Raw genomic sequence first — 57671 nt, 5'->3', positions numbered from 1 at the left:
ACACATTCCCTTAAAGATTTAGTTAAAAATAATACTGGATTATTGACAAAAAAAAACCCCGTATGAACAATTCAATTACAAGCTGATTGAATTATTCATACGAGACATAAAAAATTAACTTTATTATTTTATAACAATCGTTTTATTATCTAACCCTATTCCAATAATCTTAAGTGATTTCCATTGTTTTGGCAAAAGTCCCTTATTGTATTTTAATCCAAGATCCGTTTGCTCCACTCCACCAAAACCATAAATAACAGCTTGAAGCATAGCTCCTGCACCAGTTGCAAAATAGGGATTATTACTATTTGCTGATTCTGAGAACACCCCAAAAGGCGGACGGCTGTTTGGTAAATACGATTTTACAAAATAACTATATGCTTTTTCTCGATCACCTAATCTTGCATACAAAACAGATAAAACTCCAGAAGCCATTGCAGGACCATCTTTTTTATCTATTTTTTCTGCATAATATTCCAAATCTTTTTCAATTTGGGCCTTGTCTGTGATTATGTGTAAAGGATAAGCTAACAAATTTACATCGGCTTGTTTTATCATTTGCCCCTCATACCCTTTGTAATTTTGAGTAATCCCATTCTGTTTATGAATGACTAATTTCTCAGAAACATCTTTCCATTTTGGGTTAATCGGTTCGCTCAAAATTGCCGCCGCTTTGATTGTATTTTTCAAAGACTCAATAGCAGATGCATTTGTAAAAGCATTATCATCTACGTGTTGCGCATATTCATCGGCACCAACTACATTTAAAATAGAATAGCTTCCATCTTGATTTTTAACTACGCGACTTACCCAAAAATCAGCCGTTTCTTTAAGAACCGCCCATTCTTTTTTCAACCAGGATTTGTCTTGTGTATAACTGTAATAATTCCAAAAAGCGATCGAAACATCCGCCGTAATATGTTGCTCGAAAATTCCGGTCAAAGCCCAAGTTGGTGTTGCTTCTTCACCTGTATCATCAGACTCCCAGGGATACATCGCTCCTTTATACCCATAAATAAAGGCTTTTTGTTTTGCTTTTTGCAAACGATCTGAACGGTAATCTAAACACGATTTTGCCATATCAGGTTGTAAGGCCAAAAGCGTTGGATACATCCAAAGTTCGGTGTCCCAAAAAATATGTCCGTTATATCCCTGCGATGACAATCCCATTGGAGCTATACTTTGTCTGGTTTCCGGTCGAATATATGAATACAAGTTGTATAAGGCAAAACGCACCCGTTGTTGCGCATCAAGATCTCCTTCAATTTGAATATCTCCGGTGCTCCATAATTCAGCCCAAGCTTGTTTGTGACGGTTCAATAATTTATCAATTCCTTCCTGCAAAGCATAAATTGGCTGTCTTTCGGATTCGTTCAAAGGATCAGTAACATCTTTAGAAGTGCAAATTCCTCCCGCAACTGCAAAACGATATTTTTTACCCTTCACTAATTTTTTAGTAAAACCAACTTCATTTCCGGTTTGCTTCAAAGTTTCTCCTTGACCGTCAAAAAGAAATGTTGTTGAAGCCGCAACCGTATATTTCCCCGTAAGCGTTTTAGCGACTGTCCCAAAAACTGGCATTAAATATTGATTGTCTTTCAAAACACGAAACTGACTTTTAGCCTCTTTCAATTCATCAGGAACCACCATATAATTATTAGCGGTAACTTCGATATCTTTAATTGGAGTAATTTCGACAATTGCCATTGCTGAAAAAGGAACAGCTCTATTAGCCAAAATCGTATAATTGATAGTTGCGAAATCTTTAAATGAAAATGAAGTTGTACTTGTACCTTCTTTCATAGAAACTATTTGGCTCCAATTATCAATATTGTCTGATTTGATTTCTTGATTGTTTATATTCAAATGCAAATTCAAAAACTCAATTCCTCGAACAATTCTACTAATTCCATTTTCAGGACTACCATCGTAAACTCCGTTCAGAATAATTTCTTTTGTTTTCAAAGGCGTATCATCTGTAACAATTCCTATTTGACCATTTGCCATGGCTACACCAAAATAATTTTCTCTAGAATTTGCCTGTAAATGCCATTCGTCAGATTTAGTTTGTCCAAAAACAATTGGGCTTACTAAAAGCAGAAAGACAAGTCTCTTAAATATTGAAATCATAGTTATATTTTTTAATAATATTTTCAAACTTATATAATTTATTTCTTAAAAAACTGAATAGTTCCACATAGTATATTGAATACAAATCGAAAACGTTTTCGACATATCGAAAACGTTTTTGATTAAACTATTTTAAATAATTAAAAAATAGAATTCTATTTTTATGAATATAATATAATAATAAATCCTTTTCTCAATGAAGTTCGCAAATAACATATTATTGATTTTTGTTCTATTTAGTAGCACATTATTGTTGTTTTCTTGTAAAAAAGAAGAAAGTAACTCAATTATTGCCATTAACTCTTCTGAAAAAATAAAAATTGATTCTTCAGAGCAATACAAAGAACCGTTTAGACCACAATTTCATTTTTCTCCAGAAAAAAAATGGATGAATGACCCAAACGGCATGGTGTACTATAAAGGCATTTACCATTTGTTTTATCAATATTACCCAGATGATATTGTATGGGGACCGATGCATTGGGGACATGCTACAAGCACTGATTTAATTCATTGGACGAATAAAAAAATCGCTTTGTTTCCTGATAAATTAGGAATGATATTTTCAGGAAGTGCGGTTGTAGATTTAAAAAACACTTCGGGTTTGGGAACAAAAGAAAACCCACCGATGATTGCTATTTTCACCTATCACGACATGGCAGGCGAAAAAGCGGGTAGAACAGATTATCAAACCCAAGGATTAGCTTACAGTCTAGATGAAGGTGAAACTTGGTTGAAATATGAAAAAAATCCAATAGTTAAAAATTCCGGTATAAAAGATTTTAGAGACCCGAAAGTCTTCTGGAATACCGAAACTAATATTTGGAATATGGTGTTAGTAGCTGGTGATCATGCTCAATTTTACACTTCCGAAAATTTAATTAATTGGAAATTCGAAAGCGAATTTGGTAAAAATATAGGAGCACATGGCGGTGTTTGGGAATGCCCTGATGTTTTCAAATTAAAAGTTAACGGTTCCAATGAAGAAAAATGGGTTTTACTCATCAGCATAAATCCTGGCGCACCTAATGGCGGTTCAGGAACACAATATTTCATAGGTGACTTTGACGGAAAAAGTTTTAAAACTAATCAAAAAGAGATTAAATGGATTGACAACGGCGCCGATAATTATGCTGGAGTAACTTACAACAATACCCCTGATGGAAAACGAATTTTTATAGGCTGGATGAGCAATTGGCTGTATGCTAGAAACACGCCTACAAAAAATTGGAGAAGCGCCATGACGCTACCAAGAGAGCTTTCACTTGAGAAAATAAATAACGATTATGTTCTAAAAAACAGTCTTGTTGAATCGTTCAATAAACAATCAGTTTCAGAGTTTTCAAAAGATATGTTCGCTATTAAACCCAAGCAAAAAATCAGTTTTACATACGATCATTTAAATCAATCCGAAGTACGATTTAAATCAGCTTCAAAGAGTTTGAAACTTGTTTTTTATAACGAAGTAAACGATTCATTGGTATTGAATTATGATGCTCCTCAAAAAACGTTCTCAATTGACAGACGCAAATCTGGAATAGTAAATTTCGAGGAAAACTTTGGAAAAAACATCCATAAAACTGCTACTCCAAATATCGTTTCTGAAACTATAGATTATCAAATCATTTTAGATTGGTCTTCTATAGAAATTTTTCTAAATGAGGGAGTATACAGTTTTACAGAACAAATTTTCCCTAAAAAACCGTATACAAAAATGAGCATTCAATCGGATGAGAAACAAGAAATAAAAAACTTGACTATTCACAAGATTAAAGGAATCTGGTAGCAATACATATCATTTATAAAACCAAAACTATTAATCCAAAATTATAAAAAATGAATAACGTTCGAAACTGGTCCCTTACTGTAGCTGTTGCGGGATTTTTATTTGGCTTTGACACCGTTGTAATATCGGGCGCCAATTTACCCATCAAAGAATTATGGCACACCACTCCATTATTTCACGGAATTTTTATCATGTCAATGGCTTTATGGGGAACCGTATTAGGTTCTTTAGTAGGTGGAATTCCATGTGATAAATGGGGTAGAAAGAAAACATTATTCTGGATTGGAATCTTGTTTTTAGTTTCGGCTTTAGGTTCAGCATTTGCACAAGATCCATATACGTTTTCATTTTTTCGATTCATTGGTGGTATCGGCGTTGGAGCTTCATCTGTAGCAGCACCAATTTATATTTCTGAAATTTCTAGCCCAGAAAATAGAGGAAAATTAGGCACGCTCTTTCAGTTTAATATCGTATTTGGCATCTTGATAGCGTTCTTTTCTAATTATTTATTCGAAGGCGTTGGAGGAGAAAATGATTGGCGTTGGATGATTGGTATTGTTGCCCTTCCCGCATTTATTTACAGTATAATCGTATTACAAATTCCAGATAGTCCTCGCTGGTTAATCTTGAAAAAAAGAGATGATGTTGCAGGAATGAAAGTCCTTGAAATGATTTACAGCAAAGAAGAAGCTTTGGAAAGTTTTCAAGAAATAAAAAAAGATTTGGTTGACACTTCTGTAAAGGAATCTATCTTTTCAAAAAAATACAAACTACCAATCATTTTAGCTTTTTTACTCGCTTTTTTCAACCAGCTATCGGGAATTAATTTTATTCTATACTATGCACCGGAAATATTGGAAATGGCTGGATTAGGTTCTAAAGAATCTTTAATGAACTCTATTTTGATTGGATTAACAAACTTGATTTTTACCATTGCCGGAATGCGATTAATCGATGTTTTAGGACGAAAACAACTTATGATTATAGGATCATTAGGCTACATTATAAGTTTAGGCATGGTTGCACTTGCCTTTTATAATAATCTGGGAGCTATCGTCTTGATGTCATCAATCATGTTATTTATAGCTTCTCATGCTATTGGACAAGGTGCGGTAATTTGGGTTTTCATTTCAGAAATATTCCCGAATAATGTTAGAGCTAACGGACAATCTTTTGGGACAGGGATTCACTGGATTTTTGCTGCTTTGATTACTTTGGCCGGACCAGTAGTTATTGACTTATTCAAAATAAATCCTTGGCCAATATTTGCATTTTTTGCTTTTATGATGGTCTTACAATTGGTTTTTGTATTGTTTATGATGCCAGAAACCAAAGGTTTATCGCTAGAAGAATTAGAACATAAAATGGTTAATAATGAATAATCTCAAAGAAAAACTCAGCATCGTTTGTTTTGGAGAAGTGTTATTTGATGTTTTTCCAACGCACAGAAAAATTGGCGGCGCACCATTGAATGTCGCATTAAGACTAGCATCACTTGGAGCGAATACACATATAATCAGTCGAATTGGTACTGATGCAATAGGTCAAGAATTAATAGACTATGTTCGAATGAATGGTGTGAATACTACCTCGATTCAAGTTGACGAAGTTTTTAACACTGGCGAAGTAATAGTACAATTAAACGAAAAAGGTTCTGCTTCATACACCATAAATTACCCAGTTGCTTGGGATAAAATTGTTTGTATTCCAGAAGACGAAATTATGGTCAAAAAGGCGGATGCACTAGTTTTTGGAAGTCTCGTATGTAGAGATTCTGTTTCGCAAAATTCCCTTTTAGAAATAATAAACTATGCAAAATACGCCGTTTTCGATGTTAATTTACGTGCTCCTTTTTACAACAAGGAAATACTGATTAATTTGATGATGCAGTCTGATTTCATAAAGTTTAATGATGATGAATTGTATGAAATAAGTGCTTTCATGAATTCTCCCTACCATTCATTAGAACAAAATATCCTTTTTATTGCAGAACAGACTAACACAAAACACATTTGTGTCACCAAAGGAAGTCATGGCGCTGTATTGTATTACAATAAAAAAATGTATTACAACAGTGGCTATAAAATTGAGGTGAAGGATACTGTGGGATCTGGAGATTCCTTTTTAGCAGGGTTAATTTCTAAATTATTAAGTGATGAAAATCCACAAGAAGCGATTGATTTTGCTTGTGCTCTAGGGGCAATTGTAGCAAAAAATGAAGGAGCAAATCCAAAAATTTCTGCTAAAGAAATCAATACATTTATGAATCCTTAAAAGAAATTCGAAATGATATAAAAAACAAAATCATATTATTTAACACTGTATTTGTAAGGAGTATTAATCTGTTTTAAATATCGCAAAAGTTAATTAAACTGCTTTCAGAAAATTGATTTACACTAAATAAATTGTAAATTCGTTTTTTGTGAAGCAGTTTTGTGCTTTTATTACCAGAGAAATAAACCATGAACAACACCACTCTCAAAGAGATAGCTACGCAATTAGGAATTTCGATAACTACCGCTTCAAAAGCATTGAAAGGGTATCCTGATGTCAGTGAAAAAACAAAAAAAGCGGTAATTGAACTTGCACAAAAATTAAATTATACTCCAAACAGTTTTGCAGTAAATCTTAGAACAAAAGAATCCAAAACCATAGGACTTATCATTCCTACCCTTGTCCATGATTTCTTTTCGAATGTAATCAAAGGAATTCTTGAGGAAGCTGAGAAGAGGGATTATATGGTCATCATTCTTCAATCTAATGAAAAATTAGAATTTGAAAAAAAACAAATTGAGTTATTAATGAATAAAAGAGTTGATGGAATATTGATTTCATTGTCCAATCAAACGGGCGATTTTGACCATCTAAACTCTATCATTTCAAACAACACGCCCTTGGTGCTTTTTGATAAAATAGCTAAGCTTGTCAAATGCTCCAAAGTAACTATTAATGACAAAAAAGCGGCTTACGATGCCGTTTGTTTTCTTATAGAAAGAGGTTATAAAAAAATAGCACATTTTAGAGGTTCTTATTTACCTCAAAATGCGATTGATCGGTTTTTAGGATACAAAAAAGCACTCGAAGACAACGGTATTCCTTATGATTCCTCTCTTGTTTTTGTATGTGACAACAACACGGATTTTGAAGATGGTTATGAAAATGCTAAAAAAGTGATTGATGAACATCCCGAAATTGATGCAATTTTTGCCGTTACTGATTTAGTAGCCATTGGAATCATTAAATACTTCAACGAAACCGGAATTTCCATTCCGCAACAAATTGCAGTTTTAGGCTTCAGTAATTGGTTTATGTCTAGCGTTATATCACCAAAACTTTCAACAATTGACCAACCTGGTTTTGAAATTGGAAGAAGGTCAGCGGCAGTTTTATTTGATGAAATCAATCTTAAAAAGAAGAATTTACCTATAATTTTTCAATCAATTGAATTAGAAACTAATATAATTGAAAGAGAAACAACCTAAAAAAAAGGAATCTTACAACAAATTGCTTACCTAGTTTATTTAATTTAACGATTCAATATTTATTTGTTTATTTTTATAAAAATCTCCGAAATAAGATAAAAATTAATACCTTGGTAGGGGATATTTTAAGTTGAAGTCACTTTTTATGGACTTGCACTAAACACATGAAGACTTAAAATAAAGTCATTTCTAAAAATATTTTCCTAAAATTAAATACGTAGAAATTCGATTCATGAAAGATATAACTCTTAAAGAAATTGCAACAAAACTAGGAATTTCAATAACTACTGTTTCTAAAGCATTAAAAAACTATCCGGATGTTAGTCAAAAAACTAAGGAAGCAGTAATAGAACTTGCTCAAAAACTACATTATACTCCTAATAGTTTTGCCGTAAATTTAAGAACAAAAGAATCAAAAACCATTGGTTTAATTATCCCTGAAGTAGTACATCACTTTTTTTCGAATGTGGTAAATGCTATCATTAATGAAGCTGAAAAAAATGGATATTTAGTTATCATTTTACAATCTAATGAGACGTTAGCTTTAGAAAAGAAACAGGTTGAGCTACTTATTAACAAGAGAGTAGATGGCATCATAATGTCATTATCTAATGAATCCAACAACGATGATCATATTAAGGAAATTATGAATAGAAATATTCCTTTTGTAATGTTTGACAAGATTGCTAAGCTTTCAAAATGTTCAAAAGTTATAATTGATGATCAAAAAGCAGCCTTTAATGCTGTTCAACACTTAATTGATAATGGTTGTACCAAGATAGCACATATTCGTGGACCATTGAATCCTCAAAATGCAATAGATAGATACATCGGCTACAAAAAAGCGCTAGAAAAAAACAACATCCCCTTTGACAATAAATTGGTCTATACCTGCGAAACAGTTACTTTTGAAGAAGGAAAATATTTTGCGAAGCAAATCATCAACGAGCATCCTGATATAGATGGTATTTTTGCAATTACAGACTTAGTTGCAGTAGGTGCGCTAGCCTATTTCAATGAAAGTAAAATTAATGTGCCAAATCAAGTAGCAGTAATTGGTTTTAGTAATTGGTTTATGTCACAGGTGCTTACTCCGAAATTAAGTACAGTCGATCAGCCAAGCCATGAAATGGGAATTAAATCTTTTAACCTATTGTTAGAAGAAATGAATAGCCATAAAGAAGGATTACCTTTTACTCCGAGAACAATTGAATTAGAAACTAACGTTATAGTTCGAGAATCTTCTATGAAATTTAAATAATTGTATTAAAAAATTATTTTAAAAAATCAATATTCCTTTTTACTCCTTGAAATTTTGCTCTTTTAAGTGGCGAATTTTTAAATACTTTTTTAAAAGTTTCTTCGGTAATTTCAATCCAATCTTTTTTTGACATTGAAAGTAGTTCTGTATTTGGGTTAAATAACGGTTCATTGTGTGCTTTTGAGAACTTATTCCATGGACAAACATCCTGACAAACATCGCATCCAAAAGCCCAATCATCAAAATTTCCTTTCATCTCTTGTGGAATATTCTCTTTCAATTCAATCGTGAAATAAGAAATACATTTGCTACCATCAACCACATAAGGCGCAACAATTGCGTCTGTTGGACAAGCATCAATACAAGCGGTACAAGTGCCACAATGATCGGTCGTTGGATTGTCGTACTCTAAATCTAAATCGATAATTAATTCTGCAATAAAGTAAAAAGAACCTACTTTTTGTGTCAATAAATTGCTGTTTTTGCCTATCCAACCCAAACCACTTTTGGCAGCCCATGCTTTATCGAGTACAGGTGCAGAATCAACAAAGGCTCGTCCAGAAACTTCTCCGATTGTTGATTGAATAGAAAATAAAAACTCTTTAAGTTTTTCCTTAATTACAAAATGATAATCCTGACCGTACGCATATTTTGAAATTTTATAAGAATCCGGGTTTTGAAGTTTTTCAGGATAATAATTTAACAAAAGCGAGACAACACTTTTAGCATCATCGACTAGTAAAGTTGGATTTAAACGCTTGTCAAAATGGTTTTCCATATAGGACATTTGACCATTGCTATTATTCTTAAGCCAGTTTTCTAAACGTGGTGCTTCCTTTTCTAAAAAACCTGCTTTGGATATGCCACAAGATAAAAAACCGAGACGTTGTGCTTCGGATTTGATAAATTGTGTATATGTAGACTTCTGGCTTATGATTAGAAAAATAGAAATTAATAAATGGGATTTCCTAGCCCTGATAGCAGCACCATCCCGTCCCATTTTTTTAACGAGACCGATATAGCGAATAGCAGGAAATAGCTCCTGAAAAAATTAGAATAAACCTCCTTGAATATTTGTATTTAGTTTTCCTAAATGTTTATAAGCTTTATCAGTAACTTCACGACCACGAGGAGTTCGCATAATGAAACCTTCCTGAATCAAAAACGGCTCATAGACTTCTTCGATTGTTTCGCTACTTTCGGATACGGCTGTCGCCAAGGTAGTCAAACCAACTGGTCCACCTTTGAATTTATCAATAATAGTATTTAGAATTTTATTATCCATTTCATCCAAACCATGTGCATCAACATTAAGCGCTTTTAAAGCATAGCGAGCAATTTCTATATCAATAGTACCATTCCCCTTAATCTGTGCAAAATCGCGCACACGACGCAACAATGCATTAGCAATACGCGGTGTTCCCCTACTTCTACCTGCAATTTCGATAGCAGCTTCCATAGAAATTGGCATTTTAAATATAGTTGCGCTTCTTTCTACAATCGTAGTTAAAAGCTCTGTTGTATAATATTGCAAACGTGAAGATATACCAAAACGAGCTCTCATGGGAGCCGTCAATAAACCGGAACGTGTCGTTGCTCCAATTAAGGTAAACGGATTTAGATTAATTTGGACAGTTCTTGCATTTGGACCAGATTCAATCATAATATCAATTTTAAAATCCTCCATAGCAGAGTACAAATATTCTTCCACTATAGGGCTCAAACGATGAATTTCATCAATAAACAAAACATCCCTTTCCTCTAGATTAGTCAATAACCCAGCTAAATCACCCGGCTTGTCTAGAACTGGACCGGAAGTAATTTTGATTCCAACTTGAAGTTCATTCGCAAGAATATTAGCCAAAGTTGTTTTCCCTAAACCAGGAGGCCCATGAAAAAGCGTATGATCAAGTGCTTCATTACGTTGATTTGCAGCTTGCACAAAAACTTTCAAATTTTCTAATATTTGGTCTTGCCCTGCAAAATCATGAAAAGAAAGCGGTCTTAATTTTTTTTCAAGATCAAGTTCTTCCGAATTGTAACTATTGGATGTTGGGTCTAAATTTTCATTCATGTAACAAAGATAGCAAAGCAATTTTGAATTTTAAATTATAAATTTTAAATGCTATAAAATTAAAAAAGGATATGAACAAAAAGTACGACAAGAGAAACAAGAACAATAAACGCCACAAAAAAAGCCTCTACTTTCGCAGAGGCTTTAAATTATATTTTAGTGGTGCAAAACTTCTTCACCTTCTTTCATTGGAACGTTTTGAGGTACAAAATCCACATCATGTGCTGGATTACTGTAGTCATAAGGCCAACGATGTACGTGAGGAATTTCACCTGGCCAGTTACCATGCATATGTTCTACAGGTGCTGTCCATTCTAATGTATTTGATTTCCATGGATTCATAACAGATTTTTTACCGTAGAAAATACTAGCAAAAAAGTTATACAAGAATACCAATTGAAAAACTCCACCAATTAATGCAAAAGTAGTAATCAATACGTTTACATTTTGTAAATCATCAAACAATGGAAAGTTTGTGTTAGTATAGTAACGTCTTGGTAAACCAGCTAATCCGATAAAGTGCATTGGAAAGAAAACTCCATAAGCACATATAGCAGTAACCCAGAAGTGTACATATCCAAGATTCTTGTTTAACATTCTTCCGAACATTCTTGGAAACCAGTGGTAAATTCCAGCAAACATTCCGTAAAGAGCAGAAATACCCATTACTAAGTGAAAGTGAGCTACAACAAAATATGTATCGTGAACATTAATATCAAGTGTACTATCTCCAAGGATAATTCCTGTTAAACCACCAGTAATAAATGTAGAAACTAAACCAATTGAAAACAACATAGCTGGATTTAGCTGTAAATTACCTTTCCAAAGAGTTGTAATATAGTTAAACGCTTTTACAGCTGAAGGAATAGCAATCAATAATGTTGTAAAGGTAAATACTGATCCCAAAAATGGATTCATACCCGAGATAAACATATGATGCCCCCAAACAATTGTTGATAAGAAAGCAATTGCCAAAATTGACATAATCATCGCTCTGTAACCAAAAATTGGTTTACGTGAATTTGTTGCAATAACTTCAGATGTTATTCCCAAAGCAGGTAATAAAACAATATAAACTTCAGGATGTCCTAAGAACCAAAATAAGTGTTCAAACAATACTGGTGAACCACCTTGATAATGTAAAACTTCTCCAGCAATATAAATATCAGATAGGAAGAATGAAGTTCCGAAGCTTCTATCAAAAATCAACAATAATGCTGCAGATAAAAGAACCGGAAAAGAAACTATACCAATAATTGCAGTAACAAAGAAAGCCCAAATTGTAAGAGGCAATCTTGTCATAGTCATACCTTTAGTTCTTAAATTGATTACTGTTACAACGTAATTTAAAGAACCCATCAAAGAGGATGCAATAAAAATAGCCATTGAAACCAACCATAATGTCATCCCTAAACCTGATCCAGGAATAGCTTGAGGCAATGCACTCAAAGGAGGATAAATTGTCCACCCTGAAGAGGCAGGTCCTGCTTCAACAAAAAGAGAACTAACCATTATTATACTTGACAAGAAGAACAACCAGTATGAAACCATGTTCATAAAACCAGATGCCATATCTCTAGCTCCAATTTGAAGCGGTATCAATAGGTTACTAAAAGTACCACTCAAAGCTGCAGTAAGTACAAAGAATACCATTATAGTTCCATGTATCGTAACTAACGCTAAATAAATATCATTTGTCATTACTCCATTAGGAGCAAATTTATCACCAAGTAAAATATTGAAAATTTTAAATGATTCTTCTGGCCATGCTAATTGCATTCTAAATAGCATAGACATTCCTACTCCAATAATTCCCATAATGATACCCGTAATTAGGTATTGTTTGGCAATCATTTTATGGTCAATACTAAAAATATATTTAGTAATAAAAGTGTCTTTATGGTGATGTTCGTGTTCGTGATCTATTGCGTGATCGTGACCTTCTGCTGACATATATGTTTACTTTAAATTTTTCTTATTAATTATTTCATAGCCATTACTGCAACTGCTGCAGTATCTTTTGCTTTTGTAGAATCAGTACCAACTCCACCATCAGTAGTAGCAGGTTCAGCCATTGCAGCTTTGACTTCACTTACAATTGTAGCTTTATCTTTCAACCAAGCATTGTAGTCTTCAGGTGTATCTACAATAATTTTCATTTGCATGTTATAATGAGAAGCACCACAAATTTTATTACAAAGCAATAGATAATCAAATGTGTACGGATCTAATGCCGTTTCTCCCTTAGCAACTAATTCTAAACTTTTCTTAGATCTAAGAGCATTTATAGCAGCAACTTTCTCAACCATAAAAGGCAATTCTCTATATTCTGCAGTAGTATATATTGGTTCAAAAGCAAACTGAGTAACCATACCAGGAACACAATTCATTTGTGCTCTAAAGTGAGGCATATAAGCAGAATGCAAAACGTCCTGAGAACGCATTTTGAAAAGAATCTTTTTCCCTTTAGGGATGTGTAATTCAGTAACCACGATATCATCTTGTGCATACGGATCAGCTAAATCAACACCTACAGCATTTGCACCATCAATAAATCTAACATTTGCTTTTCCTAATACATTATCATTACCAGAATATCTAGCTTTCCAGTTAAACTGTTGGGCATATAATTCAATAACTATTGTATCTTCATCTTCATCAACAAACATAATATTTGTCCAAGCAAAAAGACCGTAAAGAATCAAACCGGCTAAAACTACAGCTGGAATAACACTCCAAATAGCCTCTAACTTGTTATTATCCGCAAAATAAAGTGCTTTTTGATCTTTTTTACCTCTGTATTTGAAAGCAAAATAATGCAATAAAACTTGTGTTATAGCCTGAACTATAAAGATAAGAACCCAAGTAATGTTCATCAAATTATCTATTTCACCACCATGTGCTGAAGCAGGTGTATGAAGAACAAGAGGTCCCCATTTAAACAATCCGTAAATTGAAAAAATATAAATGAAAGCCAAAAAACCGAACATCAAATAACCTTGAACGTTATTGTCGTTATCTGTAGCTATTTCTGAACTATCTGAATTAGATCCAACTTGCGTCAGGTCGAATATTTTAGTCAATTGCCATAAAGCAACAGCTAATAAAACTAAAACTATAATTACCAACAAACTTGTCATCTGTTTCTTTCTTTAAATATTAATAATGAAAATGTTTACTTTCGTCAATGAAAGGATTTCTTTTTGCTAACAGAGGAGCTTTAGATAACGCTGTAAAAACAACGTATATAAACAAACCTAAGAAGAAAAGAACGGATGCTATTTCTGGTATACCAATAAACCATCTGTCACCTACAGTTCCAGGCATAATCATATTAAAGAAATCAATATAATGACCCGCTAGTATTACAATTCCCGCCATAACTAATACCCAAGTAATTCTTTTAAAGTCTGTATTAATTAAAATTAATAAAGGGAATAAAAAATTCATTACAACAGCACCAAAGAACGGAAGGTTATATAATTCAATTCTGGTAATAAAATAAGTTACCTCTTCAGGAATATTCGCATACCAAATCAACATAAACTGTGAAAACCATAAGTAAGTCCAGAAAACACTTAAACCAAACATGAATTTTGCTAAATCATGTATATGACTTGTATTTACATGCTCTAAATATCCTCTAGATTTTAGGTATAAAGTAATTAATGCAATAGTTGTTACACCACTAACAAAGAAACTAGCAAATACATACCATCCAAATAAAGTACTGAACCAATGAGGATCAATAGACATAATCCAATCCCAAGACATTATAGATTCTGAAACTATAAAGAAAACTAGGAACATTGCTGAGATATTGAAGTTTTTCTTATAAAATGAGTTATCATTTGCTTCGTCTTGTGCCAAACAATTTTTTCTTGAAAAGTATTGATACAAACTCCATCCCGTCAAAAATATAGCTGCTCTAATAATCCAGAAAGGAAAATTTAAATAACCTGTTTTATTCGCGATCAATTTATCATTTGCAACAACTTCAGGGTCTAACCATATGAAAATATGATTAAAGTGCAAACCGCATAATACTAGGATAACAAAAAAGATAACAGAGCCTACTGGCAAATATGAAGTTATACCCTGCATAACTCTAAATAAAACTGGAGACCATCCCGCCTGAGCTACTTGTTGAATTGCATAAAATACTAAGACACCAAGAGAAACAAGCATAAAGAAAATACAAGCAACATATAAAGCAGACCAAGGTTTGTTTTGTAGTTGGTGTAAAACATGATTCAAATGCTCAGTATGTTCAGCCTCTTCACTAACAGCATGACCTTCTTTTTTTACAGCTGTCTCAGCGTGAACTGGTTCAGCATGTGCTTCTTCAGCAACTTTAGTAGTATCATCCGTTGGAGCAACAGCTTCGTGAGATTCTTCTATTTTTTTTTCTTCAGTAGCTTCACTATGACTAGTAGCAGCTTCATGCGAAGGTTCAACAGAAGTAGTCGCTTCATGTTTAGCTTCACCATGACCTCCATGACTTTCAGCAGCAAGAAGCTTCTCAACTTCTTGAATATCTTTTGGTGCAGTTAAAAAACCATATCCAATTCCTAAAAGACCTACAGCCATTAAGATGAAAGAAAAAGTTTTTAATTTACTTGAAAATGTATACATATCTATTACGATCAGTTTGTTCAACAATTATAATTCGCTTTTTAGTTTTAGAACATAGTCAGTAACTAACCAACGTTCATGGGCACTCAATTGGTTAGCATGTGAACCCATTGAATTTAAACCATAAGTTATAACATGAAAAATACTTCCTTCAGTGATAACTCTATCTTTATAACTAGGAACACCCAGAAATTTTTCTCTTTCTACAAGCTTTCCTTTACCATTTCCAGAAGCACCATGGCAACTGATACAATAAATTTCAAAAAGCTCTTTACCCTTGTCAGCGTCTTTGCTTAAAGAGTCCAAAGGAGATTTAAGATTTGCTTTCGCTAATTCATAACCTGCAGTTGAATTTTCATATTCAAAAGGCTCAAAGCCTCTGTTAATAGTTCCTTCAGCTGGAAGTTGACCTTCTTTACCATCTTTAAATGCTTTTGATTCAGAATAAGTTTCATACCCGACTGACTCATACATATTTGGAAAATACTGATAATTTGGTGTCGCATTATTATGGCAAGATGAAACTAGAATAGTTATGCCAAATAAAAGTGTTATTTTGTATACGCTTTTCATATCTATAATTAATGCTTTTCTATTACTTTAACTTCTACTGCTCCTGTACTTTGGAAAAAAGAAACTAATTCTTCTTCATTGCCATTTACAGCAACTTCCATTAAAAAATGGTCATCTGTAGTTCTTACATCCGGATTTTCTGCTTCTTTGAAAGGCCATAATTTACTTCTCATGTAAAAAGTAATAACCATTAAGTGAGCAGCAAAAAAAACAGTAAGTTCAAACATTATTGGAACAAAAGCCGGCATGTTTTCAATATAACTAAAACTTGGTTTTCCACCAATATCTTGTGGCCAATCTTGAATCATGATATAATTCATCATAGCTGTTGCTACCGAGATTCCAACACATCCATAAAGAAAAGCACAAATAGCTAATCTTGTAGGTGCAATTCCCATAGCTTTATCCAAACCGTGAACCGGGAATGGAGTAAAAACTTCTTCAATATGATGATGAGCTGCTCTGGTTTTTTTAACCGCATCCATCAATATATCATCGTCATTATAAATGGCGTATATTACTTTATTACTCATGATGTGAATCTTTATTTGCTTCTCTTTCTCTTTTGTAATTATCTCCAGTTCCTTTCAAAATTGTTTTTACCTCTGCTTGTGCAATTACAGGGAATGTTCTTGAATATAACAAAAACAATACAAAGAAGAAACCTATTGTTCCGATGAAAATTCCAATATCAACAAATGTAGGTGAAAACATTGTCCAAGAAGAAGGTAAGTAATCTCTATGTAACGAAGTTACGATAATTACAAATCTCTCAAACCACATTCCAATATTTACAACTATAGAAATTATGAACGAAAACATAATACTTGTTCTTAATTTTTTAAACCACATGAATTGCGGAGAAAAAACATTACAAGTCATCATCGACCAATATGCCCACCAGTAAGGTCCGGTAGCTCTGTTCAAGAAAGCATATTGTTCGTACTCAACACCAGAATACCATGCAACAAACAATTCAGTTATGTAGGCAACCCCAACAATAGAACCCGTAATCATGATAACGATATTCATCAACTCAATGTGTTGGATCGTAATGTATGCTTCTAGATTAGATACTTTTCTCATAATGATAAGCAAAGTATTCACCATTGCAAAACCTGAGAAAACTGCTCCAGCAACAAAGTAAGGAGGGAAAATTGTGGTATGCCATCCAGGAATAACAGAGGTAGCAAAGTCCATTGATACAATAGTATGTACAGAAAGTACAAGTGGAGTAGCTAAACCTGCAAGTACCAAAGATACTTCTTCAAAACGTTGCCAGTCTTTTGCTCTACCGCTCCATCCAAAACTTAATATAGAATATACTCTTTTATTAAAAGGAGTAATAGCTCTATCTCGTAACATGGCAAAATCAGGCAATAAACCAGTCCACCAGAAAACCAATGAAACCGAAAGATAAGTTGAAATTGCAAATACGTCCCAAAGTAATGGTGAGTTGAAGTTTACCCAAAGAGAACCAAATTGATTCGGAATTGGTAAAACCCAATACGCTAACCATGGACGACCCATGTGTATGATTGGAAATAAACCAGCTTGAATAACTGAGAAAATTGTCATTGCTTCTGCAGAACGGTTAATGGCCATTCTCCAGCGTTGACGGAAAAGTAATAATACCGCTGAAATAAGTGTTCCTGCGTGACCAATACCAACCCACCAAACAAAGTTCGTGATATCCCAAGCCCATCCTACAGTTTTATTTAAACCCCATGTTCCAATACCTGTAGATACGGTGTAAATTATACAGCCCAATCCCCAAAGGAAGGCTATTAATGCGATTGAAAATACAATCCACCAATGTTTGTTTGCTTTACCTTCAACAGGCGCAGCTACATCTACAGTTACATCGTGATAAGATTTATCACCTATAACTAAGGGTTTTCTAATGGTTGCTTCGTAGTGAGACGACATAATCCTTTATATTGATTCTTAATTAATTATTTTTTGTACTAGGTATTTCTAACTTTAACATGATAAATCACATTTGGTTTTGTTCCAACATGCTCCAATAAATGATACATTCTTTCGTCAGCAGCTAATTTAGTCACTTCCGCTTCTTTATCATTTACATCTCCAAAAATCATTGCTCCAGTAGAACAAGCATTTGAACATGCAGTTTGGAATTCACCATCAACGATTGCTCTTCCTTCTCTTTTTGCTTTCAAAATTGTTGCTTGTGTCATTTGAATACACATTGAACATTTCTCCATAACTCCACGAGAACGAACATTAACATCTGGATTCAATACCATACGTCCTAAATCATCATTCATATGATAATCGAATTCACTGTTTTTGTTGTACAAGAACCAATTAAAACGACGCACTTTATACGGACAGTTGTTAGCGCAGTAACGCGTTCCAACACATCTGTTATAAGCCATATGGTTTTGACCTTGACGTGAGTGTGAAGTTGCAGCAACTGGACAAACCGTTTCACAAGGTGCATGATTACAATGTTGACACATTACAGGTTGAAAAGATACTTGTGGGTTATCACCCGCTTTTTCCATTTCATTAAATGTAGACAATGAACTTGATAAACCTGCAATATTTTCTTTTCTTTCGTTATCGCCTTCAAAAGTACTTTCAGAAGAATAATATCTGTCAATACGCAACCAGTGCATATCACGACTTCTTCTAACTTCTGATTTTCCAACAACAGGAACGTTGTTTTCAGCATGACAAGCAATCACACAAGCACCACAACCGGTACAAGCGTTCAAGTCAATAGAAAGATTAAAATGGTGACCCGTTGAACGATCAAATGAATCCCATAAATCTACTTTAGTTGCTTCAACTTCTTTATGATCCAATGAAACCATTGGTTGTTCATTCCAAACGTGAGCATCTTTAGTATTGAAAATTTCTAAAGAAGTTTCTTTTATAATATCGCCTCTTCCCATCAATGTTTTCTGACCTTGAACACAAGCAAACTCATGCTCACCTCCAGCTTTCACCAAAGTAACAGATTGTACATTATCAAAACCTTTATATAAAGAGTAGGCGTTTAAACCTACCATCATTTCTTCTTTCAAAGCCGCTTTACGACCATAACCTAATGCTAAACCAATAGTTCCAACAGCTTGACCTGGCTGAACTATTACCGGAACATTTTCTAATTTAGCTCCATCTGCAGTAGTAATAGTAGCATAACTTCCGTTTAAACCACCATTAGCAACGATTTCATTAGAAAGTTCATATTTCTTGGCATCAGCATTCGAAACAGTAACATAATTATCCCAAGAAACTCTTGTAATTGGATCTGGAAACTCTTGCAACCAAGGATTATTAGCTTGCTGTCCATCTCCCATACCTGTTTTAGTATATAAAACAAGTTCAAGTCCTTGAGAAGCTTTTGATTTTGCTAAAGCATTTGCAGCTGTGCTATAATCAGCAGAACCAGCAGATGCAGTTGGAACAACTCCAACATAAACACCATCATGTAACACTTTGTTCCAAGTAGAACCAGCTATAATTGTAGATGCGTTTGCCTTAATATAATCGTAGAAAGTACCTGTCAATCCATTTAAAGATAACAAGACATCTTGAAATTGTTTTGTAGCAAAAAGTGGACGAATCGTAGGTTGAGTAATACTGTAAGTACCTTTTGTGATACTTATGTCATTCCATGATTCTAAATAATGAGGAACAGCAGCAGCTATAGTACTTACTAAAGCCGTTTCATCTTCTTTTAAAGAGAACGCTACTGATGTTTTTACTTTTTTAAGCCCTTCAACAAAAGAACTGCTATCTGCCAAAGTATAAACTGGGTTAACTCCACTCATTATCAAAGTATGAACGCTTCCTGCTTTCATATCAGCAATTAACTGAGTAACTTTAGCATCCGAACCTTTTCTGATTTGTCTTACTCCCGAAGTACTGAAAGCTTCACTTGCCAATACTTGGTTGATAGCTAAAACTAACAATTGAGCATTTTTATCTTGAATGCCAGATACTAAAACTCCTTTTGAACCAGCAGCTTTCAATTGTTGAGCCGCTTTTGTAACTTCTGCTTTGAATTTATCCTCTAAACTTACAGCAACAGAAGAACCTGTTATAATATTATATATATGAACTAATGCTTGTTTTTGATTAGCCGTAGACATTGGCAAACGCTTATCAGCAGCAGCACCAGACAAAGTCATGTTTGCTTCTAATTGGAAATGACGAGACATCTTTCCTGCTTTAGGAATTCTTCCTTTGGCATAACCTGAATCAAATCCTCCACCTTGCCAATCTCCAAGGAAATCAGCTCCAACAGAAACGATAAGTGAGGCTTTAGAAAAATCATAATCAACCAAAGCTCTTTCTCCATAAACAGCTTCAAAAGCATCTAATGCTTCAGACTCTGATACAGCATCATAAACAACATGTTTAGCATTTGGATTTTTACCGATAAACTCAGCAATCAACTTTTCAGTTGATGGGCTAGCCAAAGTGTTTGTCAAAAGCACTACTTGACCACCTTTTGCATTAGCATCAGCAATACTTGATTTAATTTTAGAATCTACAGCTGACCAAGTTGAATTCTTACCTTCAATTTTCGGTTCTTTCAAACGCATACTATCATATAAAGATAGAATAGACGCATGAATTCTCGCATTAGCACTGAACCTAGCTCCAGCAATAGTATTATTATCTATTTTAATAGGACGCCCTTCACGAGTTTTCACCAAAAGATTAGCAAAATCAAATCCATCAAAAACAGAAGTTGCATAATAATCCGCTACTCCAGGAATGATTTGCTCCGGCTGAAGCACGTAAGGTATTGACTTGTTCACAGGCCCTTCACAAGCTGCAAGCGTAGCTGCTGCAGTGCTAAAACCAACGTACTTTAAAAAATCACGACGTGATGTTGATGAGGATGACAAAGCATCATTATTCCCTAAAAATTCATCAGTAGGAATTTCTTCAACAAATTCGTTATTTCTAAGCGCCTCAACAATAGAACTATTTTTGTCTAGTTCTTCAACACTTTTCCAGTATTTTTTGTTTGATGACATATATAAATATTAAAATCTTAATAATTTGATTAATAGTGGCATTTTCCACATTCTAAACCTCCCATTTGCGCTGCAGTCAATTTGTCTACACCATATTTTTTAGAAAGCTCTTCATGAATTTTAGTATAGTATTCATTACCTTCCATCTTAACATCAGTTTTTCTATGGCAATCAATACACCAACCCATTGTCAATGGAGCGAATTGTTTTTGAATTTCATACTCCTGAACTGGACCGTGACACGTTTGACACTCTATTCCAGCAACAGTTACGTGCTGAGAGTGATTGAAATAAACGAAGTCAGGTAAATTATGAATACGAACCCATTTTACAGGCTGCGTTTTTCCAGTATAACTTTGAGTTGTTTTATCCCAACCAACCGCAGTATATAATTTTTGGATTTGCTCATCATAGAATGCCTTGCTGTACTCTGGAGTAGCAGTAGTTTCAGCAACTTCCGCAATATTCTTGTGACAGTTCATACAAACATTCAAAGAAGGAATTCCTGCATTTTTACTTACACGAGCTGCAGAGTGACAATACTTACAATTGATTTCATTATCTCCGGCATGTATCTTGTGAGAATAATGAATTGGCTGAATTGGGGCATAATCTTGATCAACACCAACTTGCATAAAGAATCCATAAACAAAATAAGCACTTGACAAAAGCAAGAATATCGCCGTAACCAAAACCAAAAATTGGTTTTTAGCAAATGCTTTCCATATTGGAGTTGTAGGAGTTTTTGGAGCCGTCTCTATACCGTTTGCTTTTGCAACTTTAGACAAAACCTTGTTTACCAAAAACAACATCACAACCAAAATAACCATGACAAACGCCAAAGCACCTAATATAATATTGTTTGAAATACCACTATCCGTAGCAGGCTTACCAGGTACTTCGGCACCACCAACAGCAGGAGCCGCAACTTCAGCTTTAGGCTCTGAAGTGTAAGCAATGATATTATCAATATCTGCATCTGATAATTGAGGAAAAGCCGACATCACTGCCTTATTGTTTTCTTCAAAAACTTTCACAGCTTTAGCATCACCAGATTTAATCAAGTCAGAACTATTACGAACCCACTTATGAAGCCAAGCAGCATCATATTTAGCAGACACACCTCTAAGAGCTGGACCTGTTGCCTTAGCATCAAGTTTGTGACATGCCGCACAGTTTGCATTAAAAAGCTCTTTACCCTTTACAGGGTCTGCACTCTGAGAAGTAGCTGAAGCATCTGGAGCCGCAGCATCAGCCGCAGGAGTAGCTTCTTGAGCAAATGAAGTAAAGGAAATAGACAGCATCAAAGCTATGCTAAAAAATAATTTCCTTGAGATCGAATTATGGTTACCCACCTTTTTCATATAGTATAATGATTATCTACTAAAAATTGGCACAGTTTTTTCTAATTGAATTATAGAAACTGATCCTTTATTTAAAAACTTGGACAAAAATACGACTTAAGAACTATTCTCAAAACCTTAAAATAGTCTTAATTTCAATTTATATCAATTCTAAATAACATTTAGTATTTACTATCAACCATTAAATATTACTTTTGCACAAAAACAATCACATTATGAGAATTTTAGCCACTAGAAAAGCATTTTTTATCTCTCTTACCTTATTCATTTCCTATTGTAATGCAAATGCTCAAGACGGAAACATCCGATTAAATCAAGACTCAAAATTTGAACAATTACTAAATGAAAAGAGAAAAACAAATGTTTCAAACACTGTAAATGACTATTATAAAATTCAAATTTTTAGTGGAGACAGCGAAAAAGCAAAAAAAACACTGAACGATTTCAAGCAAGAATTCAGAGACATCGATGGGACTATTGTTTTCTTTACACCAAATTACAAAGTTTGGGTAGGTAATTTTAAAACACGAATCGAAGCAGAACGAAATCTTATCGAAATCAAAAAAAGCTATACTAATATACATTTAATAAAGCCTAATAAATAAAATCATTTTTATCTTAAAAAACAAAAAACCACTCTTTAAAGTGGTTTTTTGTTTTTATTAAATATCCCTAAACAAAGTCTCGATTTGTCATTTAAAACTAAATAACCATTGATGTACTTTAAAACCAAATTAAATGAAAATCAAAACTTGGTTTGCTTGATTGATATAGTCCATCACCGTTCACTCCTACAATCATAAACAAGCTACTCGAATTGCTGTTATACTAATTCCTTTAAAGCAAATAAGATGATCATTTCTTTATTTTTCTAAAATAACTTGGTAATATTTTTGGAGGATTTCTTTTTTAGCATTGCTACTTTTATCACTATTTTTAAAATCCTTCAAAAGCTCTGGATATGATGACAGCATCAACTTCATTTCACTATTAGATAAAAAAGAGGGCTGACCCGTATAACAGTCTATAAGCATCGGGATTGAGGAATCTCCACTTGCAGAAGCAATTGCAACCCCTATTAATCCAAACATGGCCCCCATTGCAATAGCGTTATTAGGATTATAAACTACATTTTCTATGAAATACTTTCCATTGATTATTTCGGTTTTAGCATAATGCCTTGCACTTGCATATTTTGAAACATTAATATAAAAATTTTGGCCATCACTAAAACCATAATAATTCATCTCCTCCGCTTTAGTAGCTTTGTTAAATAAATAAAAGCGTTCCTTTTTATTGGTAATATCAAAATTAGCATCTTCTAGAGGTTTACCATTTAAAACGTCAAGATACGTCAAGTAAACACCTTTTAAAGGAACATTGACTAAAGTTTTATTTTTAATATTTTGATCCACTTCAAAAACCAAAGTAGTTTTATCCGCATCACTCGTTTTAAGATAATCTGTAAGGCAGTCCTGTAAAACTTTTTTTAATCGTTCATCATGTTTGCCAGTAACATCCATTCCATTACTCTCTGTAGACGCAATATAGGACCCCACAATATAATCAACACCTGCTTTAGATTCTATCACATCAATTTCCAAAGTTGCATATCCTGTTTCAGACATTGCTCGTGTAAGTTCAGAAACATATAAATCATTCACACGGATAGAAATTTTAGGTTTATTGTCTTCTTTTGGACAAATAACAGCGAGATAATCAAAGAATTCCTCAGCTAAGGGTTTTTCAAAATTAGCTAATACTTTTCTATTAAAACCTCCTTTTTGAACGGTTCCAATGTTTCCCTTAAACTGTCTTCCATCATAAACATTTTCGACATAAAAATTAAGACCTAAGGCTTTATCTTTTTTATCTTTTAAAGATATTTTATGGAATTCTGTTTTATTTTGAGAAAAAGCAACGGTGCTAACTACAACAAAAAATAATGCAAATAATTTATTCATCAATTTAATTTTTTAGGAAGCATTAAAAATAAAAAAATCCCGACAAAATCGGGATTTTAATTATAAAATATTTTGAAATTTTATTTCAACTTCTTTTTTACAGCAACTTCATGGTACGATTCAATAACATCTCTTTCTTCGATGTCGTTGTATCCTTTAACTTGAATACCACAATCATATCCTTTAGCTACTTCTTTTACATCATCTTTGAAACGCTTCAGAGCCAAAAGCTCACCTGTAAATACAACCACACCATCTCTGATGATTCGCATTTTGGCATTTCTGACAATTTTACCATCCATTACCATACAACCTGCAATTGAACCTACTTTAGAAATTTTGAAAATCTCTCTAATTTCAGCTGTACCCAGAATCTCTTCTTTCATTTCAGGAGCTAACATTCCTTCCATTGCATCTTTCAAGTCATCGATAGCTGCATAGATAATAGAGTAGTAACGGATATCGATTTCCTCTTTGTCTGCTAATTGTCTAGCATTTCCAGCAGGACGAACATTAAATCCGATGATAATCGCATCTGATGCAGAAGCCAACATAACATCGGTTTCTGTAATTGCTCCAACTCCTTTATGGATAATATTAATTTGAATTTCTTCAGTAGATAATTTAGAGAACGAGTCAGACAATGCTTCAACAGAACCATCCACATCTCCTTTAAGGATAATGTTTAATTCTTTAAATTGACCCAATGCAATTCTACGTCCAATTTCATCTAACGTAATATGTCTTTGTGTACGAACAGATTGTTCACGCATTAATTGAGAACGTTTAGACGCAATTTGTTTCGCTTCTTTTTCATCTTCAAAAATATTGAACTTATCACCTGCAGTAGCCGCTCCATCAAGACCAAGAACTGAAACCGGAGTAGAAGGACCCGCAAGAGTTACTACATTTCCTCTTTCATCATGCATGGCTTTAATTTTACCATGATGCTTACCAGCCAACATATAATCTCCAATTTTCAATGTTCCGTTTTGAACTAATATCGTTGAAACATAACCTTTTCCTTTATCTAAGAAAGCCTCTACAACAGTTCCAGAAGCTGCTTTATTTGGATTTGCTTTCAAATCTAAAAGTTCTGCTTCTAACAATACTTTTTCTAATAATTCTTTCACACCTGTTCCTACTTTTGCAGAAATATCATGTGATTGAATTTTCCCACCCCAATCTTCAACAAGTAAATTCATACCTGCTAATCTTTCTTTTACTTTTTCAGGATTAGCATTTGGTTTATCAATTTTATTGATAGCGAATATGATAGGAACTCCAGCCGCTTGAGCATGGCTAATCGCTTCTTTAGTTTGTGGCATGATGTCATCATCAGCAGCAATTACAATAATAGCAATATCGGTAACTTGTGCACCACGTGCACGCATCGCCGTAAACGCCTCGTGACCAGGTGTATCTAAGAATGCTATTTTTTGTCCGTTATCCAAAGTTACTCCGTAGGCACCAATGTGTTGTGTAATTCCTCCAGACTCCCCTGCAATTACGTTTTCTTTACGAATGTAATCTAGTAACGATGTCTTACCGTGATCGACGTGACCCATTACGGTTACAATTGGCGCTCTAAAAACTAAATCCTCTTCTTTGTCTTCAACAACCTGAATTGCTTCTTCAATGTCCACAGTGATAAATTCAACTTCATAACCAAATTCATCCGCAACAATCGTTAATGTTTCTGCGTCAAGACGTTGATTCATGGTAACCATGATTCCAAGAGACATACAAGTTCCAATTACTTTTGTAATTGGCACATCCATCATGATTGCAATTTCACCTACCGTTACAAATTCAGTAACCTTAATGGTTTTACTTCCTTCATCAATAGCTCTTTGTTCATCATCAGATTTCTGACGGTGTGTATCTCTTTTATCTCTTCTATATTTAGCTGCCTTAGATTTACCACCTTTACCTTGTAGTTTCTCTAAAGTCTCTCTAATTTGATTTTTAACTTCCTCTTCTGTTGGCTCAACTTTAGCAACAATTGCAGGTCTGTTTCCTTTTACGAAACCAGGTCTTGCGCTTCTGTTAGCATTGAAACCTCCTCCACCAGTGTTTGGGGTAATCTTGTTAGGATTTGGCGCACCCGGAACTCCCGGAGTTGCTGGCGGTCTTGGAGCGCCCGGCTTAGGAGCGATCCTTTTACGCTTGTTTTTATTTGCATTGGCTGCAGCTGAACCTGGAGCACCCGGTTTATTCGGAGTGATTTTTGGCTCTTCTTTTTTCTTTTTAGGTTTGTTGAATTGAGATAAATCAATTATTTGACCTGTTAAAGTTGTTCCTGATAGTTTTTGATATTGCGTCGTGATAGTTTCATCAACAGGCGCTTCATCAACTTTTACAGCTTCTTTTGCAACTACTTTTGGTTCAGCAGCGACTTCTTTTGGAGCCTCTGTTTTTACCTCTTTTATTCCGGCAATAGGTTTTACCTCTTTTTTGTCTGAAACAGCTTTCTCAGATGACGGGTTTTCAGCTACTGGTTTCTCAGGTGAAACTTCTTTTGAAGCTACTTTATCTTCAAGAACATCTGCTGCTGGAGCAATTGCTTTTTCAACTGCTTTAGCTGGCGCAACAACGGATGGTTTTTTTGGATTCAGATCAATCTTACCTACTTGAACCGGACCAGATATAATTGCTCTCGCTTTTATAACCTCTTGTTGTTTTTGTCGCTCTTCCTCAATTTTACGTTTGTCTTCGATTTCTTTCTCTCGTTCTAAACGCAAAGCTTCTTTTTCTTTTCTCTTCTCTTCTCCTACTTCTTTAGAAGCCTCTTTATTCCCTTTGTCACCTGCAAACTGACCGCACAAGACATTGTATACATCATCAGAAATTTTTGCGTTTGGATTTGCTTCGATAGCAATCCCCTTATCTTTTAGATAATCCACAGCTCTTTCTAAAGAAATATTCAATTCCCTCAAAACTTTGTTTATTCTAATAATTCTCTCTTCAGACATAAAACCTTTTTATTATTACCTTTTTTGTTATTCCTCACTTTACTTTCAACTCGATACCTACCTAGTCAAAATTATTTGTAAAATGGCATGTTTATCGTTGAAGAAACCTTGACTAACTGTCAAATTCCTCTTTCAATATTCTCATTACATCTAGAATTGTTTCCTCTTCTAGGTCTGTTCTTCGTACTAAATCCTCTACTTCTTGTTTTAAGATACTTTTTGCTGTATCCAAACCAATTTTCGCAAATTCTTCAATAACCCAGTCTTCGATTTCATCTGAAAACTCAGTTAATTCAACATCGTCCTCATCAGCAGTAGCACCCGCAACATCACCTTCGCGAATAACGTCTAGCTCATAACCAGTCAATAAACCCGCTAATTTAATATTGTGCCCACCACGACCAATTGCTTTTGAAACTTCTTCAAGTTTCAAGAAAACTTCTGCTCTTTTTGTCTCTTCATTTATCTTAATAGAAGAAACTTTTGCTGGACTTAATGCTCTCGTTATATACAACTGAATGTTACTTGTATAATTGATAACGTCTATGTTTTCGTTACCTAATTCACGAACAATTCCATGAATACGTGAACCTTTCATACCTACACAAGCTCCTACTGGATCTATTCTATCATCATAAGAATCTACAGCTACTTTTGCTTTTTCACCTGGAATTCTTACTACTTTTTTAACCATAATCAAACCATCAAACACTTCTGGAATTTCTTGTTCGAATAATTTTTCTAAAAACTTCTCTGAAGTTCTAGACATAATAATTTGAGGTTTATTTCCTTTTAGTTCAACGCTTTCAATAATTCCTCTAACATTATCTCCTTTACGGAAAAAGTCAGAAGGTATTTGTTTTTCTTTTGGCAAAACAATCTCATTCCCTTCATCATCAACCAAAATTACAACTCTTGGACGCACATGGTGCACCTCAGCCGTATAGATATCACCAATTAAATCTTTAAATTGCTTGTAAAGATTGGTATTATCATGTTCATGAATTTTAGAAATTAAATTCTGACGTAAAGCTAAAATTGCTCTTCTTCCTAAATCAATTAATTTCACTTCTTCAGAAACCTCTTCACCAATTTCAAAATCAGGTTCTATCTTTCTAGCTTCAGTCAAAGTAATTTCAAGATGATCAAAATCCAAGTCTTCATCAGCAACAATTACTCTTCTCTGCCATATCTCCATATCTCCTTTATCAGGATTTATAATGATATCGAAATTATCATCTGAACCGTATTTTTTCTTCAATGCATTTCTAAATACATCTTCCAAAATTGCCATAAGCGTTACACGATCAATAAGTTTATCGTCTTTAAACTCTGAGAATGAATCGATTAATGCTAAATTTTCCATGCGAATTCTTTAATTAAAATGTTACTGTAACAATTGCTTCTTTTATATCTACGTAAGGCAATTTAAGTTCTTTTTGAACTGTTTCTTTTCCTTTTCCTATTTTCTTAGGCTCTCTTGCTTTCCATGACAAAATTACAAAATCATCATTAGCATCCACTAATTCTGCTTCAATAATTTCCACCGAGGTCTTCACAATTAATGTTCTACCTATATTTTTTTTATATTGTCTTATTAATTTCAACGGAGATCCAACTCCTACAGAAGCTACTTCTAAAGAGTAATCTTGTTCCTCTCTATCCAAATTAGCATCTATAAATTTACTCACATCAATACAATCTTGAAGCGCCACCCCATTATCGCCGTCCAAGGTCACTATAACTTTGAAAGCATCGGTAACGATAAGATCTATCAAAAAGATTGATGGCTTCTCTAATAAGCCTTCCGTCAACAACGTATCTACTTTTTCTTTAAATGTCATATTTTTATAAAAAGAGGGGACATTTAGTCCCCTCATTATCTAGATTTTAATAAATAACGGTGCAAATATAGTGTTTTTTTTATAAACTAAAATAATCAGTTGCCGTAAAATAATTTCTTATCTTTATAGAAGCATTAAAATAACAGTATTTATCATAATTTAAAACTTTATAGTTATGAAACGAATTTTAGTCCCTACCGATTTTTCTGTCTATGCTGAAAACGCTTTAAAAGTTGCCGCCATAATTGCAAAAAATAATAATTGCGAAATTTTTTTGTTGCATTTATTGGAACTCCCCAACCAAATGAACGATGCAGTTACTGGCGGAAGTAGCATACCTGAAGTAATGTTATTTATAAAAAAAGCAAACGAAACACTCCAAAAAATAAAAGAACAACCCTACTTAGACGGGATTTCAGTGAACGCATCAGTACAATTTGAAAGAGCTTTTAGCGGTATTTTATCTTTTAACAAAAAAAATGAAATTGATTTAATTGTGATGGGCTCACATGGAACCTCAGGTATTGAAGAGGTACTTATTGGATCAAATACCGAAAAAGTGGTCCGCCTCTCAGAAGTCCCCGTACTAGTTATAAAAAAGAACATTCGAAATTTTCAATTCAATAACTTTGTGTTCGCTTCTGATTTTTCGAAAGAAATTAAAAAACCTTTCAAAAAAATGATAGAATTTGCCAAAATATTTAATGCAAATTTATTCTTGGTAATGATTTGTACACCCAATAGTTTTAAAACTACAAAAATGGCCGAGGAAATCATGACAAAATTCACCGCCTCTTTTGAAATTGAAAATTACTCCACACATATTTACAACGACGTCAATATAGAAAACGGAATTATCAATTTTACCAATAGCATTGACGCCGACTTAATAGGTCTTTGCACACACGGAAGAACTGGATTTGCTCATTTCTTTAACGGAAGCATTAGCGAAGACCTAGTCAACCATACAGCTAAACCTGTGATTACTTTCAAGATTTAAGTGTTCCAAAAGGAAACTAACTCAACCCCATTCCTTTTGTTTACAAAAATGCTTTCAATAAAGCGGACACAACAAACATTTCCTTGAGTTTTGTGAATAAAAAAACCCCTCAAAAATGAGGGGTTTTACGTTGGTCTACAAGGACTCGAACCTTGAAAGACTGCACCAAAAACAGTTGTGTTACCATTACACCATAGACCAGCATTGCTGCTAAGCGAGTGCAAATTTAAAATAAATTTTAGTTTGTACAAATTTATTTTGCTCTTTTTTGAAAAAAAATTTGATAAAAATTCGAAACAACTTCAAAAAATCACAAAAAACCTTTACAATCAATGTGTTATTGAAATGCAATACTTTTCCAGAAAATATTGTTAATGGCATCATGGTTAAACAAAAAAACATTTTCTTTGTAACTCAAAATTAAATTAAATTTTAGTACATGGATAAAGCAGCATTCAATTTTAATAAATGGAATACAATTATTGGTTGGTTTACATTTGGAATAGCATTATTAACATACACTTTAACTGTTGAACCCACCATGAGTTTTTGGGATTGTGGCGAATATATAGCTACAGCAGCCAAACTTGAAGTAGGTCATCCTCCGGGAGCCCCTTTATACCAAATGATTGGTGCCTTTTTTGCCATGTTTGCTTCAGATAACACAAAAATTGCCTTAATGGTGAACATGATGTCTGTGTTTTCGAGTGCATTTACTATTCTATTCTTATTTTGGTCCTCATCAATTATCTTGAAAAAATTAGTTTCTCGGTTTTCAGAATCGAATAAGAACAATGACATTGTTGTACTTGGGAGTTCCTTTGTAGGGGCTTTAGCCTATACTTTTTCAGATAGTTTTTGGTTTAATGCCGTTGAAGCCGAAGTATATGCCATGGCTTCATTATTGATTGCTTTGCTATTTTGGTTGGGTTTACGATGGGAACAAGATATGGACAAGCCTAGAGGAAATAAATGGTTACTAATCATTTCTCTTGTTGTTGGACTTTCGTTTGGAGTCCATTTCATGGCTTTATTGACAATTCCTGCAATAGGTTTTCTATACTTTTTTAAAAATTATAAAGTCGTAACCCTCAAAAATTTCATTATTGCAAATATTGTTGTGATTGCCGTTTTATTATTTATTTTCAAATTGTTACTGCCTCTTACCATGGGATTTTTTGGTAAAACCGAAGTTTTTATGGTTAACAGCCTGGGATTACCCTTTGACTCAGGAACTATATTTGTTGCTTTAGTCTTAATTGCTTTCTTTCACTTTGGATTAAAATACACCAAACAAAAAGGTTTCGTATTCTACAATACTATAATCCTATGTATATTATTTATTCTAATTGGCTTCTCTACATGGATGATGTTACCCATTAGAGCAAATGCCAATACCGTAATAAACGAAAATAAACCTTCGGATGCTGCCGAAGTTCTAGCCTACTACAACAGAGAGCAATACGGCGTAAATCCTTTGTTTTATGGTCCACAATACACAGAGGCTTTTGCTGGTTTAGATAAGAATAATCCCTACCTAGACAAAGCTCCCAATTACGAAAGAGATTATACAACCGGGAAATATATTATTACAAATAATTTCAAAAATGCGGAGCAAAATACCGATAACAATCAAAAAACTATTTTGCCAAGAATGTGGAGCGGTGATCATATTGAGAACTACATGAATTTTACCAATCCACCTGAGTTTAGATTGAATCCTGATTACCCATACGAAGATGATTTAGCAAAATACGGAATTGATCCAAGTCAGTTGAGCGAGGAAGATTATAACAAAGCGATTGCACAACTCCGAAATGAAACTGAAAAAATTGTTACTGAATTTAGACAAGCTTACGCTCAAAAACAAATTGACAATGAAGGTTATGTTACCTTCTTAAAAAGCTATGGTGATTATTTAATTGTTGAAAAACCAACCACTGTTGACAATTTAGGATTCATGGTTGAATACCAATTTGGTTACATGTACTGGAGATATTTGATGTGGAATTTTGTTGGTAGACAAAATGATGTCCAAGGAAAATACGACTATTTAGACGGAAACTGGCTCAGTGGAATCTCTTTTATAGATGAATTACACTTGGGAAGTCAAGACAATCTTCCTTCGGATGTATTGAACAATAAAGGTAGAAATGTGTATTTCTTTCTACCATTTATTCTTGGTCTAATCGGTTTAATGTATCACGCCAATAAAGACTTGAAGAGTTTCTATGTATTACTCGCCTTATTCCTTTTTACGGGAATAGCATTAAAAATTTACTTAAACGAAAGGCCTTTCGAACCTAGAGAAAGAGATTACGCCTTAGTAGGTTCCTTTTATGTATTTGCCATTTGGATAGGCTTTGGTGTTTATGCATTATATGAAAGTGCCCAGAAATATCTAGCTCCAAAACTGGCAGGTCCTATTATCATTGCAGCCAGCTTACTAGCAGCTCCAGTTCTTATGGCTTCTCAAAACTGGGATGATCACGACCGTTCCGGAAAATATACTGCCGTTGCAATGGCAAAAGCATATCTAGAATCATGTGATCCAGACGCTATTTTATTCACTATTGGCGATAATGATACGTTCCCACTTTGGTATGCACAAGAAATTGAAGGAGTACGAACGGATGTCAAAATTGTAAATACTAGTCTTTTCATGACCGATTGGTATATCGATCAGATGAAAACTAAAACATACGAATCAGATCCTTTGCCTATCTCTTTTACACACGATCAGTATGTAGGAGATAAACTGGATTATGTTGCTCACATTCCAAAAGTGGAAAGCCGTTGGGACATCAAAGACTTTATCAATTTTATCAAAAATCCAAAATCAACAGTAGATATGCAAAATGGACAAACCATCCATTTTTACCCTACAAATAAGGTTAGAATTCCTGTTGACAAGAATACAATCATAAAAAATAAAGTAGTTAATCCTAAACACAATGATTCTATTGTACCCTACATTGACTTAGACATTAAAGGAAATGCATTATACAAAAACAGATTAATGATGCTTGACATTGTTGCTAATAACAATTGGAAAAGACCCATCTATTTTAGCGGTGGCGCATTTGACAGCGAAGATTATATTTGGATGAAAGAATACCTTCAACTAGAAGGAATGGTTTACAAATTAGTTCCAATACGCACTGCTTTACCAAAAGATGCGAGTCCGCTTGATATGGGACAGATCGATTCTGACAAAATGTATGCTAAAGTTATGAAATGGGATTGGGGAAATGGCGAAAGTCCAAGTATCTATCACGATCCTGAAACTCGTAGAAACAGCATAACATATAGAACAAACCTTTCTAGATTAATGAATCAATTAATTGTTGAAGGACAAAAAGACAAAGCAAAAAAGATTATCGATTTGGCAATGACAAAAATGCCTGTGGAATATTTCGACTATTATTCCTTAGTAGAACCTTTTGCTGGCGGCTATTACAAAATTGATGAAAAAGCAAAAGCACAACAATTATTAGATAAATTAGTCCTAAAGTATAGAGAAAACCTAAATTATTATGGCAAACTTGCTCCTTCAGAACAAACTAGTATTGCGATTCCTATCATCACTGATATTGAACGATACCGAAGTCTGTTAACGGTTATGAAAGAGAATGGCGATTTAGATTTTTATAATAAAAACCGAATTATTTTCAATACTTATATTAAGATGTTTGATCGTTTTGGACGCGATAAAGAATAATTTTCGATAAAAAACTCTGATTAGAAAAGGTAGCGATGTTGAAAAATATCGCTATTTTTTTTAACTTTAAAATTAAAAAATGAAGTTTTACTGGATAAAAACAAGTTGGGTTGTAAAAAAAATATTCTCAAATTATACTTGGGATGTTTCCAAGGCTGGAAACAGTAATACAATTTACCTCACATTTGATGATGGACCCGTTCCTGAAATCACAGAATGGGTTTTGAATCAATTAGAAGAGCACCAAGTAAAAGCTACTTTTTTCTGTATTGGAGATAATATTAACAAAAGTCCCAATATATTCAACAGGTTAATTAGCGAAGGTCATTCTATAGGAAATCATACTTTTAATCATTTGAACGGATGGAAAACCACAACTGATGTTTACCTTAAAAACACGAAACTATGTGAAGAAGCGATTCAAAAAAATAGCAGTTACAATGTAAAATCTAACCTTTTCCGCCCACCATATGGAAAGTTAAATACATCCCAATCTAGACAGATCAGAAAACTTGGCTACAAAATAATTATGTGGGATGTTCTAAGTGCAGATTTTGACCAAAATTTATCGAAGGAACAATGCTTAGAAAATGTAACCTCAAATCTAAGACCAGGAAGTGTAATTGTTTTCCACGATAGTATAAAAGCGTTTAAAAACTTAGAATATGTATTACCGAAAACATTAGCTTATTTAAAAGAAAATAATTTTAATTGTGAGGTGTTGTAATGAAATACGCTACAATTGTTCTTGAACAAGACTGATGATAGTGTTCGCGTCTAATTCTCCGGATTGTCTCCATATCATTTGACCTTGTTTGTAAATCATCAACGTAGGCAAACCTTTAATGCGCAAAGCATCCGCTAACTCTTGATTCTTATCCACATCAATCTTTATGACTTTTGCTTTATCGCCAAGGGCCGCTGCTACATCTCTAATTACAGGATGCATTGAAACTGAAGGCTCATTCCATTCTGTGTAAAAGTCTATTAACACCGGTACTTGAGCATTTATAAGTTCTCCAAATTTTGACATAAAACCAAAAATTTAATTTTTTAAATTCACTAAAAAGAGATATTTATTTTACAAATGTAGCATTTTAAACGAATTATGCTACATTAACACCTTTTTTTAGTTCGATGACCGTAATTTCTGGCATGATTCCTACTCTACCGGGATAGGCATGAAAACCAAAACCTCTATTTACATAAACATATCGTCCTACGTTTTCATATAATCCTGCCCATTGTTTGTAGACATATTGCGCCAAACTCCACTTAAAATAACCTGGTATTTCTATTCCAAACTGCATTCCGTGTGTGTGACCGGAAAGTGTAAGATGGAAATTTTTATCATGATGTTGAATTTCGTGTTCCCAATGTGAAGGATCATGACTCATCAAAATTTTAAAATCTTCTTTACTTACATGCTGAGCAGCTTTGTTAATATCGCCTGCTTTTTTGAAGTTATGTCCCCAATTTTCTACACCAACTAATGCTATTTTAGCATCTCCTTTTTGAATAAAAGTATGTTCGTTTAACATTAATTTAAAACCTATTTGCCCATATAAATCTTTAATGGCTTTAAAGTTATTTTCTTTCGCCACCTCTGATGGCCAAGTTACATATTCTCCATAATCGTGATTTCCTAAAACCGAATATTTACCATATTCATGTTTTTTAATCCTATTAAAGGTCTCTATCCAAGGATGCATTTCTTTGGCGTCAGTATTCACAATATCTCCAGTAAACAAAATCATATCGGAATTTTGCTCGTTGACTAAATCTATTGCATAATTAATTTTCTCTGGATTATCAAAACTTCCGCTGTGAACGTCAGATATTTGAGTAATCGTAAAGCCATCAAAAGCATCCGGTAAATCTGGGAAAAAGATGCGTTGCTTAATAACTTTATAATTGTATTTACCTATGGTAACTCCATATATTAAAGACAAAAAAGGCACAGCAGCTATTCCTAATCCTATTTGACTGACAAACTTTCTTCTAGAATTAAAAAAGTCTGCACTTTTATCATAGTTCACAAAATAGTTAACTGTTCCAGCACCTAATCTAAAGATGTCTTCTCCCATTAATATAAATGTCAGAATTAATTTTGGAACATAAACAATGAGTAGCAATCCCATTGTAACCATCATTTGTTTGGTTTGTCCTACACTTCGATCAAACTGCATCAAAGAGTAAACAATATATACCAAAATCAAAAGGCTGATACCCTGAATAGAAAACAATACCGGCTTTGATTTTATTAAAGTTTTTAATACTTGAAAAGTATACAATTCAATAATAAGAAGGATCAAGCTCAAGAATACGACACGAAAGATCATTTAAAAAAATTTTTAACAAAATAACAAAACAATTAACCAAAATGTTTTTTTATTAATTAAAATTTAACGCTTGATTAAACTTAAGATAAGCTCCTGTAATTTGAAGATTTGGAATACAAATAAAAACCGCATTATTTAGGTTAAAAATAATGCGGTTTTTCAAAAATTGTAGATTGATGTTTTTCCTGTTTTAGTTTACTACAAGATTCATAGAAACTGTTAAAATATTTCCTGACCCTGAAAAACGTTCTGCAAAAACCTCTATGTAGTCATTTGAACTCATTTCTACAATTGCCTCTATTGGAACAGCTAAAATATCAACTGTTGAGTTAGAGCTTACATAAACCTTAGATTGATTAACAACAACTCCGTTTCTTGCAACATAAAAAACGTAAACTGTAGATGTTGCATTAGATTGAAATGATGCCGATCCACTAACTCTAAAAAACCTTTTCTTTGTTCCCAGATATTGTAATTTATTATCAGCACTTCCTCTTGAAAATCTATAAAGGTTATTTGAAGTTGTAACTCCTGCCAATTTAACTGGAGTTCCTGAAAGTGTAGTAGCTGCCCCAGAACCTACTGGATAATTGAAATTTATATCACCCACGGAAACTGCATCACTTTCACTAGGAATACCGGAGCATCGAATATTCCATTTGTTATTAAAATTATATCCTGTATAACTCCCCACTGTATATCCATTCACATATTTCCCAGTAGAAACTGTCCCTGTAAAAACAACCGTTTCCATAACGGCATCTCCTGTGATTGTAGGGTTTGAAGACACATCAAAGCCAACACTTATTCCAGAAACCTCGCTAAATCCTCCTTGTTTTTGTACTAAACCAAATGTACCTTGTAATTTTTCATAAGTCCCTGAATTAGTGCTAAACCATGCCGCATTACTTATCAATAACTTATCAATGGAATCATAAATGATGCCCGTACTATTGCTTATATATTGTACAATACTGACAAAAACCAACCCAAATCCTGTTATCGAACCAACATTAGAACAGCCTGCAATTACTGAGTCTCTGATAATTAAATTTTGTGTATTCGCACCACTAAGATTAAAAACTTTTCCTCCTCCGGTAACCTGAATGGTAACATTCCTAATACTACCTCCCAAGGCTCCATCAAATAGATTCCCACTTGTTCTAACTAACTTATCTTCATTTGCATCCTGACCAGAAATATACGCATTGTTCAAATCAATTGGGAAATTGAGAGTAATTGTACCGTTAATTTCATAATAGGTACTACTATCTAAAACGTATTTAGCACCACTACCTGCAGCTAATTCAGTTGCTAAAACTGTCGCTAAAACATCTGTAGATTTTATACGTTTAAACTTTGATCTACCGGTTGTAGCACTATTAATTACATTCCATGAAGCAATCGCTGAATTATAGTGGTAAAACGATTTTAAATCCGTGTCATACACCATTAAACCATCAGCTGGAGTAGCAATAGCCGTTCTTTGCACGGTTGTCATCCTAGGAGTTAACATCCCTTGAGTTGTTGATGAAACATCCAATACTGAACTAGCATGAGGTGTAATAGTTCCTATGCCTACTTGAGCAAACACATTTGCAGTTATTATCATGAAAAATAACACACAGGCTTGTAATACCTTTTTTGAAAAATAATTTTTTTCCATAATATAACGAATTAAAGATTAATTATAAAGAACCTCAATGGCACAAAACTTCTTGTACAAAATTACACAAAATGACGATTAAATACACAAATAATCGTTTAAAAGCACTATTTTAATTAATAAATATTAATATTCTTACAATTTGAGATTTAAAAATACTCCTTCAAAAGAAGATTAGTCCTTATTTTCTTTCAAATGATAATTTGTGATTTTTCATCTTGATAAAAAAATTTATTCTAAAAAAAAGAATTGAAAAATTTTCAGCACATTAAAAAAGAACTGTGGTTTCAATCACAAGAAATATTTCAATCCTTCACTCCTTTATCTCACAAGTTTTGTACTTTTGAAAACTTTACAAAATCACAATTATGTCACAACAAAAACGCCTTTTCCTTCTTGATGCCTATGCTTTGATCTTTCGAGGTTATTATGCTTTTATAAAAAACCCAAGAATCAATTCTAAAGGAATGGACACATCAGCCATTATGGGATTCATGAATTCCTTAATGGATGTAATTAAACGAGAAAAACCAGACCATTTAGCCGTTGCCTTTGATAATGGTGGAAGTCAATTGAGAAACGAAATTTTTCCAGAATACAAAGCCCATCGTGACGCCACTCCCGAAGCCATTAAGATTGCCATTCCTTATATCCAAGATTTGCTAAAAGCTATGCATATTCCGATTATAGAAGTAAAAGGATATGAAGCCGATGACTTAATTGGTACTATTGCGAAACAAGCAGAAAAACAAAACTACAAAGTCTTTATGGTTACACCGGATAAGGATTTTGCACAACTAGTATCTGAAAACATATTCATGTACAAACCTGCCCGAATGGGTAATGGAATTGAAATTTGGGGAATTCCTGAGGTTTTGGCAAAATTTGAAATCGAAAGACCAGATCAGGTGATTGACTTCTTGGGGATGATGGGTGATACTGCCGATAATATTCCAGGTCTTCCTGGCGTAGGTGAAGTAACCGCCAAGAAACTTTTGAAAGAATTTGGCACCATGGAAAATCTTTTGGCTAATACAGACAAGCTGAAAGGAAAAATGAAAGAAAATATTGAAGCCAACAAGGAAAAAGGATTATTATCCAAAACTTTGGCAACAATATTACTGGATTGTCCCGTTATTTTTGACGAAACAGACTATGAATTATCAACTCCCGATGTTGAAAAAACAGATGCGCTATTCAATGAATTAGAATTTAGAAGAATGGCGGAACAATTTGATGCTATATTCAAAAAAGGCGCAACTCCAACCAACAACAACAATCCAGTTGACGAAAACAAACTATACAAAAAACCACAACCAAAAAATGAGGAACAATTTGATCTTTTTGGAAGTGGCATTCAAGATGACTCATCAGAAGAAACTCGTCATCACTACTACAATTCATTAGAAAATACGGAACATTCCTATCAAATAATACAAGGTGATTTAGGACTCCGCTTGTTACTTCAAAATTTACAAAACCAATCTTCGGTGTGTTTTGATACTGAAACAACTGGCTTGGATGCTTTGCATGCAGAGCTAGTTGGAATATCTTTCTCTTATGAAAAGGGAAAAGGATTCTATGTTCCATTTCCTGAAAATCAAGAGGAATCAAAAACTTTAATCGAAAAATTCATTCCTTTCTTTGAAAATGAAAACATTGAGAAAATAGGTCAAAATTTGAAATACGATTTAAAAATACTTTCTAATTATAACATCACAGTAAAGGGAAAATTATTCGACACCATGATTGCCCATTATCTGATCAATCCGGATATGCGTCATAATATGGATATTTTGGCAGAAACATATTTAAAATATTCGCCTCAATCCATTGAAACTTTAATTGGAAAAAAAGGAAAAAACCAAAAATCAATGCGTGACGTTGCATTGGAAGAAATAAAAGAATATGCCGTTGAAGATGCTGACGTAACCTTGCAACTTAAAGAAATATTTACATCGGAATTAGACAAAACAGGAACCAAAAAACTTTTTGAAGAAATCGAAATCCCATTGGTAAAAGTCTTGGCTGACATGGAAAAAGAGGGGATTCGTGTTGATGTAGATTTCTTGAAATCGCTTTCAAAAACATTAGACGATGATATCAAAATATTAGAAGCAAACATTTTTGAAACTGCTGGAGAGAAATTCAACCTGGCTTCCCCAAAACAGTTGGGAGATATTTTATTCGATAAGTTAAAAATTGGAGGAGCTAAACAAAAGAAAACCAAAACCGGTCAATATGCTACTGGAGAGGAAATTTTAAGTTATTTAGCCGCCGAAAACCCAATAGTAAAAGACATTCTGGATTGGCGACAACTAGTTAAACTACAAAACACATATGTAGAAGCTTTGCCAAACCAAGTTGATAAAATCACAAACCGAATTCACACGGATTATATGCAAACCGTTGCGGCAACGGGACGATTGAGTTCTAATAATCCTAACTTGCAAAACATCCCGATTCGTACGGAACGTGGCCGACAAATCCGTAAAGCATTCGTGGCCCGAGATGAAAATTACACCTTGGTTTCTGCGGATTATTCCCAAATAGAATTGCGTGTAATTGCGGCATTGAGCGGTGAAGAAAACATGATTAAGGCATTCCAAAATCACGAAGACATTCACAAATCTACTGCTTCAAAAGTATTTAATGTTCCGCTCGAAGAAGTGACTCGTGAACAACGAAGTCATGCCAAAACGGTGAATTTTGGAATTATATACGGTGTTTCGGCTTTTGGATTGAGCAATCAAACTAGCTTATCCCGCAAAGAAAGCGCTGATTTAATTGATGCGTATTACCAAACGTATCCCAGATTGAAATCCTACATTCAAGAACAAATTGATTTTGCAAGAGAGAACGGTTATGTGCAAACCATATTGGGACGTCGCCGTTATTTAAAAGATATTAATTCACAAAACGCCATTGTTCGTGGTGGTGCAGAACGAAATGCGGTAAACGCACCGATACAAGGAAGTGCTGCCGATATCATCAAAATTGCAATGATTAACATTCATGAAAAACTAACGTCTGAAAACTGGAAAAGTAAAATGTTGTTGCAGGTTCATGATGAATTGGTTTTCGATGTTCACAATTCGGAACTCGAAAAAATCCAACCAATGATAAAACACGAAATGGAACATGCTTTCAAGTTAGAAGTTCCCTTAGATGTTGATTTAGGGTTAGGAAAAGATTGGCTGGAAGCGCACTAAAATTATCTTTCTTTATACTCATAAAAAAATCTCTAATCGTTTTAAATGATTAGAGATTTTTTTATGAGTATAAATATGAGTCACTACAATTTTGTTGTTGACTCTCTTTCCTTCAACACCGTCTTAATCACCACGGTTTCATAAGGCAGATTCTCTTCTTTTGATTCTAATCTATCAATCAGTAATTTAGCGGCTACTTCTCCTATTTCTATTCCGTGTTGACTTACCGTAGTTAAACTTGGAGACAATCTGCGGGAAGCAAGAATTCCATCAGCAAAACCAATAATAGAAATATCTTCTGGCACTTTATATCCTTTTTTAAGCGCAATACGCAAAGCCGCTACGGAGTCATTTTCTTCAAGAGCGAAGATTCCGTCTATTTTATTCTCAAATACTTTTTCTATTTTATCCTTTAAATCATCTTCCGACTCCGTTCTTAAAATTATATCGTTGTTTACAGTGATATTATTATTTTCCAATGCTTTCAAATATCCATCGGCTCTTAATTTGCCCACACTCAAATTATCAATAGAGGACAACAAAGCGATATTTTTGCATCCTAAATCAATTAAATGTTGGGTCGAATTTAACGCGGAGTCAAAATCATCGACAATTACCTTGTCACAATCTACGCCATCGGCAATTCGATCAAACATAACTATTGGAGTTCCATCATTAATGATGGCAGAAAAATGTTCGTAATCCTGATTTTTTTGTGCTTCTTCAGAAACCGAAACAATAAATCCATCGATAGTTCCATTGCTTAACATTTCCAGCGTATGGGCTTCTTTTTCTGATGATTCGTTAGAGATACACATAATAACGTTGTATCCTTTTTCATCAGCAATTTTTTCAATACCGCTAAATACTTTGGCAAAAAAAGAATTTAAAATATTTGGAATAATAACACCTATGGTTTTTGTCTTTCTATTTTTAAGGTTCAGACCAATTACATTGGGTTTGTAATTTTTAAGCTTCGCATATTCTTTAATTTTAACCTTCGTCTGCTCGCTAATCTCTGGGCTATCGTTCAAGGCTTTAGAAACTGTAGAAACAGAAACATTCAGTTCTTTAGCGATTTGTTTTAAAGTTGCTTTAGCTTTCATAAGAGATATATTTGACGTAATTTATATAATAAAAATAGTAACAATATAGGAATGATTAGAATATTAACTGTTTAAATGACAAAAATAGCCAATAAAATATAAAATTTCCTTCCAAAAATTAGAAATATACAATAAAATTAAATAAAAACAATAGCCTATCGTATTCCAGTCACGAAGAAGTGAGAAAGACAAATTCAATCTATACCTTAATATTTTAAATATACATTTGATTATCAGAGTAAAAACAAGAAAAAAATATTCATTTAAGGTATTTGTATTTAAAATAATTAATTGTACTTTTGCAACCCCTTTATTGGGGATGGAATGTTTAATTAAAAATATATTATGGACGCATTAAGCTACAAGACACAATCAGCAAGCAAAGCCACAGTTACTAAAGAGTGGATTGTTGTAGATGCTGATGGTCACAACTTAGGTCGTCTTGCTTCAAAAGTCGCTATGATTTTGAGAGGTAAGTACAAACCAAGTTACACACCACACGTGGACTGCGGTGATAACGTAATCGTTATCAACTCAGAAAAAATCAACCTTACAGGTAACAAAATGGATGAAAAAACATACATCCGTCACACTGGTTACCCAGGAGGTCAAAGAACTTTAACTGCTAAAGTATTGCAATCAAAAAACCCTGCATTATTAGTAGAGAAAGCTGTAAGAGGGATGTTACCTAAAAATAAATTAGGTGCTGAACTTTTTAGAAATTTAAATGTTGTTGTAGGATCTGAGCACAAACAAGGCGCTCAAAAACCTAAAACAGTTAACCTTAACGATCTTAAGTAATGGGAGTTATTCACAAAATCGGTAGAAGAAAAACCGCTGTTGCACGTGTTTATGTTTCAGAAGGAACAGGAGTAATCACTGTAAACAAAAAAGCATTCGAAACGTACTTCCCAACTGCAACTTTACAGTACAAAGTATTACAACCTATGTCTATGACAGAAAATGTAAGCAACTTTGACGTAAAAGTTAACGTTTACGGAGGTGGTTCAACTGGTCAAGCAGAAGCTGTAAGAATGGCATTGGCACGCGTTATGTGTGAAGTAAATGCTGAAAACAGAGCTATCTTGAAACCAGAAGGTTTATTAACAAGAGATCCAAGAATGGTTGAACGTAAGAAATTCGGTCAGAAGAAAGCTCGTAAGAGATTCCAATTCTCTAAACGTTAATATTACCTGTCTTGTTCAAATGGGACAAGACATCGTTCATTTATTATTGAATTTTAAAAAACAGTTGTTGTTGCTCTCCTACTGAGGTAGGAAATAGTTTAGCATCTAAATGCATAAAGCCGAGAAATCGCCATTTATTCATTGCTAATCAACAGAACGTAAACTAGAACAAAATGGCAAACAAAGTAGAAGTAAAAGAATTACTAGAAGCAGGTGTTCACTTCGGACACATGACTAGAAAATGGGATCCAAACATGGCTCCTTACATTTATATGGAGCGTAATGGCATTCACATTATCAATCTATATAAAACTGCAGCAAAAATTGAAGAAGCGAATGACGCTTTGAAAAAAATCGCTGCATCAGGTAGAAAAATATTATTCGTTGCTACCAAAAAACAAGCAAAAGACATCGTTGCTGAAAAAGCAAAAGCTGCAAACATGCCTTACATCACTGAAAGATGGCCTGGTGGAATGCTAACTAACTTCGTGACTATCCGTAAAGCTGTTAAAAAAATGGCTACTATTGATAAAATGAAGAAAGATGGTACATTCATGACTCTTTCTAAAAAAGAGCGTTTACAAGTAGATCGTCTTCGTGCTAAATTAGAGAAAAACTTAGGTTCAATCGCTGACATGTCAAGACTACCAGCTGCATTGTTCGTAGTTGATATCAAAGCGGAACACATCGCAATAAAAGAAGCTCAAAAATTAAACATTCCAGTTTTTGCAATGGTTGATACAAATTCTGATCCTCGTGAAGTAGAATATGTAATTCCTGCAAATGATGATGCTTCTAAATCAATTGATAAAATTTTATCTTTAGTTACAGCTGCAATTGTTGAAGGACTTTCTGATAGAGGTTCTGACAAAGAAGCTGATGCTACTGCTGAAGTTGTTGCTCCTGCTGCTGAAGCTGTAGAAGTAGCTCCTGCTGTAGAAGCTGCTGCTCCAACAGCTACTGAAGAGTAAATCTAAACAATTACGAATTATGAATCATGAATTATGTAAGTTTTGCGTAATTCATAATTTGTAATTCGTAATTTCTTTTAAAAGAATTTTCAATTTTAAAATAAAAAAATTATGGCAACAATTACTGCTGCAGATGTAAATAAATTAAGACAAACTACAGGTGCCGGAATGATGGACTGTAAAAAAGCTTTAGTTGAAGCTGATGGAGATTTCGATAAAGCTATACAAAACCTTAGAGAAAAAGGACAAAAAGTTGCTGCTAACCGTTCTGACCGTGAGTCTAGCGAAGGAGCTGCTGTTTCTTTTATCAATGCTGACAAAACTAAAGGAGCTATCATCACTTTAAATTGTGAAACAGATTTCGTAGGTAAAAATGAATCTTTCGTTTCTTTAGCTAAAGAATTAGTTGAAAAAGCGATTAACTTCTCTTCTAAAGAAGAATTTTTAGCGTCAGATTTCAACGGTATGACTGTTGCTGAGAAATTGATCGAGCAAACAGGTGTTATTGGAGAGAAAATCGAAATCGGTGGTTTTGAAATTTTAGAAGGTGCTTTTGTTGGATCTTATGTTCACGTTAACAAAATTGCTGCATTAACTGCTATTTCTGCTGCTGTAGCTAACGCAGAAGTTCTTACTAAAGATATCTCTATGCAAGTTGCATCAATGGGAGCTGATACATTATCTTACAAAGATTTTGACCCATCTTTCGTTGCTTCTGAACTTGCTGCTCGTATTGCTATAATCGAAAAAGAAAATGAAGAAGCAAAACGTTTAGGAAAAACGTTGAAAAATGTTCCTAAATATATTTCTTACTCTCAATTAACGGAAGAAGTTTTAAAACAAGCTGAAGAAGATGCTAAAGCGGAACTAAAAGCTGAAGGTAAACCAGAACAAATTTGGGACAAAATTATTCCTGGAAAAGTACTGCGTTTCATCTCTGACAACACTACTTTAGATCAAGAAAAAGCTTTATTGGATCAAAACTTCATCAAAGATGACAGTAAAAAAGTTGGTGACTATGTTAAAGAATTCAAAGTTGAAATTACAGGTTTCAAAAGAGCTGCTTTAGGATAAATTACTATTTGATTTCAGATCAACGATATTTGATTTCAATTTATATAATAACCCATTTCAAATCAATTTTGAAATGGGTTTTTTTGTGTACATTTATTTACTTTCACAAGCAAAAGATTTACTAAATTCTATTTAAATTATTAAATTTGGAGAAAGAATACTTCATGTTTAAAACCAAAAAAGAGCTCGTATTTGTTATTCTCGCAGGAATCTTTATTACTAATGCTGTCACGGCTGAATTAATAGGTGGAAAACTGATACAAATAGGTCCATTTGTAATAAGCATCGGGATTTTGCCTTGGCCCATCGTTTTCTTGACTACTGATTTAATCAATGAGTATTTTGGCGAAAAGGGTGTTAAAAAACTATCCTTGATTACAGCTGGATTGATAGCTTATGCTTTTATACTCTTGTTTTTAGCCATAAGTATTCCCGCCGCAAAAGGCATCAGCCCTGTGAATGATGAACAGTTCTTTGCCGTTTTTGGGCAAAGTATGTGGATTATTGTAGGGAGTATTATCGCTTTTCTAGTTTCGCAATTGATTGATGTGACTGTCTTTTGGTTTTTTAAAAATAAAACGGGAAACAACAAAATTTGGCTTAGAGCTACCGGTTCTACTGTTATTTCTCAATTATTCGATTCTTTTATTGTACTTGGAATCGCTTTTTGGTTGCCCGGGAAAATAAATTTCGACACGTTCCTTACTTCCGCATTGACGGGTTATACGTTTAAACTCGGTATCGCAATTCTCTTGACTCCGCTGATCTACTTAGGTCACTATTTAATAAAAAACTATTTAGCCTCTGAAAAACAATGATAATAGACGACAAACCTCGATGTGGCTGGTGTACTTCTAGCGCTTTATATAAAAAATACCATGATGAAGAATGGGGTGTTCCCGTGTATGATGATGCGACTTTATTTGAGTTTTTGCTTTTGGAAACGTTTCAGGCTGGACTAAGCTGGATTACTATTTTAAACAAAAGAGAAAATTTTAGAGCCGCCTTTGATCAATTTGACTACAAAAAAATCGCTGAATACACCGATGAAAAAATTCTCGATTTATTGCAAGATGCCGGTATTATTCGGAACAAACTCAAAGTGTATTCGGCCGTTACTAATGCACAAGCGTTTCTAAAAATCCAAGAGGAATTTGGTAGTTTTTCTAGCTATATTTGGAAATTTACTGATGGTAAACCCATACAAAACAACCGACAATCCTTGAAAGAAGTCCCTGCTACCACACCACTTTCTGATGCAATTAGTAAAGATTTAAAAAAACGTGGCTTTAAATTTGTAGGTTCTACAGTGGTTTATGCACACATGCAAGCCACTGGAATGGTAGACGATCACGTGACGAGTTGCTGGAAAAAACAGTAATTTGCCCCGGATGGCAGTGGAAAGCCCGGACTGAAAAGACTATTTTTTTCTAGGCAGAAAAGAGCGACCGGCAGGAAGCTCCTTTTATGACTTTAGAAAAAAAAGGTTTTGAAGGAGGACTTGAAACGTACAGCCGGATTAGGCTCTAATTATTTCCTTGAAGAATTTTCATAAAATCATCACGCTTTATTTCACGACAACCTAAACTTTCCAAATGCGGATTATAAACCTGACAATCCAGCAGTTTGTACTCTTCTTTTTTTAATTGGTTTACCAAGGCAATGAAAGCCACTTTAGAAGCATTTGATACTTTAGAAAACATACTTTCTCCACAAAAAACATGACCTAAATCGATGCCATACAAGCCACCTACTAAGGTGTCATTTTGCCAAACCTCAACTGATTTTGCTATGCCTAATTCGTGAAGGTTACAATAGGCATCAATCATTTCATTAGTAATCCAAGTGCCGTTTTGACCGTCACGTTTTATCTTTTGACAATTTGAAATTACTTCCCTGAAATTCTGATTGAATGTTACTTTGAAACTATCTCTATTCAGAATGTTTCGCATGCTTTTGGAAACGATTAATTCATCCAGAAATAAAACCATTCTTGGATTTGGTGACCACCATATAATGGGTTCTCCATCTTCAAACCAAGGAAAAATACCGCTTTTGTATGCTAGTTGTAATCGTTCTGGGGACAAATCGCCTCCTATGGCTAAAATTCCATCGCGATTGGCTTGGTCAATAGGAGGAAAAAATAAGGCTGAAGATAAATAATACATTTTTCAATTTCAAAAATCAATGGTAATGGAAATTTTAAAAATCAATTTAAAAAAAAACCAAATTCCAATATAAAGACAAGCTCAATTTGGAATTTGGAATATAAAAAATTTAGAATTTTATTTTAGAAAGGCAAATCGTCTGCCTCTTCTTCGTTTAAGTTTGTTGCTGGTGCAAAAGCTTCAGCAGCAGGCATTGGAGGCATTTGTGCAGCAGAAGGAGTTTCAACTTGTAACTTTCCTATTCTCCATCCTTGGATCGTATTGAAATAAACTGTTTCCCCTTGAGGATTTGTCCATTCTCTACCTCTTAAATTAATATCAATTTTTACAGGCTCTCCTACTTGAAAACCGTTCAATAAGTCACATTTGTCCTGAACAAACTGAACGAGAATATGTTGAGGATATTGCTCATCTGTTGTCACAACAACATCTCTTTTCTTGAAACCTCCAGATCCAACTTCTTTAGTTTGATCAATCATTTTAATTTTTCCTGTAACTTCCATCTTCTCTATTTTAATTGTTTTGCTCTATTTTTTTTTCTCTGCCAAAAGGACTTTCCATGCGGAGGAAACATCATTAGCATTTAGATATTTTTTCGCTTCTAAATACACTTTTTCGGCATCATCGGAACTTAAAACTCCTTTCACTGCGAAATTTTGCTGTACAAATATACTAACTTCTTCCATTGTAGGCAAGGCTTCTACATTCCCCAAAATACCTAAATCGTTTCCATCAAAAATAGGACTTTCTTTTATAAAATTTGGAATCGCATCTACCCCAATTCCTAACGTCGATAGGGGTTTTGGAACTTCAAAAAGTCCTTGATTGGACCTGGAATACCAATTGCCTCCTAATCTAGAAACTAAGTCAATTTTATGTTGATCAATCGCTCCGTTTTCGTCTAAAACAGATTCGTCAATATGAATTCTCAAAACTTCGCAAAGCACTAAATTTCCTGCTCCTCCTTCTGTTCCCAGTGGAATAATCTGAGTGACTTTGCATTCAAATTGTACTGGTGATTCCTTTACTCTAAACGGTTTTACAACCTCTGAAGCAATTGGCGTCAAGCCAGATTTTATAAACTCATCTACGCCATCAGCATATTCTGTACTAGCCAGAGAAATTTGCTGTACCATATCATAATTGACCACATTAATCACTACTTCCCGAGTCGCTTCGGCATTGATTAATGTATGCTTTATTGAATTGTCACGAACGCGTCTTGCTGGCGAAAATATCAAAACAGGCGGATTAGCACTGAACACATTAAAGAAACTAAAAGGCGACACATTAGGATTCCCCTTAGCGTCCATTGTACTAGCAAAAGCTATGGGTCTAGGCCCAACAGAACTTTGCAAATACCCTTGTAGTTTTGCAGTTTCGATACTTTTGGGATCAATTGTAATCATACGCTTTTAATTTAGTGCTGAAAGATACAAAAGTATACAAATGAATTAAGTTTAAAAAGCAGTAACTTGAAATTAGAATAAAATAAAGATTTGATTTTCTCAAAAAAAATCTTTATCTAAAACTAAAATACGAAAGCTTTTATTTCATTATATTTATACCTCTAAATCATATTTATGCAGTTTTCTGATAGAAGAAATACAACTCGTTGGGTTATTATTTTTGCATCGTTTTTAATCATTTCATTAATTCTCTGGAACACCTATACTTTTTTTCAAATCTTCAAAAATGAAGAACGATTGAAAATGAACCTTTGGGCAAAAGCTCAAAAAACACTTAACAATGCCGGTGAAAATACTGATGTGGAACTTCCACTTCAGATTTTCAGTAACAACACCTCAATTCCTATTATAGTTACTGAGAATAACCGCATCATAAACACCGTAAACATTGACGATGCTATTGTAAAAAATGACGACAAAGCCAAGAGTTTTTTATCCAAATTGAAAAACGAAAATGAACCAATAGTCATTGAATACGTTCCAGGAAAATTTCAAAATTTATATTATGGTAATTCCGCATTACTGAATAAACTGAAATATTATCCCGTTGCATTAGTGCTGATCATTGTGCTTTTTGGGGCGCTCGTTTATAATTTTTACAGAAGCACCAAAATGGCTACGCAAAACAAACTTTGGGCTGGTATGGCCAAAGAAACCGCACACCAAATAGGAACGCCACTTTCTTCATTGATTGGCTGGGTTGAACTCTTGAAATCTGAAAATGTGGATGAAAGCACCACATTTGAAATTGAAAAAGACATTGAGCGTTTGCAAACCATAACCGATCGTTTTTCTAAAATAGGATCGGAACCCAAATTAGAAAATAAAGACATCGTAGCAGAAACACTTCAGTCTTACGACTATTTGCAATCCCGATTTTCTAAACAAATTGAATTTTCGTTTAAAGCTCCAAAATCTCCTATTATGGTATCCCTCAATCCCACACTTCACAGCTGGACCATAGAAAACTTAGTGAAAAATGCTATCGATGCCATGAAAGGAAAAGGAAAATTAGCCCTAGAAATTGAGCAAGAAGGAGATGCTGTAAAAATTAACGTTTCCGATACGGGAAGCGGAATTCAAAAAAATCAATTCAAAAATATTTTTGAACCTGGTTTCACTACTAAAAAACGCGGATGGGGATTAGGTCTTTCATTGACCAAAAGAATCGTGGAAGAATACCACAAAGGAACGATTAAAGTACTGCATTCCGAAATTGGAAAAGGAACAACAATGCAAGTCAGTTTTAAAAAAAGTACTTTAGTTTAAAGGAACGCCAAACCAAGACACTTTAGAAAACATCGTTTTTCGGACTAATTTAGACTTACTCAAATAATTTTTCACAAACAATGAGTGTTCTTCGGCTTGTGCCAAAGCTGCTCCAATTGATGCTTTAATCGACGCTACATTAGATGCATTTTTATCACCAACTGGACCAACACTGTAAATATCGTTCTGACATTTGACTAGTTTTGCTCTTGGTGTTTCAATCATACTACTAATCTCATCATCTGAAAAAGTAGGCTTGAATTTATTGTTTCTGTAATAAATAAAGTCATTTAGCAAGACTACTGCCTGATTCATTTCATTCACAATAGCATTCAATTTTTCAATATTGGTATTTTGTCGCAGATAAGTCAATTGTTGCTTTTTCCCTTCATAGCGTTCGAGAATCATAGCATTTTTCAAACCGTTTTTAGCTATTCTTTCTGCAGAAACAAACAATTGATCTTCCTCTGACATGGCGTTGTAACTGGCGATTTCTTTTTCAAAATCGAAATATTTTTTTGCTTTGTTGATTTGGATTTGACCTTCGTAAAACTCACTATTGGTAATAGGATAATTCAAAAATTGCCATAAATAATCAAACGGAATATGCGAAGCGATTATAGCAGCTGGAGCCACCTTAAAATAACTGTTGTTTATTTTTTTAGAAAATTTCCCATTATTCACATAACCGGCACCCCAAGTTGGATCAAATACAAACCACTTTTTGTCAATTTTTACAGCGGTCCAAGCGTGCGCTAAGTTACTTATTCTCCCATTTTGCTTGGTGTATCCTTCGATTATGTAAGATTCTAATCCTATTTTTTGGGAAAGGGCATTAAAAACAACAGCATAATGAATACACACTCCTTTTTTAGTTTTTAACGTTTTTGCAATTTTTTCTGGAACTGTTTCATTGAAATTTACGTCATACATTCCAGGAATGTCATAGCTGATATTGGAAGCTGTCCAGTAGAAAACTGCCCTGATTTTATCTGATTCTGTTTTGAAATTTGCATTAATATATTTGGCAATCGCTTCAATTGAAGTTGTTGAATTAACTGGAATAGCAGCCATTTTAGCATCAATCAGAACATATCCAGGATTACCCTGTCCAAAACTCAGCATGGTGAAAAAGAAAAAAAGTACGATATAAATGTTTTTCATAGTATGCAATCTAGACTAAAAAAATTAAAAGGGAATAGGCTTACACCTATTCCCTTTCTAAACTAAAACTATACCAATTTATTTTATGTAGAAATTATAAATTGGATTTAATACGTTCTGCCAAAGCTTCAAATTCGTCTTTGGACAACGTTACTTTATTTTGAAAACGCATTTCATCCATTTCATTCAATGGAATCAAATGAACATGTGTATGAGGAACTTCTAATCCCACCACTGCCATTCCGATTCTTTTGCATGGAACCGTTTTTTCAAGAGCGACCGCTATTTTTTTAGAAAACTGCATTAGCCCGATATACAAATCATCATCCATCTCAAAAATCTTATTGATTTCTTGTTTTGGAATACAAAGTGTGTGTCCTTTTGCATTTGGATTTACATCCAAAAAAGCTAAGAAATTTTCGTCTTCTGCAACTTTATAACACGGGATTTCGCCGTTTATTATTTTAGTAAAAATACTTGACATTGTAAAATTGGTTAATTGTTTGAATCGATTAAATCTTTGATTCTTTAATCGCGTGAAATTTCTAAAATTTCAAATTTCAACACTCCATTAGGCACTGTGATTTCTGCCACTTCTCCTACTGATTTTCCTAGCAAACCTTTCCCAATAGGTGAGGTCACAGAGATTTTCCCAGTTTTAAGGTCGGCTTCACTTTCTGCAACCAATGTGTATTTCATTTCCATTCCGTTGGTTTGGTTTTTGATTTTTACATTAGACAACACCAAAACTTTAGACACATCTAGATGGGTTTCATCAATTAATCTGGCGTTTGAATGCACTTCTTCCAGTTTGGCAATACGCATTTCCAGCATTCCTTGTGCTTCTTTAGCAGCATCGTATTCAGCATTCTCAGAAAGATCTCCTTTATCTCTTGCTTCGGCTATATCTGCTGATGCTTTTGGACGCATTACGCTTTTTAAATAATCTAACTCTTCTCTTAACTTTTTCAACCCTTCTGCGGTGTAATACGATACTGTACTCATAACTTCCTCATTTATATAAATAGAAAAAATCCCATCAGGACGGGATTTCTTTCCACAAAGATACTATTATTTTTTTTTCGTCTATAAATATATGTTAATCATATATAATTCAAAGTTAAATAAATTAAATTTGTTTCACTAATACTTTGACACTATTTTAAAATGAAAAAATACCTGCTACTTTCCATTATAATTCCTTTCTTTTTTTCATGTAGTGATTCCGGTCTAAACAACAGTAATCCATTTATTCCTAACTACTCTTTTTCTATAGATCTCAATCTAAATTTGGCTACCTATTCAAATCTTAAATTTGCAAGTAATGCTGTTTACATTTCTGGAACTGGTGCACGAGGAGTTATTGTTTTTAATACCGGCAGCGGTTACAATGCTTTTGATGCAGCATGTCCCAATCAAGCTATAAGTTCTTGCTCTACTATGACTATTGATGGAATAAATGCCGTTTGCGGGTGTGACAACAAAGAATACAGCTTATTTACTGGACAAGGGTCTTTACAATACCCTTTGAAACAATACCGAGTTCAGGTAAATGGAAATATGCTTCGAGTTTATAATTAAACAAAAAAATCCTGACAGCGAACTATCAGGATTTTTTACTTTTTAACTAAATATATTCTAAAACTTCAGCGTCAAACCGGCAAGGAAATTAATTCCCGCTTGTGGATAATAATACGGATATACATCATACATGTAACCGTTTGAAACATACTTCTTATCTAAAAAATTATTCACTAAACCTGTTAACACAATCTCTTTGAAAATTGTTTTTGGTTTAAAAGTATAAGCTACATTCAAATCATTCACAAAATAATCTGCCAACCTAGCAGCAGGCAATTCGATGTTATTCATGTATTGTTCCCCGACGAATTTTTGCAACCATGAAATATGAAGATTCTCCACTGGTGTATAAACCAAAATATTACCTGCAATAATAGATGGTGAATACGCAATATCAGTAGTTCCATAATTCTGACCTTCTACCGCTAAATCCGAATTTTTATTCGCACTCAAAGTAAAATTTGGACGAATAATCAACTGATTTGTCAATGCAATTGTTGCATCAACTTCTAGTCCTAAACGGTAACTTTTTTCGCTATTGGAACGTATTGGAGCACCAACATCATCTAGATTTCCTGTCAATATCAATTGGTCTTTATAGACCATGTAATACACATTGGTATTCAACTGCACTTTGGCCGAGTTGAATCTCCAACCCAATTCAAAGTCATTTAGTTTTTCTGGTTTTACGTTTCCGCCTTCATAATCAGTTCTGTTTGGTTCTCTGTTTGCTCTTGCATACGAAAAGTACAAAGCATTATTCCCATTGATATCGAAAGTCAATCCTGTCTTTGGATTAAAAAAATTAAACGTATCCTCTACCAGGTTTGCTTGAACACCATTAGCTTTATAATCAACCGTACGGTATTGTAAATCTCCAAATAAACTTAATTTCTCTGTAATTTGGTAATTGGCTTTGGCAAAAATATTTCCATCCGTTTTAACGGCATAATCGTCATAATATTTATCGCCAAGTTCGCTTTGAGATGCAAATCGCGCCCAAATCACTTTCCCGAAATGGTCTCCTTCATACTTGTTCCATCCACCACCAAAAATTACATCTAGTCTTTCGGCTTTATAATTAGCAGAAAATGTGGTTCCGTAGAAATCATTATCTAACCATTTTTGACGAATCAAATCAGTTGTTGTTACTGTGCCAACTGGTTGCAATCCATAATCTGCTAAATCAGCATCTTCTTTGTAGTTTTCGTAATATCCTTTTCCTTTGGTGTAGTGTATTGCAAAGTTAGTACTCCAGTTTTCTGATAGTTTTTCGTTCCAATGCAACTGAGAGTGATCTTGCTGGTAATTATCGGTTTCATTATCATAAAAACGAGCGTTGCCTTGCTCATCTGTAAAAGCCCCTGCTGAATTAAAGGTTCGGTCATTTTTTAATGTCTCGCCGTCTATTCCGTTCCATGATTGGTACGTTTTTTCAGTTCCACCAAAAACCAATGCTTTTATCAACGTAGTTTTACCAACATACGTTCCTTGCAGAAAATACGATTTCAAATCAGAAGCACCACGATCTACATAGCCATCAGAATTTAAAGCAGACAAACGTCCCGCAATTTCAAAATGGTCGTTCATCAAACCCGTACTGAATTTTACCGTGTGTTTTCTAGTATTGAAACTTCCAAAAGAGTTCGAGATTTCACCTGTACTTTTTTTAGCAAAATTATCCGTAAGCATGTTCAGGCTTGCGCCAAAAGCACCCGCACCATTGGTAGAAGTTCCTACACCGCGCTGCAACTGTAAACTCTCTACAGAAGATGCAAAATCCGGCATATTAACCCAATAGGTTCCATGACTTTCAGAGTCATTGTACGGAATTCCGTTAATGGTTACATTCACTCGAGTGGCATCGCTACCACGAACCCGGATTCCGGTATATCCTACTCCGTTACCAGCATCAGAAGTGGTAACAATTGAAGGCAAGTAATTCATCAAAATGGGAATATCTTGTCCTAAATTTCGGAATTTAATTTCTTTTTTGCCCAAATTGCTGAAGCTGACTGGTGTTTTTGTGGTTACACGAACCGCTGAAACTAATACTTCATCAAGCGCATTAACTTGTGTAGTGTCTTTGACTTGTGAAAAAGTGAAAAGTGAAAAGTGAAGCGTCAAGAATATAGAAAATATTCGAAATACACTTGCTAGGCGCTTAGACCTTGGCGCTTGGCCGCTTTTGTAAAATAAAAAATTCATCCGTAAAAAGTTTACGAATAAAAGGGGGAATTATTCTTTTTGTTAAATTAAAAAATGATTGTTTCCTATGACAAATAAAGTAGTGTGCACCCTATTTTTTTGTCATTTTTTCCCTTGACAACATTACTTGTCCAGGTTCTTTGGGTATAATCTCAGCTCGTTATTTAGAGCACCCCTTTGAGACAGCGCAAAACTAATTATAAATTGTGAATTATAAATTATGAATTGAAATAAATTTTAAAAATCTGGTTTTCTACGATTTTTCTTGACATCAGAAAGGCTTTTTTTATCCTTTATTCGTTTTCTAATAACCGATTTTGGAATTTTAGTAGGCTTACGTTCTTTGGGAATAAAAAGCGCATTTTTGATAAGCTCTAAAAAACGCTTGATAACAATCTCTTTGTTTCTAAACTGGCTTCGGTCTTCATCACAATTCAATACTAAAACAGCATCAGTAGTTAATCTGGAAGATAATTTGGTTTTAACCAAAAATTTTTCATCTTCGGTCAAGGCTTTAGAATTTTTCAAATCAAATGTTAACACCACTTTCGAGGAAACTTTATTTACGTTTTGGCCACCTGCTCCACTGCTGCGGACGGCTTTAAAACTTAATTCGGATATGATTTTTTCGATTTCCATTATTGCGGCTGGTGCGCTGATTTTAATAAATCATTTACGCTTTTGACCGGATTGAAAGTAATTAAAGGAACTTGAACAAAAATGGTTATCCAGTTTGCCATAGCACCATTCCATAATCCAGGTAATTCATACGATTTAATTTTCCTTCCAAAAGTTGTTTTCTCTACAATAAACCCACTATTATGATCTACAAACTGAGTCAAATCAAACTTCTCTTTTTTGTAGTTTTTTATTCCGCAAACTAAGTCGACAGGATTAAAATAAGTCGACGCATTAAGTATATTTTTTTGATTTTCATTTGATAAATCAACTTGTGAACTTTCAACAATTTGCAACGAAATAGAATTGTCTTTATCTTTTACCCAAAATGGACCTCCACCGGCTTCTCCTTCATTTTTTACCATTCCACAAACTCGTATCGGCTTGTTTAAAACAGACTTCATTTCAATTAGTTTATTTTCAAAACTAAGTTTATAAAAATCGTATGGAATTCTAACATTCAATTTTTCCTCTAAAAAAAGCACTATTTCATCAATAAATTCCTCTTGAATTTCTTTAGCCTCAATTGCATGCAAATACTTAAAAATTTGACGTTGCAATTCTATCAGAATCCCGGCTAATGCTTTTTTATACCGAGCCGTTTTTTCGATATTATTTTGAATTACATTATCTATATTTTTGATAAATACAATATCAGCATCGAGGTTGTTTAAATTTTCAATCAAAGCGCCATGACCTCCTGGTCTAAAAAACAACCTCCCGTTTTCATCTCTAAATGGATTGTTTTCAGAATCTACTGCGATGGTATCGGTATTCTTATTTTGATACGAATAGCTTACATTTATTGTTGTTTCTGATTTTCTTTCAGCTTCATTTTTAATGGCATTAATTATAGTTTCAAATTGACCCAAATGCGCTTCAGACATTGTAAAATGCAAATTTGAACTGTTGTTTGAACTCGCATAATATACACACTCCTGAAGATGCTCTTCAACAGGGGTTACAATACGTTTTTGATATTTATGAAAAGGAAGCGCTCCTTTAGGTTTATTAGCAAAGTCAAAGAAATCTTTTGCTAAAAGTAATTTTATAAAATAATAGTTTTTACTGTCCTTATCGAGAGATTCAAAATCAGAAAATTCCTCTCTTAATTTTTTATCAATGGTCTTAAAAAATGGAAATTTTTCTAAACCTACTATAAAAATTGACAACTCAGTATCTTTTTTCTTGTTTATGTAGGCATTGATAGTTTCGTTCTCAATATCAAAATCATTTAAAAAAGCAATCAAAAATTTGAACATTCTGCTTGCCGCTCCAGAGGCAGGAACAAATTTTTCTAATTTAAAATTAGATTTATTTTCATCGAAGAAAGCAGCCTTTTCTTGGAAATTATTTTCTGATAATTTTAAAATACCATTAAATAAAGTTGCTGGTCCTACCAGATTACTCTTTGCTATTCCGTTTCTAAAAAAGCTAAGTTGTTGCTGGATATTTTTTAATGGAACACCATGCTCATAAATCTGAACAAAATCTAGAGATGAAAATCCCATTTCTTTAGCTTTTGACAAGTTATTGATAATCGCTATGGCTTTCTTCAGTCGTAATTTTTTATCTCCTGAAAGAATTACAAATGGTTTTTTATTATCAATTAAAGATTGCTTGAAAATTGCAAATACAGACTCTCTCTCATCAGGACGGTCTCTTAAATCATCTTTTTCCCACGGAACATCAATATCGGTAAGAAAAAACAAATCGTATTCATGTTCTCGAGCTGCTTGGTCC

The 57671-nt window shown here is 33.9% G+C and carries 46 protein-coding genes and 1 tRNA gene (1 of these 47 only partly in view); 18 read left to right on the top strand and 29 right to left on the bottom strand.

The genetic code is table 11. From position 1 onward, the window contains the following. Window positions 1–123: 123 nt before the first annotated feature. Entirely contained in the window at window positions 124–2130 is a 2007-nt protein-coding gene (locus V5J73_RS01810) for a glycosyl hydrolase family 95 catalytic domain-containing protein (protein ID WP_338647207.1), read from the bottom strand. Between the two features lie 196 nt (window positions 2131–2326). On the opposite strand from V5J73_RS01810, the gene V5J73_RS01805 reads away from it, so the two are divergent. From V5J73_RS01805 to V5J73_RS01785, 5 genes are all read left to right on the top strand, one after another. Next, window positions 2327–3916: a glycoside hydrolase family 32 protein gene (locus tag V5J73_RS01805; protein WP_338647204.1), complete on the top strand. Its 1590-nt coding sequence runs from the start codon at window positions 2327–2329 to the stop codon at window positions 3914–3916. 50 nt (window positions 3917–3966) lie between these two features. Next, window positions 3967–5298: a sugar porter family MFS transporter gene (locus V5J73_RS01800; protein ID WP_338647202.1), complete on the top strand. Its 1332-nt coding sequence runs from the start codon at window positions 3967–3969 to the stop codon at window positions 5296–5298. Continuing rightward, on the top strand, window positions 5291–6190 hold the full coding sequence (locus V5J73_RS01795) for a carbohydrate kinase family protein (protein ID WP_338647199.1): 900 nt from the start codon (window positions 5291–5293) through the stop codon (window positions 6188–6190). The genes V5J73_RS01800 and V5J73_RS01795 overlap by 8 nt, the downstream gene beginning before the upstream one ends. A 188-nt stretch (window positions 6191–6378) precedes the next feature. Next, window positions 6379–7398 (top strand): LacI family DNA-binding transcriptional regulator, encoded by a 1020-nt coding sequence (locus V5J73_RS01790; protein WP_338647198.1) that lies wholly within the window; start codon window positions 6379–6381, stop codon window positions 7396–7398. A gap of 232 nt (window positions 7399–7630) precedes the next feature. Then, window positions 7631–8659 carry a LacI family DNA-binding transcriptional regulator gene (locus V5J73_RS01785; RefSeq protein ID WP_338647197.1) on the top strand — a complete coding sequence of 343 codons (1029 nt, stop codon included), beginning with the start codon at window positions 7631–7633 and terminating at the stop codon, window positions 8657–8659. A 13-nt stretch (window positions 8660–8672) separates the two neighbouring features. Here V5J73_RS01785 and queG read toward each other — a convergent pair whose 3' ends face one another. The 10 genes from queG to V5J73_RS01735 all read right to left on the bottom strand — a co-directional run bounded on the left by queG (window position 8673) and on the right by V5J73_RS01735 (window position 22329). Then, window positions 8673–9596, bottom strand: a complete 924-nt coding sequence (gene queG / locus V5J73_RS01780) for a tRNA epoxyqueuosine(34) reductase QueG (protein WP_338648644.1) — start codon at window positions 9594–9596, stop codon at window positions 8673–8675. 114 nt (window positions 9597–9710) lie between these two features. Next, complete coding sequence (gene ruvB / locus V5J73_RS01775) at window positions 9711–10733, bottom strand: Holliday junction branch migration DNA helicase RuvB (RefSeq protein ID WP_338647195.1); 1023 nt, start codon at window positions 10731–10733, stop codon at window positions 9711–9713. A 156-nt stretch (window positions 10734–10889) separates the two neighbouring features. Further along, a complete protein-coding gene (locus V5J73_RS01770) occupies window positions 10890–12686 on the bottom strand; it encodes a cytochrome c oxidase subunit I (protein ID WP_338647194.1) in 1797 nt (598 codons plus the stop codon). A gap of 29 nt (window positions 12687–12715) precedes the next feature. Then, a complete protein-coding gene (locus tag V5J73_RS01765; RefSeq protein WP_338647193.1) occupies window positions 12716–13873 on the bottom strand; it encodes a cytochrome c oxidase subunit II in 1158 nt (385 codons plus the stop codon). 19 nt (window positions 13874–13892) lie between these two features. Further along, window positions 13893–15368 (bottom strand): quinol:cytochrome C oxidoreductase, encoded by a 1476-nt coding sequence (locus V5J73_RS01760; protein WP_338647192.1) that lies wholly within the window; start codon window positions 15366–15368, stop codon window positions 13893–13895. A gap of 27 nt (window positions 15369–15395) precedes the next feature. After that, entirely contained in the window at window positions 15396–15941 is a 546-nt protein-coding gene (locus tag V5J73_RS01755) for a c-type cytochrome (RefSeq protein WP_338647191.1), read from the bottom strand. A gap of 8 nt (window positions 15942–15949) precedes the next feature. Then, a complete protein-coding gene (locus V5J73_RS01750) occupies window positions 15950–16474 on the bottom strand; it encodes a DUF3341 domain-containing protein (RefSeq protein WP_338647189.1) in 525 nt (174 codons plus the stop codon). Next, window positions 16467–17870, bottom strand: a complete 1404-nt coding sequence (nrfD, locus tag V5J73_RS01745; protein ID WP_099714288.1) for an NrfD/PsrC family molybdoenzyme membrane anchor subunit — start codon at window positions 17868–17870, stop codon at window positions 16467–16469. The genes V5J73_RS01750 and nrfD overlap by 8 nt, the downstream gene beginning before the upstream one ends. 38 nt (window positions 17871–17908) lie before the next feature. Beyond that, a complete protein-coding gene (locus tag V5J73_RS01740; protein WP_338647188.1) occupies window positions 17909–20965 on the bottom strand; it encodes a TAT-variant-translocated molybdopterin oxidoreductase in 3057 nt (1018 codons plus the stop codon). Between the two features lie 29 nt (window positions 20966–20994). Continuing rightward, window positions 20995–22329 (bottom strand): c-type cytochrome, encoded by a 1335-nt coding sequence (locus V5J73_RS01735; protein ID WP_338647187.1) that lies wholly within the window; start codon window positions 22327–22329, stop codon window positions 20995–20997. 215 nt (window positions 22330–22544) lie between these two features. Here V5J73_RS01735 and V5J73_RS01730 point away from each other — a divergent pair, with 215 nt between their 5' ends. Further along, the gene (locus tag V5J73_RS01730; protein WP_338647186.1) at window positions 22545–22934 is read left to right on the top strand and encodes an SPOR domain-containing protein; all 390 of its coding nucleotides are present in this window, start codon (window positions 22545–22547) and stop codon (window positions 22932–22934) included. A gap of 258 nt (window positions 22935–23192) precedes the next feature. Here the strand turns inward: V5J73_RS01730 and V5J73_RS01725 are convergent, their stop codons facing one another. From V5J73_RS01725 to rimP, 4 genes are all read right to left on the bottom strand, one after another. Continuing rightward, entirely contained in the window at window positions 23193–24293 is a 1101-nt protein-coding gene (locus tag V5J73_RS01725; RefSeq protein WP_338647184.1) for a DUF6563 family protein, read from the bottom strand. Between the two features lie 80 nt (window positions 24294–24373). Beyond that, entirely contained in the window at window positions 24374–27268 is a 2895-nt protein-coding gene (gene infB, locus V5J73_RS01720) for a translation initiation factor IF-2 (protein WP_338647183.1), read from the bottom strand. A gap of 112 nt (window positions 27269–27380) precedes the next feature. Continuing rightward, window positions 27381–28634 (bottom strand): transcription termination factor NusA, encoded by a 1254-nt coding sequence (nusA, locus tag V5J73_RS01715; RefSeq protein WP_338647182.1) that lies wholly within the window; start codon window positions 28632–28634, stop codon window positions 27381–27383. 13 nt (window positions 28635–28647) lie between these two features. Then, window positions 28648–29112 (bottom strand): ribosome assembly cofactor RimP, encoded by a 465-nt coding sequence (gene rimP, locus V5J73_RS01710; protein WP_338647181.1) that lies wholly within the window; start codon window positions 29110–29112, stop codon window positions 28648–28650. A gap of 175 nt (window positions 29113–29287) precedes the next feature. Here rimP and V5J73_RS01705 point away from each other — a divergent pair, with 175 nt between their 5' ends. Next, a complete protein-coding gene (locus V5J73_RS01705; RefSeq protein WP_338647179.1) occupies window positions 29288–30112 on the top strand; it encodes a universal stress protein in 825 nt (274 codons plus the stop codon). A 130-nt stretch (window positions 30113–30242) separates the two neighbouring features. Here the strand turns inward: V5J73_RS01705 and V5J73_RS01700 are convergent. After that, window positions 30243–30313 (bottom strand) — tRNA-Gln (locus V5J73_RS01700). Between the two features lie 238 nt (window positions 30314–30551). Here V5J73_RS01700 and V5J73_RS01695 point away from each other — a divergent pair. Then, on the top strand, window positions 30552–33833 hold the full coding sequence (locus tag V5J73_RS01695; protein WP_338647177.1) for a glycosyltransferase family 117 protein: 3282 nt from the start codon (window positions 30552–30554) through the stop codon (window positions 33831–33833). A 79-nt stretch (window positions 33834–33912) separates the two neighbouring features. Continuing rightward, on the top strand, window positions 33913–34560 hold the full coding sequence (locus V5J73_RS01690; protein WP_338647176.1) for a polysaccharide deacetylase family protein: 648 nt from the start codon (window positions 33913–33915) through the stop codon (window positions 34558–34560). 9 nt (window positions 34561–34569) lie between these two features. On the opposite strand, the gene V5J73_RS01685 is transcribed toward V5J73_RS01690, so the two are convergent. From V5J73_RS01685 to V5J73_RS01675, 3 genes are all read right to left on the bottom strand, one after another. Beyond that, window positions 34570–34866, bottom strand: coding sequence for a thioredoxin family protein (locus tag V5J73_RS01685; protein WP_338647175.1), 297 nt, complete (start codon window positions 34864–34866; stop codon window positions 34570–34572). A 73-nt stretch (window positions 34867–34939) separates the two neighbouring features. Further along, window positions 34940–36175 carry a metallophosphoesterase gene (locus V5J73_RS01680; RefSeq protein ID WP_338647174.1) on the bottom strand — a complete coding sequence of 412 codons (1236 nt, stop codon included), beginning with the start codon at window positions 36173–36175 and terminating at the stop codon, window positions 34940–34942. Window positions 36176–36365: 190 nt separating this feature from the next. Then, complete coding sequence (locus V5J73_RS01675; RefSeq protein WP_338647172.1) at window positions 36366–37841, bottom strand: hypothetical protein; 1476 nt, start codon at window positions 37839–37841, stop codon at window positions 36366–36368. A 368-nt stretch (window positions 37842–38209) separates the two neighbouring features. On the opposite strand from V5J73_RS01675, the gene polA reads away from it, so the two are divergent. Continuing rightward, window positions 38210–41053 carry a DNA polymerase I gene (polA, locus tag V5J73_RS01670; RefSeq protein WP_338647169.1) on the top strand — a complete coding sequence of 948 codons (2844 nt, stop codon included), beginning with the start codon at window positions 38210–38212 and terminating at the stop codon, window positions 41051–41053. 83 nt (window positions 41054–41136) lie between these two features. Here the strand turns inward: polA and V5J73_RS01665 are convergent, their stop codons facing one another. Then, window positions 41137–42159 (bottom strand): LacI family DNA-binding transcriptional regulator, encoded by a 1023-nt coding sequence (locus V5J73_RS01665; RefSeq protein WP_338647166.1) that lies wholly within the window; start codon window positions 42157–42159, stop codon window positions 41137–41139. Window positions 42160–42504: 345 nt separating this feature from the next. Between V5J73_RS01665 and rplM the strand changes: the two genes are divergently transcribed. From rplM to V5J73_RS01635, 6 genes are all read left to right on the top strand, one after another. Then, entirely contained in the window at window positions 42505–42960 is a 456-nt protein-coding gene (gene rplM / locus V5J73_RS01660; RefSeq protein WP_099714271.1) for a 50S ribosomal protein L13, read from the top strand. Beyond that, complete coding sequence (rpsI, locus tag V5J73_RS01655; protein ID WP_066080508.1) at window positions 42960–43346, top strand: 30S ribosomal protein S9; 387 nt, start codon at window positions 42960–42962, stop codon at window positions 43344–43346. The genes rplM and rpsI overlap by 1 nt, the downstream gene beginning before the upstream one ends. A 173-nt stretch (window positions 43347–43519) precedes the next feature. Then, window positions 43520–44317: a 30S ribosomal protein S2 gene (gene rpsB / locus V5J73_RS01650; RefSeq protein WP_338647164.1), complete on the top strand. Its 798-nt coding sequence runs from the start codon at window positions 43520–43522 to the stop codon at window positions 44315–44317. Between the two features lie 111 nt (window positions 44318–44428). After that, complete coding sequence (tsf, locus tag V5J73_RS01645) at window positions 44429–45391, top strand: translation elongation factor Ts (RefSeq protein ID WP_338647163.1); 963 nt, start codon at window positions 44429–44431, stop codon at window positions 45389–45391. Window positions 45392–45555: 164 nt separating this feature from the next. Then, a complete protein-coding gene (locus V5J73_RS01640) occupies window positions 45556–46209 on the top strand; it encodes a queuosine precursor transporter (RefSeq protein ID WP_338648642.1) in 654 nt (217 codons plus the stop codon). Further along, window positions 46206–46772, top strand: a complete 567-nt coding sequence (locus tag V5J73_RS01635; protein ID WP_338647161.1) for a DNA-3-methyladenine glycosylase I — start codon at window positions 46206–46208, stop codon at window positions 46770–46772. Before V5J73_RS01640 ends, V5J73_RS01635 begins: the two co-directional genes overlap by 4 nt. Before the next feature lie 145 nt (window positions 46773–46917). On the opposite strand, the gene aat is transcribed toward V5J73_RS01635, so the two are convergent. The 3 genes from aat to V5J73_RS01620 all read right to left on the bottom strand — a co-directional run bounded on the left by aat (window position 46918) and on the right by V5J73_RS01620 (window position 48968). Further along, on the bottom strand, window positions 46918–47559 hold the full coding sequence (aat, locus tag V5J73_RS01630; protein ID WP_338647159.1) for a leucyl/phenylalanyl-tRNA--protein transferase: 642 nt from the start codon (window positions 47557–47559) through the stop codon (window positions 46918–46920). A 122-nt stretch (window positions 47560–47681) separates the two neighbouring features. Beyond that, window positions 47682–48062 (bottom strand): DUF3127 domain-containing protein, encoded by a 381-nt coding sequence (locus tag V5J73_RS01625; protein WP_338647158.1) that lies wholly within the window; start codon window positions 48060–48062, stop codon window positions 47682–47684. 24 nt (window positions 48063–48086) lie between these two features. Next, entirely contained in the window at window positions 48087–48968 is an 882-nt protein-coding gene (locus V5J73_RS01620; protein ID WP_338647156.1) for a flavin reductase family protein, read from the bottom strand. A gap of 174 nt (window positions 48969–49142) precedes the next feature. On the opposite strand from V5J73_RS01620, the gene V5J73_RS01615 reads away from it, so the two are divergent. Next, window positions 49143–50297 carry a sensor histidine kinase gene (locus V5J73_RS01615; RefSeq protein ID WP_338647154.1) on the top strand — a complete coding sequence of 385 codons (1155 nt, stop codon included), beginning with the start codon at window positions 49143–49145 and terminating at the stop codon, window positions 50295–50297. On the opposite strand, the gene V5J73_RS01610 is transcribed toward V5J73_RS01615, so the two are convergent. The 3 genes from V5J73_RS01610 to greA form a co-directional block, all read right to left on the bottom strand. Next, window positions 50289–51461 (bottom strand): transglutaminase domain-containing protein, encoded by a 1173-nt coding sequence (locus V5J73_RS01610; protein ID WP_338647153.1) that lies wholly within the window; start codon window positions 51459–51461, stop codon window positions 50289–50291. The genes V5J73_RS01615 and V5J73_RS01610 overlap by 9 nt on opposite strands. A 94-nt stretch (window positions 51462–51555) precedes the next feature. Continuing rightward, a complete protein-coding gene (locus V5J73_RS01605; RefSeq protein WP_338647152.1) occupies window positions 51556–51945 on the bottom strand; it encodes an HIT family protein in 390 nt (129 codons plus the stop codon). Between the two features lie 44 nt (window positions 51946–51989). Further along, window positions 51990–52466 carry a transcription elongation factor GreA gene (gene greA / locus V5J73_RS01600; protein WP_091165910.1) on the bottom strand — a complete coding sequence of 159 codons (477 nt, stop codon included), beginning with the start codon at window positions 52464–52466 and terminating at the stop codon, window positions 51990–51992. Window positions 52467–52628: 162 nt separating this feature from the next. On the opposite strand from greA, the gene V5J73_RS01595 reads away from it, so the two are divergent. Further along, entirely contained in the window at window positions 52629–53042 is a 414-nt protein-coding gene (locus tag V5J73_RS01595) for a Rieske (2Fe-2S) protein (RefSeq protein WP_338647150.1), read from the top strand. A gap of 57 nt (window positions 53043–53099) precedes the next feature. On the opposite strand, the gene V5J73_RS01590 is transcribed toward V5J73_RS01595, so the two are convergent. From V5J73_RS01590 to V5J73_RS01580, 3 genes are all read right to left on the bottom strand, one after another. Beyond that, complete coding sequence (locus V5J73_RS01590) at window positions 53100–55250, bottom strand: TonB-dependent receptor (RefSeq protein ID WP_338647149.1); 2151 nt, start codon at window positions 55248–55250, stop codon at window positions 53100–53102. A gap of 237 nt (window positions 55251–55487) precedes the next feature. Next, on the bottom strand, window positions 55488–55889 hold the full coding sequence (gene arfB, locus V5J73_RS01585) for an alternative ribosome rescue aminoacyl-tRNA hydrolase ArfB (protein ID WP_338647148.1): 402 nt from the start codon (window positions 55887–55889) through the stop codon (window positions 55488–55490). After that, on the bottom strand, window positions 55889–57671 hold the 3' portion of the coding sequence (locus V5J73_RS01580) for a DUF4301 family protein (protein ID WP_338647145.1). 341 nt of this gene lie beyond the right edge of the window; only the last 1783 of its 2124 coding nucleotides appear in the window; the start codon falls outside the window, past its right edge; it ends in the stop codon at window positions 55889–55891. The genes arfB and V5J73_RS01580 overlap by 1 nt, the downstream gene beginning before the upstream one ends.

The sequence above is a fragment of the Flavobacterium sp. KS-LB2 genome (assembly GCF_036895565.1).
Taxonomy (GTDB): domain Bacteria; phylum Bacteroidota; class Bacteroidia; order Flavobacteriales; family Flavobacteriaceae; genus Flavobacterium.
The sequence above is the reverse complement of the archived record's forward strand: the minus strand, read 5'-3'. Positions and strand labels throughout refer to the sequence as shown.

Bases quoted from the DNA above. Each gene is read 5' to 3' on its own strand.
- rpsI (WP_066080508.1), top strand. From the start codon at position 42,960: ATGGGAGTTATTCACAAAATCGGTAGAAGAAAAACCGCTGTTGCACGT.
- rpsB (WP_338647164.1), top strand. From the start codon at position 43,520: ATGGCAAACAAAGTAGAAGTAAAAGAATTACTAGAAGCAGGTGTTCAC.
- V5J73_RS01805 (WP_338647204.1), top strand. From the start codon at position 2,327: ATGAAGTTCGCAAATAACATATTATTGATTTTTGTTCTATTTAGTAGC.
- V5J73_RS01590 (WP_338647149.1), bottom strand. From the start codon at position 55,250: ATGAATTTTTTATTTTACAAAAGCGGCCAAGCGCCAAGGTCTAAGCGC.
- arfB (WP_338647148.1), bottom strand. From the start codon at position 55,889: ATGGAAATCGAAAAAATCATATCCGAATTAAGTTTTAAAGCCGTCCGC.
- V5J73_RS01735 (WP_338647187.1), bottom strand. From the start codon at position 22,329: ATGAAAAAGGTGGGTAACCATAATTCGATCTCAAGGAAATTATTTTTT.
- V5J73_RS01755 (WP_338647191.1), bottom strand. From the start codon at position 15,941: ATGAAAAGCGTATACAAAATAACACTTTTATTTGGCATAACTATTCTA.
- V5J73_RS01685 (WP_338647175.1), bottom strand. From the start codon at position 34,866: ATGTCAAAATTTGGAGAACTTATAAATGCTCAAGTACCGGTGTTAATA.
- nusA (WP_338647182.1), bottom strand. From the start codon at position 28,634: ATGGAAAATTTAGCATTAATCGATTCATTCTCAGAGTTTAAAGACGAT.
- V5J73_RS01730 (WP_338647186.1), top strand. From the start codon at position 22,545: ATGAGAATTTTAGCCACTAGAAAAGCATTTTTTATCTCTCTTACCTTA.
- V5J73_RS01760 (WP_338647192.1), bottom strand. From the start codon at position 15,368: ATGTATACATTTTCAAGTAAATTAAAAACTTTTTCTTTCATCTTAATG.
- V5J73_RS01635 (WP_338647161.1), top strand. From the start codon at position 46,206: ATGATAATAGACGACAAACCTCGATGTGGCTGGTGTACTTCTAGCGCT.
- V5J73_RS01765 (WP_338647193.1), bottom strand. From the start codon at position 13,873: ATGACAAGTTTGTTGGTAATTATAGTTTTAGTTTTATTAGCTGTTGCT.
- V5J73_RS01800 (WP_338647202.1), top strand. From the start codon at position 3,967: ATGAATAACGTTCGAAACTGGTCCCTTACTGTAGCTGTTGCGGGATTT.
- V5J73_RS01615 (WP_338647154.1), top strand. From the start codon at position 49,143: ATGCAGTTTTCTGATAGAAGAAATACAACTCGTTGGGTTATTATTTTT.
- V5J73_RS01680 (WP_338647174.1), bottom strand. From the start codon at position 36,175: ATGATCTTTCGTGTCGTATTCTTGAGCTTGATCCTTCTTATTATTGAA.
- V5J73_RS01725 (WP_338647184.1), bottom strand. From the start codon at position 24,293: ATGAATAAATTATTTGCATTATTTTTTGTTGTAGTTAGCACCGTTGCT.
- V5J73_RS01610 (WP_338647153.1), bottom strand. From the start codon at position 51,461: ATGAAAAACATTTATATCGTACTTTTTTTCTTTTTCACCATGCTGAGT.
- nrfD (WP_099714288.1), bottom strand. From the start codon at position 17,870: ATGTCGTCTCACTACGAAGCAACCATTAGAAAACCCTTAGTTATAGGT.
- V5J73_RS01740 (WP_338647188.1), bottom strand. From the start codon at position 20,965: ATGTCATCAAACAAAAAATACTGGAAAAGTGTTGAAGAACTAGACAAA.
- V5J73_RS01665 (WP_338647166.1), bottom strand. From the start codon at position 42,159: ATGAAAGCTAAAGCAACTTTAAAACAAATCGCTAAAGAACTGAATGTT.
- V5J73_RS01640 (WP_338648642.1), top strand. From the start codon at position 45,556: ATGTTTAAAACCAAAAAAGAGCTCGTATTTGTTATTCTCGCAGGAATC.
- polA (WP_338647169.1), top strand. From the start codon at position 38,210: ATGTCACAACAAAAACGCCTTTTCCTTCTTGATGCCTATGCTTTGATC.
- V5J73_RS01690 (WP_338647176.1), top strand. From the start codon at position 33,913: ATGAAGTTTTACTGGATAAAAACAAGTTGGGTTGTAAAAAAAATATTC.
- infB (WP_338647183.1), bottom strand. From the start codon at position 27,268: ATGTCTGAAGAGAGAATTATTAGAATAAACAAAGTTTTGAGGGAATTG.
- V5J73_RS01620 (WP_338647156.1), bottom strand. From the start codon at position 48,968: ATGATTACAATTGATCCCAAAAGTATCGAAACTGCAAAACTACAAGGG.
- ruvB (WP_338647195.1), bottom strand. From the start codon at position 10,733: ATGAATGAAAATTTAGACCCAACATCCAATAGTTACAATTCGGAAGAA.
- V5J73_RS01750 (WP_338647189.1), bottom strand. From the start codon at position 16,474: ATGAGTAATAAAGTAATATACGCCATTTATAATGACGATGATATATTG.
- aat (WP_338647159.1), bottom strand. From the start codon at position 47,559: ATGTATTATTTATCTTCAGCCTTATTTTTTCCTCCTATTGACCAAGCC.
- V5J73_RS01595 (WP_338647150.1), top strand. From the start codon at position 52,629: ATGAAAAAATACCTGCTACTTTCCATTATAATTCCTTTCTTTTTTTCA.
- rimP (WP_338647181.1), bottom strand. From the start codon at position 29,112: ATGACATTTAAAGAAAAAGTAGATACGTTGTTGACGGAAGGCTTATTA.
- V5J73_RS01695 (WP_338647177.1), top strand. From the start codon at position 30,552: ATGGATAAAGCAGCATTCAATTTTAATAAATGGAATACAATTATTGGT.
- V5J73_RS01605 (WP_338647152.1), bottom strand. From the start codon at position 51,945: ATGTCAAGTATTTTTACTAAAATAATAAACGGCGAAATCCCGTGTTAT.
- tsf (WP_338647163.1), top strand. From the start codon at position 44,429: ATGGCAACAATTACTGCTGCAGATGTAAATAAATTAAGACAAACTACA.
- rplM (WP_099714271.1), top strand. From the start codon at position 42,505: ATGGACGCATTAAGCTACAAGACACAATCAGCAAGCAAAGCCACAGTT.
- V5J73_RS01790 (WP_338647198.1), top strand. From the start codon at position 6,379: ATGAACAACACCACTCTCAAAGAGATAGCTACGCAATTAGGAATTTCG.
- V5J73_RS01675 (WP_338647172.1), bottom strand. From the start codon at position 37,841: ATGGAAAAAAATTATTTTTCAAAAAAGGTATTACAAGCCTGTGTGTTA.
- V5J73_RS01785 (WP_338647197.1), top strand. From the start codon at position 7,631: ATGAAAGATATAACTCTTAAAGAAATTGCAACAAAACTAGGAATTTCA.
- V5J73_RS01625 (WP_338647158.1), bottom strand. From the start codon at position 48,062: ATGGAAGTTACAGGAAAAATTAAAATGATTGATCAAACTAAAGAAGTT.
- V5J73_RS01770 (WP_338647194.1), bottom strand. From the start codon at position 12,686: ATGTCAGCAGAAGGTCACGATCACGCAATAGATCACGAACACGAACAT.
- greA (WP_091165910.1), bottom strand. From the start codon at position 52,466: ATGAGTACAGTATCGTATTACACCGCAGAAGGGTTGAAAAAGTTAAGA.
- V5J73_RS01705 (WP_338647179.1), top strand. From the start codon at position 29,288: ATGAAACGAATTTTAGTCCCTACCGATTTTTCTGTCTATGCTGAAAAC.
- V5J73_RS01795 (WP_338647199.1), top strand. From the start codon at position 5,291: ATGAATAATCTCAAAGAAAAACTCAGCATCGTTTGTTTTGGAGAAGTG.
- V5J73_RS01810 (WP_338647207.1), bottom strand. From the start codon at position 2,130: ATGATTTCAATATTTAAGAGACTTGTCTTTCTGCTTTTAGTAAGCCCA.